Annotated in this window: 57 protein-coding genes and 1 pseudogene (1 of these 58 running past the window's edge); 23 read left to right on the top strand and 35 right to left on the bottom strand. The window is 65.7% G+C overall.

Annotated features, from left to right (window positions below; translation table 11 throughout):
• From D514_RS0119965 to D514_RS37870, 8 genes are all read right to left on the bottom strand, one after another.
• A protein-coding gene (locus D514_RS0119965; RefSeq protein WP_017831650.1) for a VOC family protein crosses the window boundary here: on the bottom strand, positions 1-23 show its 5' end (the start). Its footprint begins 445 nt before the window's first position; only the first 23 of its 468 coding nucleotides appear in the window; it begins with the start codon at positions 21-23; the stop codon falls past the left edge of the window.
• Entirely contained in the window at positions 20-1,687 is a 1,668-nt protein-coding gene (locus D514_RS37900) for a hydantoinase B/oxoprolinase family protein (RefSeq protein ID WP_017831649.1), read from the bottom strand. Before D514_RS37900 ends, D514_RS0119965 begins: the two co-directional genes overlap by 4 nt.
• A gap of 1 nt (position 1,688) precedes the next feature.
• Positions 1,689-3,740, bottom strand: a complete 2,052-nt coding sequence (locus D514_RS37895; protein ID WP_017831648.1) for a hydantoinase/oxoprolinase family protein — start codon at positions 3,738-3,740, stop codon at positions 1,689-1,691.
• Positions 3,741-3,792: 52 nt separating this feature from the next.
• Positions 3,793-4,779, bottom strand: a complete 987-nt coding sequence (locus tag D514_RS37890; RefSeq protein ID WP_017831647.1) for a substrate-binding domain-containing protein — start codon at positions 4,777-4,779, stop codon at positions 3,793-3,795.
• Between the two features lie 91 nt (positions 4,780-4,870).
• Positions 4,871-5,920: an ABC transporter permease gene (locus tag D514_RS37885; protein WP_017831646.1), complete on the bottom strand. Its 1,050-nt coding sequence runs from the start codon at positions 5,918-5,920 to the stop codon at positions 4,871-4,873.
• A complete protein-coding gene (locus D514_RS37880) occupies positions 5,917-6,693 on the bottom strand; it encodes an ATP-binding cassette domain-containing protein (RefSeq protein WP_017831645.1) in 777 nt (258 codons plus the stop codon). Before D514_RS37880 ends, D514_RS37885 begins: the two co-directional genes overlap by 4 nt.
• Positions 6,683-7,507, bottom strand: a complete 825-nt coding sequence (locus D514_RS37875) for a PfkB family carbohydrate kinase (protein ID WP_017831644.1) — start codon at positions 7,505-7,507, stop codon at positions 6,683-6,685. The genes D514_RS37880 and D514_RS37875 overlap by 11 nt, the downstream gene beginning before the upstream one ends.
• A gap of 5 nt (positions 7,508-7,512) precedes the next feature.
• Entirely contained in the window at positions 7,513-8,541 is a 1,029-nt protein-coding gene (locus D514_RS37870) for an SIS domain-containing protein (RefSeq protein WP_017831643.1), read from the bottom strand.
• A 312-nt stretch (positions 8,542-8,853) separates the two neighbouring features.
• Between D514_RS37870 and D514_RS38310 the strand changes: the two genes are divergently transcribed.
• Positions 8,854-9,330 (top strand): VOC family protein, encoded by a 477-nt coding sequence (locus tag D514_RS38310; RefSeq protein ID WP_017831642.1) that lies wholly within the window; start codon positions 8,854-8,856, stop codon positions 9,328-9,330.
• A gap of 245 nt (positions 9,331-9,575) precedes the next feature.
• Here the strand turns inward: D514_RS38310 and D514_RS39350 are convergent.
• A pseudogene (locus D514_RS39350) lies at positions 9,576-9,797 on the bottom strand (DNA-binding response regulator); the annotation flags it as partial.
• Positions 9,798-9,871: 74 nt separating this feature from the next.
• On the opposite strand from D514_RS39350, the gene D514_RS37860 reads away from it, so the two are divergent.
• The 3 genes from D514_RS37860 to D514_RS37855 all read left to right on the top strand — a co-directional run bounded on the left by D514_RS37860 (position 9,872) and on the right by D514_RS37855 (position 11,712).
• Positions 9,872-10,324 carry a hypothetical protein gene (locus tag D514_RS37860; RefSeq protein ID WP_017831641.1) on the top strand — a complete coding sequence of 151 codons (453 nt, stop codon included), beginning with the start codon at positions 9,872-9,874 and terminating at the stop codon, positions 10,322-10,324.
• 76 nt (positions 10,325-10,400) lie between these two features.
• Positions 10,401-10,679: a MarR family winged helix-turn-helix transcriptional regulator gene (locus D514_RS0119960; RefSeq protein ID WP_017831640.1), complete on the top strand. Its 279-nt coding sequence runs from the start codon at positions 10,401-10,403 to the stop codon at positions 10,677-10,679.
• Between the two features lie 25 nt (positions 10,680-10,704).
• Positions 10,705-11,712, top strand: coding sequence for a PfkB family carbohydrate kinase (locus D514_RS37855; RefSeq protein ID WP_017831639.1), 1,008 nt, complete (start codon positions 10,705-10,707; stop codon positions 11,710-11,712).
• A gap of 454 nt (positions 11,713-12,166) precedes the next feature.
• Here the strand turns inward: D514_RS37855 and D514_RS37850 are convergent, their stop codons facing one another.
• The 4 genes from D514_RS37850 to D514_RS37835 all read right to left on the bottom strand — a co-directional run bounded on the left by D514_RS37850 (position 12,167) and on the right by D514_RS37835 (position 20,845).
• Positions 12,167-13,216, bottom strand: a complete 1,050-nt coding sequence (locus D514_RS37850) for a YhcG family protein (protein ID WP_017831638.1) — start codon at positions 13,214-13,216, stop codon at positions 12,167-12,169.
• A gap of 93 nt (positions 13,217-13,309) precedes the next feature.
• Positions 13,310-16,459, bottom strand: a complete 3,150-nt coding sequence (locus D514_RS38305; protein ID WP_144053137.1) for an NACHT domain-containing NTPase — start codon at positions 16,457-16,459, stop codon at positions 13,310-13,312.
• Between the two features lie 1,704 nt (positions 16,460-18,163).
• The gene (locus D514_RS37840) at positions 18,164-19,192 is read right to left on the bottom strand and encodes a replication protein RepA (RefSeq protein WP_186004873.1); all 1,029 of its coding nucleotides are present in this window, start codon (positions 19,190-19,192) and stop codon (positions 18,164-18,166) included.
• An 807-nt stretch (positions 19,193-19,999) separates the two neighbouring features.
• The gene (locus tag D514_RS37835; protein WP_017831635.1) at positions 20,000-20,845 is read right to left on the bottom strand and encodes a hypothetical protein; all 846 of its coding nucleotides are present in this window, start codon (positions 20,843-20,845) and stop codon (positions 20,000-20,002) included.
• A 283-nt stretch (positions 20,846-21,128) separates the two neighbouring features.
• Here D514_RS37835 and D514_RS37830 point away from each other — a divergent pair, with 283 nt between their 5' ends.
• The 6 genes from D514_RS37830 (at position 21,129) to D514_RS37810 (ending at position 24,128) form a co-directional block, all read left to right on the top strand.
• Positions 21,129-21,650 carry a hypothetical protein gene (locus D514_RS37830; RefSeq protein WP_017831634.1) on the top strand — a complete coding sequence of 174 codons (522 nt, stop codon included), beginning with the start codon at positions 21,129-21,131 and terminating at the stop codon, positions 21,648-21,650.
• Positions 21,651-21,859: 209 nt separating this feature from the next.
• The gene (locus D514_RS37825; protein ID WP_017831633.1) at positions 21,860-22,147 is read left to right on the top strand and encodes a hypothetical protein; all 288 of its coding nucleotides are present in this window, start codon (positions 21,860-21,862) and stop codon (positions 22,145-22,147) included.
• Complete coding sequence (locus tag D514_RS39085) at positions 22,144-22,299, top strand: hypothetical protein (RefSeq protein ID WP_186004872.1); 156 nt, start codon at positions 22,144-22,146, stop codon at positions 22,297-22,299. The genes D514_RS37825 and D514_RS39085 overlap by 4 nt, the downstream gene beginning before the upstream one ends.
• On the top strand, positions 22,292-22,465 hold the full coding sequence (locus D514_RS39080) for a hypothetical protein (protein WP_186004871.1): 174 nt from the start codon (positions 22,292-22,294) through the stop codon (positions 22,463-22,465). The genes D514_RS39085 and D514_RS39080 overlap by 8 nt, the downstream gene beginning before the upstream one ends.
• Positions 22,466-22,957: 492 nt before the next feature.
• A complete protein-coding gene (locus D514_RS37815) occupies positions 22,958-23,434 on the top strand; it encodes a hypothetical protein (protein WP_017831631.1) in 477 nt (158 codons plus the stop codon).
• Positions 23,421-24,128: a DNA polymerase gene (locus D514_RS37810; RefSeq protein WP_017831630.1), complete on the top strand. Its 708-nt coding sequence runs from the start codon at positions 23,421-23,423 to the stop codon at positions 24,126-24,128. Before D514_RS37815 ends, D514_RS37810 begins: the two co-directional genes overlap by 14 nt.
• 87 nt (positions 24,129-24,215) lie before the next feature.
• Here D514_RS37810 and D514_RS37805 read toward each other — a convergent pair whose 3' ends face one another.
• The 6 genes from D514_RS37805 to D514_RS37780 all read right to left on the bottom strand — a co-directional run bounded on the left by D514_RS37805 (position 24,216) and on the right by D514_RS37780 (position 28,551).
• A complete protein-coding gene (locus D514_RS37805) occupies positions 24,216-24,761 on the bottom strand; it encodes a hypothetical protein (protein ID WP_017831629.1) in 546 nt (181 codons plus the stop codon).
• A gap of 39 nt (positions 24,762-24,800) precedes the next feature.
• Complete coding sequence (locus D514_RS37800; RefSeq protein WP_017831628.1) at positions 24,801-25,619, bottom strand: hypothetical protein; 819 nt, start codon at positions 25,617-25,619, stop codon at positions 24,801-24,803.
• Entirely contained in the window at positions 25,612-26,043 is a 432-nt protein-coding gene (locus D514_RS37795) for an HD domain-containing protein (protein WP_017831627.1), read from the bottom strand. The genes D514_RS37800 and D514_RS37795 overlap by 8 nt, the downstream gene beginning before the upstream one ends.
• A 47-nt stretch (positions 26,044-26,090) precedes the next feature.
• Complete coding sequence (locus D514_RS37790) at positions 26,091-27,365, bottom strand: Y-family DNA polymerase (RefSeq protein ID WP_017831626.1); 1,275 nt, start codon at positions 27,363-27,365, stop codon at positions 26,091-26,093.
• Positions 27,362-27,772: a LexA family transcriptional regulator gene (locus tag D514_RS37785; protein ID WP_017831625.1), complete on the bottom strand. Its 411-nt coding sequence runs from the start codon at positions 27,770-27,772 to the stop codon at positions 27,362-27,364. The genes D514_RS37790 and D514_RS37785 overlap by 4 nt, the downstream gene beginning before the upstream one ends.
• A gap of 350 nt (positions 27,773-28,122) precedes the next feature.
• Positions 28,123-28,551 carry an SdpI family protein gene (locus D514_RS37780; RefSeq protein ID WP_017831624.1) on the bottom strand — a complete coding sequence of 143 codons (429 nt, stop codon included), beginning with the start codon at positions 28,549-28,551 and terminating at the stop codon, positions 28,123-28,125.
• 610 nt (positions 28,552-29,161) lie between these two features.
• Between D514_RS37780 and D514_RS37775 the strand changes: the two genes are divergently transcribed.
• Positions 29,162-29,794 carry a hypothetical protein gene (locus tag D514_RS37775; protein WP_144053135.1) on the top strand — a complete coding sequence of 211 codons (633 nt, stop codon included), beginning with the start codon at positions 29,162-29,164 and terminating at the stop codon, positions 29,792-29,794.
• Positions 29,795-29,873: 79 nt separating this feature from the next.
• On the opposite strand, the gene D514_RS38300 is transcribed toward D514_RS37775, so the two are convergent.
• From D514_RS38300 to D514_RS37705, 14 genes are all read right to left on the bottom strand, one after another.
• Positions 29,874-30,458: a hypothetical protein gene (locus D514_RS38300; RefSeq protein ID WP_017831622.1), complete on the bottom strand. Its 585-nt coding sequence runs from the start codon at positions 30,456-30,458 to the stop codon at positions 29,874-29,876.
• Positions 30,455-31,360 carry a ParA family protein gene (locus tag D514_RS37765; protein ID WP_017831621.1) on the bottom strand — a complete coding sequence of 302 codons (906 nt, stop codon included), beginning with the start codon at positions 31,358-31,360 and terminating at the stop codon, positions 30,455-30,457. The genes D514_RS38300 and D514_RS37765 overlap by 4 nt, the downstream gene beginning before the upstream one ends.
• 218 nt (positions 31,361-31,578) lie before the next feature.
• A complete protein-coding gene (locus tag D514_RS37760; protein ID WP_017831620.1) occupies positions 31,579-32,352 on the bottom strand; it encodes a hypothetical protein in 774 nt (257 codons plus the stop codon).
• 1,047 nt (positions 32,353-33,399) lie between these two features.
• Complete coding sequence (locus D514_RS37755; RefSeq protein ID WP_017831619.1) at positions 33,400-33,600, bottom strand: hypothetical protein; 201 nt, start codon at positions 33,598-33,600, stop codon at positions 33,400-33,402.
• Positions 33,601-33,709: 109 nt separating this feature from the next.
• A complete protein-coding gene (locus tag D514_RS37750) occupies positions 33,710-35,866 on the bottom strand; it encodes a hypothetical protein (RefSeq protein ID WP_017831618.1) in 2,157 nt (718 codons plus the stop codon).
• The gene (locus D514_RS37745; protein WP_017831617.1) at positions 35,863-36,135 is read right to left on the bottom strand and encodes a hypothetical protein; all 273 of its coding nucleotides are present in this window, start codon (positions 36,133-36,135) and stop codon (positions 35,863-35,865) included. Before D514_RS37745 ends, D514_RS37750 begins: the two co-directional genes overlap by 4 nt.
• A gap of 68 nt (positions 36,136-36,203) precedes the next feature.
• Complete coding sequence (locus D514_RS37740) at positions 36,204-36,722, bottom strand: hypothetical protein (RefSeq protein ID WP_017831616.1); 519 nt, start codon at positions 36,720-36,722, stop codon at positions 36,204-36,206.
• Entirely contained in the window at positions 36,719-37,837 is a 1,119-nt protein-coding gene (locus tag D514_RS38295; protein ID WP_017831615.1) for a M15 family metallopeptidase, read from the bottom strand. Before D514_RS38295 ends, D514_RS37740 begins: the two co-directional genes overlap by 4 nt.
• Entirely contained in the window at positions 37,834-39,972 is a 2,139-nt protein-coding gene (locus D514_RS37730; RefSeq protein WP_020380578.1) for a hypothetical protein, read from the bottom strand. Before D514_RS37730 ends, D514_RS38295 begins: the two co-directional genes overlap by 4 nt.
• Positions 39,969-42,530 carry an ATP-binding protein gene (locus D514_RS39345; protein ID WP_017831614.1) on the bottom strand — a complete coding sequence of 854 codons (2,562 nt, stop codon included), beginning with the start codon at positions 42,528-42,530 and terminating at the stop codon, positions 39,969-39,971. Before D514_RS39345 ends, D514_RS37730 begins: the two co-directional genes overlap by 4 nt.
• Before the next feature lies 1 nt (position 42,531).
• Positions 42,532-43,134: a hypothetical protein gene (locus D514_RS37720; protein ID WP_144053134.1), complete on the bottom strand. Its 603-nt coding sequence runs from the start codon at positions 43,132-43,134 to the stop codon at positions 42,532-42,534.
• A 9-nt stretch (positions 43,135-43,143) separates the two neighbouring features.
• Entirely contained in the window at positions 43,144-43,437 is a 294-nt protein-coding gene (locus D514_RS37715; protein WP_017831612.1) for a hypothetical protein, read from the bottom strand.
• Entirely contained in the window at positions 43,434-44,438 is a 1,005-nt protein-coding gene (locus D514_RS37710) for a conjugal transfer protein (RefSeq protein ID WP_017831611.1), read from the bottom strand. The genes D514_RS37715 and D514_RS37710 overlap by 4 nt, the downstream gene beginning before the upstream one ends.
• Positions 44,435-44,737: a hypothetical protein gene (locus D514_RS37705; protein ID WP_017831610.1), complete on the bottom strand. Its 303-nt coding sequence runs from the start codon at positions 44,735-44,737 to the stop codon at positions 44,435-44,437. Before D514_RS37705 ends, D514_RS37710 begins: the two co-directional genes overlap by 4 nt.
• Positions 44,738-44,967: 230 nt before the next feature.
• On the opposite strand from D514_RS37705, the gene D514_RS37700 reads away from it, so the two are divergent.
• Positions 44,968-45,738, top strand: a complete 771-nt coding sequence (locus tag D514_RS37700; RefSeq protein ID WP_017831609.1) for a hypothetical protein — start codon at positions 44,968-44,970, stop codon at positions 45,736-45,738.
• Positions 45,739-45,766: 28 nt separating this feature from the next.
• Here the strand turns inward: D514_RS37700 and D514_RS37695 are convergent, their stop codons facing one another.
• Positions 45,767-46,936 (bottom strand): ATP-binding protein, encoded by a 1,170-nt coding sequence (locus D514_RS37695; protein WP_031206517.1) that lies wholly within the window; start codon positions 46,934-46,936, stop codon positions 45,767-45,769.
• 52 nt (positions 46,937-46,988) lie between these two features.
• Positions 46,989-47,360: a hypothetical protein gene (locus D514_RS37690; protein ID WP_017831607.1), complete on the bottom strand. Its 372-nt coding sequence runs from the start codon at positions 47,358-47,360 to the stop codon at positions 46,989-46,991.
• Between the two features lie 262 nt (positions 47,361-47,622).
• Between D514_RS37690 and D514_RS37685 the strand changes: the two genes are divergently transcribed.
• From D514_RS37685 to D514_RS39340, 11 genes are all read left to right on the top strand, one after another.
• Positions 47,623-48,306, top strand: coding sequence for an SAF domain-containing protein (locus D514_RS37685; protein ID WP_017831606.1), 684 nt, complete (start codon positions 47,623-47,625; stop codon positions 48,304-48,306).
• Positions 48,306-49,136 carry a hypothetical protein gene (locus D514_RS37680; protein WP_017831605.1) on the top strand — a complete coding sequence of 277 codons (831 nt, stop codon included), beginning with the start codon at positions 48,306-48,308 and terminating at the stop codon, positions 49,134-49,136. Before D514_RS37685 ends, D514_RS37680 begins: the two co-directional genes overlap by 1 nt.
• Positions 49,136-50,776, top strand: coding sequence for an ATPase, T2SS/T4P/T4SS family (locus D514_RS37675; RefSeq protein ID WP_017831604.1), 1,641 nt, complete (start codon positions 49,136-49,138; stop codon positions 50,774-50,776). Before D514_RS37680 ends, D514_RS37675 begins: the two co-directional genes overlap by 1 nt.
• Positions 50,773-51,639 (top strand): type II secretion system F family protein, encoded by an 867-nt coding sequence (locus tag D514_RS37670; protein ID WP_017831603.1) that lies wholly within the window; start codon positions 50,773-50,775, stop codon positions 51,637-51,639. Before D514_RS37675 ends, D514_RS37670 begins: the two co-directional genes overlap by 4 nt.
• The gene (locus tag D514_RS37665; protein WP_017831602.1) at positions 51,636-52,523 is read left to right on the top strand and encodes a hypothetical protein; all 888 of its coding nucleotides are present in this window, start codon (positions 51,636-51,638) and stop codon (positions 52,521-52,523) included. The genes D514_RS37670 and D514_RS37665 overlap by 4 nt, the downstream gene beginning before the upstream one ends.
• A 135-nt stretch (positions 52,524-52,658) precedes the next feature.
• Positions 52,659-53,081, top strand: a complete 423-nt coding sequence (locus tag D514_RS37660; RefSeq protein ID WP_144053133.1) for a hypothetical protein — start codon at positions 52,659-52,661, stop codon at positions 53,079-53,081.
• Entirely contained in the window at positions 53,078-53,524 is a 447-nt protein-coding gene (locus D514_RS37655; protein WP_144053132.1) for a hypothetical protein, read from the top strand. The genes D514_RS37660 and D514_RS37655 overlap by 4 nt, the downstream gene beginning before the upstream one ends.
• A 4-nt stretch (positions 53,525-53,528) precedes the next feature.
• Positions 53,529-53,903 (top strand): hypothetical protein, encoded by a 375-nt coding sequence (locus tag D514_RS37650; protein WP_017831598.1) that lies wholly within the window; start codon positions 53,529-53,531, stop codon positions 53,901-53,903.
• 5 nt (positions 53,904-53,908) lie between these two features.
• On the top strand, positions 53,909-54,547 hold the full coding sequence (locus tag D514_RS37645; RefSeq protein ID WP_031206515.1) for a hypothetical protein: 639 nt from the start codon (positions 53,909-53,911) through the stop codon (positions 54,545-54,547).
• A 467-nt stretch (positions 54,548-55,014) separates the two neighbouring features.
• Positions 55,015-55,539, top strand: coding sequence for a hypothetical protein (locus D514_RS37640; RefSeq protein WP_017831597.1), 525 nt, complete (start codon positions 55,015-55,017; stop codon positions 55,537-55,539).
• A gap of 17 nt (positions 55,540-55,556) precedes the next feature.
• Positions 55,557-57,435: LysM peptidoglycan-binding domain-containing protein (locus D514_RS39340; RefSeq protein ID WP_017831596.1), on the top strand; the 1,879-nt coding region annotated here is incomplete at its 3' end.

Below are 57,435 nucleotides of genomic sequence, written 5' to 3'. Positions count from 1 at the left end.
CCCAGTCGCACGGGAACCGTCAACGGGTGGTCTTCCCGCGGCGCAGGTCCTCCTCGATGGCGAGGCGATCACGCGTCGCGGGGTCGCCGTAGCCGCCGCCGCCTCCGGCGCGCAGGCTCACGATCTCGCCCGGCTGCGCCTCCCCCTGGCCCTTCGAGGGCCGCACGTGCTCGACGCCGTCTGCCGTGATGAGTACGAGCGAAGCGCTCGCGCCCGCAACACCGCCTGCGAGACCCTCCGGCGCGAAGGCCGGATTGGTCTGCTCTGCCTCAGAGAGGAAGCGCAGCGGCTGCTCGGAGATGTTGCGGTAGTCGGCACGGATCCCCAGGCCGCCGCGGTATTTGCCGGCGCCGCCGGAGTCGGCGATCAGCGAGTACTGCTCGATGCGCAGCTCGTAGTTGGACTCGATGACCTCGGCCGGGATCAGCGAGCAGTTCGCCATATGCACATCGACGGCATCCGCACCGTCGTGGCCCGCCGTGGCACCGGCGCCGCCGGCGACGTTCGCGAGAAGGACGACGCCGTCGCCCGACTTCGGCGAACGCGACTCGCAGACCAGCACGGGCCAGCCGACGAACCAGCTTGCCGACGTCCTCCCAGGTGCGGCCTGCACGAGTGCCCTCGTCACGACCGACGCCAGACGCTGCGATGCCAGGTGACGGTCACCGACGGCGGCCGGGAACCGGGGATTCGTCACGGTGCCGAGGGGTGCGTTCACCACGACGGGCGCGAGCGAACCCTCGTTGAACGGCACCTCGTTGGGCATGAGGCACTTCACGGCATAGTGCACGACCGACCACGTGGTGGAGATCGGGATGTTCATGCCGCCGCGCATCTGCTGAGCGCTGTTTCCGAAGTCGAACGAGATGGAGTCGCCGTCGATGACGACGTCGACCTGCATGTAGACCGGCTCGTCGAGCACGATCCCGTCGTTGTCGAGGTACCCGTTAGCGGTGTAGGTGCCGTCCGGCAGCGCCGCGATCTCAGCGCGGGTGCGTTCGGCGGTGTAGTCGAACAGGTCGGCGATCGCATCCCGCAGCGTCTCAGGCCCGTAGCGGTCGGCCAGCTCTCGGAACCGGCGGGCACCCGACCGCGCCGAGGCGACCTGGGCCCGCAGGTCGCCCTTGTTCTGCTTCGGGTGCCGCGTGTTCGCGTCGATGATGTCGAGCAGATTCCTTTCGGGCACACCGCGCACCTCGAGCTTGAGCGCCGGCAGCAGGACGCCCTCTTCGAACACCGACTGCGAGATCGCCGCCGCGGTGCCCGGCGTGCGCCCGCCCCAGTCGGCGTGGTGGGCGATGACCCCCGTGAAGCCGATGAGCCGTTCCGCTGCGTCGAAGACGGGCACGAACAGGTTGATGTCGTTCGTCTGACACGCCCCCTGGTACGGGTGGTTCGTGACGAAGACGTCGCCGGGGTGGATGTCGTCGCCCCACTTGTCGATGCACGAGCGAAGCGCCGGCGACATGGAGGCGAGCAGGGTGGGGATGTCGAGCGCGGCGGCGATGAGGCCGCCGCGCTCGTCGAACACGGCGCACCCGTAGTCGCGCATGTCCTTGACGACGACGCTGAGCGCCGTCCGCCGAAGCGACGAGCCCATCTCCTCGGCGATGGTCTCGAGGGCGTGGCGTACGACCTCGACGGTGATGGCGTCCGTGCGCCACTGGTGTTCGAGCGTGACGGTCATGTCAGCCCTCCTGATCGAAGGTGAGGATGAGGTTGCGGAGATGGTCGACGCGCCCCGAGGCTGCGGGCGGGACGACCGTCGTGGCCTCCCGCTCCTCGATAATCGCGGGACCCGTGAACGTGGCGCCCGCCGCGAGGTTCGAGCGCTCGAACACAGCCGTGTTGACCCATCCGGCGTCCTTGAAATAGACGGCACGTGTGGTGGTTGGCTGCGCGGCGTGCTCGTGCGGCTCGGCGGCTGGTGCGGCGGATGCCCCGGTCTGGAGCACGCCTGTCGACTCGATCGAGAGGGCGGCCAGCTCGACGCGTTCGTCCGGGTCGCTGTGACCGAACTCGAACTCGTGCTGCCGGTGGAAGCGCGCGATGCCCTCCTGCAGCAGCGCGTCATCGATGGGCTCCGAGCCGAGGATGACTTCGACGTCGTTGTCCTGCCACGCGTACCGGAAGCGGCCGATGCGCAGATGTCTGACGGCCGCGACGCCGCTGGGCGCGAGCCGCGAAGCGGCCTCGGCGATCAGCGGCGCGAGGGCCGCTTCGATGTCGCTCGCGTCGACATCCGAGAGGTCCTGGTCGACGACGGTGGTGAAGTCGTACTTCAGGTCGGAGTCGGCCAGGCCGACGGCGGAGAGCGTTCCCGGGTTCGACGGGATGAGGACGCCGCCCACGCCGACCATGCGCGCCACGTTCGCGGCATGCATGGGACCGGCGCCGCCGAAGGGCAGAAGTTGAAACTCGCGCGGGTCGAACCCGCGGTTGACGCTCACGACCCGCACGCCGCGGGCCATGATGGAGTCCGCGACCTCGAGGATGCCGACCGCGGCCTCCTCGACCGTGATGCCGAGCGGGACGGCGACGTGCTCTTCGACGGCACGCCGGGCCGCCTCGACGTCGAGAGCCATCTCGCCGCCGAGGAATCGGCTGGGATCGATGCGGCCGAGCACGACGTGCGCATCGGTCGTCGTCGGCCGCGTGCCGCCCCGGCCGTAGCTGGCGGGCCCGGGCATCGCGCCCGCGCTCTCCGGACCCACTCGCAGCAGTCCCGCACTGTCGACCCGGGCGAGCGAGCCGCCGCCCGAGCCGATCGTGTGGATGTCGAACTGCGGGACCAGGAGCGGCCGGCCCTCGAACAGCGTCTCGCGCTCGATCTGCGCGCGACCCTCGTGGATCAGCGCGATGTCTGTCGAGGTGCCGCCCATGTCGAACGTGATCTGGTTGCCGTATCCGGGTTCCTGCGCGACCTTGGTGGCCGCCAGCACGCCCGCCGCGGGTCCCGATAGGACCATGCGGTGGGCGTTGCGTGCGGCCTCCCCAGCCGTCATCACGCCACCGTTCGACTGCATGATATACAGCGGTGCGGTCAGTCCGACGTCGCCGACGCCGTCGATGATGCCGTGCATGTAGCGGGCCACGAGCGGCTGGAGCGCTGCGCTGACCGCCGCCGTCGACGACCGCGGGTACTCCTTAATCTCGGGCGCGACATCGCTGCTGACGGCGACCGCGAGGTCCGGAAGGGCTTCGCGGAGCGCGGCTGCGATCCGCCGCTCGTGCTCGGAGTTCCGGAAGCTGAACAGCAGCGACACCGCGACGGCCTCGACTCCGGCGTCGCGGACCTGCTCGACGACCCGGGCGATCGCCTCGTCCGTGAGCTCACGGACGACAACGCCGACGCGGTCGACCCGCTCGGCCACCTCGAAGACGAGGTCGCGAGGCACGTGGGCCGGCGGCTTCTCGGCCGTGAGGTCGAACAGGGCGGGCCGCAGCTGCGTGCCGATCTCAAGCACATCGCCGAAGCCCTCCGTGACGATGAGGGCCGTCGGCGGGAGCTTAGCCTCGAGCAGGGCGTTGGTCGCCACGGTCGAGCCGTGCGCGAAGATCCCTATCTCGGCGACATCCACTCCCCGCGTCTGGCCGATCCGCCGGATACCGTCGAGGATGCCGATCGACGCGTCGTGCGGGGTCGACGGCACTTTCTCGACGAGGCGGTTGCCCTCGTCGTCGATGACGACGATGTCTGTGAAGGTCCCGCCGACGTCGATTCCCAGGCGTGCTGTCATGTTGCTTCTCTTCTTCTCGGAGGTTGAGTCGGGTCGCATAAACTGGTGTCGATCAGCGGTAGAACAGGGCCTCGATCTCGGGATCGTTCATGTTCTCCTGCGTGGCGAGCACGTGCGTGACGAGAACGTCGTCGCTCTCGGTGCCGTTGCGGATGTACTCCACGAGGCGAGTCAGCGACTGGCGGCCCATCTCGGCGGCCTGCTGGATCGTGAGGGCATCCACGTCGCCTGCGGCGAGCAGATCGACCTGCTCCTTGTCGGCGTCGACGCAGATCAGCGCGATGTCGCCCGACTTGCCGGCCTGTTTGAGCGCCTGGGCGGCGCCGATGCACGCGTTGCCCCAGGAGGTGTAGATGGCGTCGATGTCGGGGACGCGGGAGATGAGGCCCGTCGCCTTCAGCTGGTTCTCCGAGATGTCGAGACCGGCGTACTCATTGCCGACGTTCTCGAGGCCGGGGTATTGCTTGAGCGCTTCCTCCCAACCCGAGAGGCGCAGGTCGACGCTCTCGATGCCGGGGGTGTAGCCAAGGTAGCCCACCTTCCCCTCACCGCCCGTCACCTCGTTAGCACGCTCGGCAGCAAGCGCGCCGCTCTCCTCGCCATCCGACTTGATCGTGAAGAGCCGGGCGGCGGGGTCGGCGACGTCCGAGTCGACGGTCACGACGGGTGTCCCGCCGTCGAAGATCGCCTTCAGGGGCGCGGAGAGGGCAACGGAGTCGGATGCGGAGAAGATGATGCCGTCGGGCTTGCTCGCGGCGACCTGCTGCAGCATGGACGTCTGGTTCGCGGCGCTCTCCTCGGCCGGTCCTTGCCAGGTGAGGTTGACGCCGAGCTCCTCGGCCGCTTCTTCCGCACCGGCGACCATCGTTTGGTAGAACGGCCGGGTCTGGCTGTTGAGGACCATGGCGATCTCGAGCGTGTCGCCATTGCCGGGGTCCGCCGAGGGCGACGCGGCGTTGTTCGAGGCGCACGAGGTGAGGAGGAGGAGTCCGGCGACGGCGGCGATGCTCGCACCGGTGACCACGCGGGTCTTGTTCATTGTGTTGCTCCTTCGGCGTTGATAGGGACATGGAAGGGAAGGTGGTGCAGGTCGGGGTGTTCGGGCTCGCTGACCGTCCGGCTTCGCGCGGCTAGCCGCGGGCCGCTCGGCTTCGGCGGTACTGGTCGGCCCAGACCGCCAGCAGCAAGACGACGCCGATGGCGACGTTCTGCCAGAACGGGGGCAGGCCCATGACGACGAAGCCGCTCGTGAGGGTAGCCGGGATGAAGGCTCCGACGATCGTTCCGGACATCCGTCCGCGACCGCCCCAGAGGCTCGTACCGCCGATGACTACCGCGGTGATCGCGGCCAGCGCCGTGCCGGTGTATCCCGAGATGGTCGCCGTGGTGTACCTGGCGACGTCGATCGTCCCGGCGATGCCGCACAGCAGCCCCACCATGCCGTAGACGACGATGAGGTGGCGATCGACGTTGATGCCCGCGCGGCGGGCGGACTCCGGGTTCGCTCCGATCGCGAAGTTGCGCAGCCCGAAGCGGGTCTTCGCGAGAACGAACCAGAGCACGGCGACCACGATCGCGGCTGTGAGCACGGGGTACGGGATCACTCCGAGGAACTTCCCCATGCCGTACGCGGTCTGCAGTTCCACGGGTGCGCCGGTCACGTTGACACCGCCGGACCAGATCTGCGTGAGCCCGAGGATGAGCGTGCTCGTAGCGAGCGTGGCAACGAACGGCGGGATCTTCGTCCGGGTCACGATCAGGCCGTTGACGACGCCCCAGCCCGTGCCCACGAGGACCGCGACGAGTGCGCCTAGCAGCACGGGCCCGAGGACGGCCCACAGCGTGCGCTGCTCGCCCAGGAGGTTAGCGGTCATGGTCGACATCACTTGCGCCGCTGCGACGGACGAGAACGCCACCATCGACCCAACGGAGAGGTCGATGCCCGCCGCGATGAGCAGGAACGTCACGCCGGCGCCGATAAGTGCCAGCTGCGAGCCGGTGAGCGCGATCGACTCGATGTTCTGCACCGAGAGAAACGTTCCGGGTGGAGTGAGCATGCTGAAGGCGACGACGATCAGCACCAGGAGTGCGAAGATCGTCAGCTCTGAGAGACTGCCGCTCGTGAGGAGCCGGCCCGGCGAGAAGCGCCGTTGCTGCTGCGTGAGCGTGGCTTCGGTCATGCGTGGCTCCTGTTCGGGTCGACGTCGGCGACACCGGTCATCGCCGCGATGAGGTCGTGGGTGGTGACGTCGTCGATCGACGCCGTGAGCACGTCGCGGCCGAGCCGGAGGACGGTCACGCGGTCGGCGACCCGGAAGACGTCGGGCAGGTTGTGGGAGATGAGCAGCACGGGAAGCTCGCGCTCGTCGCGCACGCGCTCGATGAGTTCGAGCACAAACGCGGTCTGCGCGACGCCGAGCGCCGCAGTGGGCTCGTCCAGCATGATGAGCGACGTACCCCATAACGAGGCGCGCGCCACCGCGACGGCCTGCTTCTGACCACCTGACATCATCTCGACTTCACTGTCGTAGCGCTGGATCTTCGCGCCGAGCTGCGACAGCTCCGTCTCCGCCCGGCGATTCATCGCCTTGCGGTCGACCATGCCGAGGCGTCCGCGGAAGCCGGGCTTGAGCAGCTCCCGACCGAGGAACAGGTTCTCTCCCGGCGTCAGGCTAGGGGCCAGAGCGAGGTCCTGGTATACCGTCTCGATCCCGGCAACCTGAGCGTCTTTGGGTACCTTGAACGATTGGGCCGTGCCGTTGACCTCGATCGTGCCCTCATCGGGCACCACGGCGCCCGCGATGACCTTCATGAGGGTGGACTTGCCGGCGCCGTTGTCTCCCAGGAGGGCATGGACCTCCCCCGGGCGGACCGACAGGTTCACCCCGCGCAGCGCCTGCACATGGCCGTATGACTTCATGATGCCCGACACCTTCAGTGCGTCAGCGGTCACGGAGCACCTCCTTCTCTTCGAGGGGCGTCGGATGCCCGAAGGCGCCCCGGTACGTGCACACGGTGGCGGCGAAGGCCGTGGCAGCCTCGAGCGCGTCTGGGATCGACGCACCGCTGAAGACGGCGCGCGCGAATGCCGTCTGGAACGCGTCGCCGGCTCCGGTCGTGTCGACGACATCGACCGGAGCGGCGGCCTGCGTGTGATTCGTGCGGCCGTCGGTCGCGATCGCTCCGCGAGCGCCACGGGTGACCACGGCGATCCGAGCGCCCCTCTCGACGGCATCGTGGGCCAGCGCGAAGCAGACCTCCTCCGACTCGGTCTCGCGTGAGAACGCGGCGATGGCGAGGTGATCGACGACGTCGATGGCCGACTCGACACTTGTGTATGAGAAGTCGAACACGATCGGGGCCAGCCTGCTGAGCGCCGGGATCTGCGCGAGGGTGCGACTGGAGTGACCCGTGTGGATCCAGTCGCGACCGGCGAGGACTTCGAGCTCGGCGTCGCCGAGAACGACGTGGCTCCTGGGCGGGACGTACGCGGTGAAGATGCGGTTGCCATCCTCGTCGATCCGGATGTCGGTGATCGAGGTCTGCTCGTCCGAGACGCGGACCCCACTCACATCGACCCCCTCGGCGCGCAGCGCATCGACGATGCCCTGTCCTTCGGCATCGGAGCCGACGATGCCGTGGTACGCGGAGCCGACGCCGAGCCGCGCGGCGAACACTGCGGCGTTCACCGCGCTGCCCCCGGGGAACCCGATGCCTTCCTCGAGATATCTGTCGACGCAGTTGTCGCCGACGCTGGCCATGCGCATCTCGGTCAGTATTCGACGCGGTGCATGTACCGGCGCTCGTCGAGGTTGTGGCCGGTGGCCGCCTCGAAGTGGTCGGCAAGGCGCATCGTGATCGAGGCCATGGGGATGTGCTGAACCGCCGGCAGCTGCTCCGGAGCGATGCCGGGGAGCTCCAGGGCGGTCGCATCGAGGACCCGGTACTGCGGGTTGTATCTATCAAGGAACCGCCTAGCGCGCTCGGTGTGCGCCCGCGTGGCGTCCGCGCCGGCGAACAGGATATACGGCTGACCCTCGGTGGCGAGCTCGAACGGCCCGTGGAAGAAGTCGGCCGTCGTGAAGTGCGTGGACTTCTTCCACTGCATCTCGACGAAGTAGCAGACGGAGAGAAGGTAGGCCAGGCCGGTGAGCGGTCCGGACGCGAGCACGAAGATGTTGTCCGCATCGCCATAGGACCGCGCGATCTCGGCGAGATGCTCTTCGGCCCCGAGCGTTGCGGCCAGGGTCGCCTCGGGGATCGCCTCGAGCGCCGTGCGGGTGGCGGCGATCTCCTCAGCCGGTGCTCCGTGGGCTTCGCGGAGCGCGAGCGCGAGTTCACTCAGCAGCACGTACTTCGAGCTCGTCACGGTACGCGCGCTGCCGTAGCTCAACTGGAATGCGGACGCTTCGCCGAGCGGGTTGTCCATGTCGGTGGCGACACCGACGACGAGGGCTCCCCGCGCTGCGGCGAGCCGCGCCGCCTCGACCGTCTCCGGCGTGCCTCCGCTGTGCGAGGCGGCGATGACGAGCGAGGTAGGGCCGACAAGGGGAAGCGTGAGCGCCGTGAACTCGCCGGCGTTCACGTTGAGCACGGGGAACGGCAGACCGGCGTGCTGCAAGTCGAGCGTGACCGGGACCGAGGAGGCCCAGGAGCCTCCGACGCCGACGAAGAAGACCCGGTCGACCTGGCGGCGAACCGCTTCGGCGGCGATCTGCTGGGCGGTGCCCCGCTGGGCGACGGCACCCTGCAGCACCTCGACGAGGTCGGGCTCCACGGGTCGAAGGGCGGTGGTGGTCATCTGCGTGGTGCTCCTTAGATGCGGACGTTCCCTGATTTCGCGACAGCGTTCCCATTCTGGGACCACCGGCGCTGTGAGGGGTGCGTATGGGGATTGCGTGGTGATGGCTTCGTTCTCGGCTGCCTTGCCGATGTATGACAACGGCCGACCGACGGATGGAGAAGGCAAGACATGATGTTAGCGAGAACGTTGTCATCGCACTTTTGCACGTCGTTACACATCCCGTCAAGCACATCTGGCAAAAAGATTCACGAGTTGCGAGAACGTTACTACCGTGCGTAATGTCGAGCCACACTCAGAGGAAGGCCAACGATGACCATCGACTTCAGCAAGACGTGGCACGTGGGGATCGTCGTCGACGATCTCGACCGCGCGATCGAGCGTTCTCGCAACGATATGGACCTCGCATGGACCAGCGTGCTCCAACGGGACGTCACGATCACACGCGGAGGGCGTGAGGAGACCTCTCCCGTGCGGTGGGCGGCCTCCTGCGCTCAGGCGCCGCAGTGGGAGATGATCGAAGCCGCCACCGGAATCTGGTCGACCACGGACACCGACGGGGAGGCACTGCACCACCTCGCCTACTGGAGCGACGATCTGGAAGCCGACGCGGCGTCTCTCGAGGCGGCCGGCTACACCCGCGAGGCGCACGGCACCGACGAAGAGGGCCGCATCCGCTTCGTCTACCTGATCTCACCCGAAGGGGTGCGGATCGAGCTCGGCGCCACCTGGTCGAAGCCGGCATGGGACGACTGGGTCGCCGGCGGCGGCTATGCCGTGCAGTTCTAGCGTGGACGGTCGGGTCGGGTGCGCTCCGGCCAGCCGCGGACAGCGCTGGAGCATCGGACCCGACCCACGGACGAAGCACGACTGTTACGACGACGTTGCCGATGTGGAGGTCCACGAGGCCGGGTGGGATCGGGACTCTTGCCAAGCGATGGCCATGGTCGTGAACGCCGCGCGACGTACGAGATAGGGCTGCCCCAGATCGTGCAGCGTCTCGTGTCGTGGTGGCACCGGTCTTTGATGGCCTCGGCGATGCGCTGCACCGACGCGAGGAACTCCGCGACATCGGCGCGAGACCCTTGAGCAGGTAGCCGAGCGGTCCGCCTTGAGCGGCGAGGTCGGATGCGTAGCGCTGCTCGACATACTGCGAGGGCACGAGGATCAGGAGCGACGGCTGCGTGGGTCCGGAGCCGCAGCGCCGCGCGGATCCCCTCGTCGGTGAACGTCGGCGGAAGACGCACATCGAACACCGTCGAGCAGGTCGAACTCGCGACCCTCGAGTGAGTCTGGTGGTGGAACAACCAACGGCTCCACGGCGAGACCAGTGCGCGCAGCAGGCCTCCGCGCCCAGTTCGACGTGGAGGCAAGCTACGCGGACAAGCACCCCGAGAACCTCCAGGCGATGGGCCTTCCTGTCACAGTCATCGAGACCACGCCCGAGATCGACCTCGAGCAGTTCGGGTCTCTCGACACAGCTCTCATCGGTGTGGCTCGTGCCGTCCTCAATTTCTCCAAGCAGACCAAGGACGCGGGCGGCTTCTACGACATGTGGTGGAAGGCAACGCAGTTCTCACACGCGACTGCAGCACTGGCTGACGCCTACGCGCCCGTGTCCGCGTTCGGTGTCTTCACCACCCCTGACGAGCCGATCGACTGGTCAGGGCACGTCAACGCAATCTCGATGGTTATCTGTGCCGTCGCGGGGCAGATCCTCATGGAAGAGGGACTCTCCCCCGACACAGCGCGGATCTTCTTCAATGCGTCAGCAACGGCCTAGATCGACGCCAGTCACCGGCGGGTGCCGTATCGCTGTTCGACGAGCTCAATGGCCTCCTGCGTGGAGCACCTCGCACGTGAGCAAGGTCGTGGCACGTCTTGAGGATGCTGGTCTCGTCCGTCGCGCTCCCGACTCCACCGATCAGCGGGCAGTCGTCGTCGGGCTCACCGATGAGGGCCGCGAGATCGGCAACCGGCTGATCGCGCGAATCGACGCGTACTACGAAGAGCTCTTCAGCGGGTGGAGCGAGACCGATCGCGAGGATCTCTCGAGACTCGTCGTCAAGCTCGCCCACAGTGCGGATGCGGTAGCCCGCCATGCCCTTTCGCGTGCCTCGGGCTACGACTGGGGCTGAGACGCCTGATCGATAGGCTGTCCGCATGCGCAGCCGTGCCGAGACCGATGACCGACTCGCGCAGGATGCGCACCGACCACGGGTGACCCACACCGGACAGGCGCTGGTCGACCTGGTCATCGAAGTGGCAGACCTTCCCGCTCGCGGACAGAACCTGATGGCCGACTCCGTGGCCGAGTACGCCGGCGGCTCAGTCACCGTGCTGCTCGCGGCGGCGCGGTTGGGTGCTGAGTGCCTGCATGCCGGGGCGATCGGCACCGGTCCATATGGTGATCTGATTCGCGAAGCGCTGCATGCTGATGGCATCGCAGCATCCGCCCCTCCGGTGACCACGCAGGACACCGGGGTGTGCGTCGTGCTGATCGAGCCCTCCGCGGAGCGCACGTTCGTCACGACGCTGGGCGCCGAGCGTGAGATCACCGTCGAGTCGCTCGCCACTGCCGACGTGCAGCCGGGCGACCTCGTCTGCGTCACCGGATACTCGCTCGCCGTCGCGCAGACCCGGGATCCCCTGCTGGCGTGGTTGAAGACGCTGCCTGAGAATGCTGTCGTCGTCCTCGACCCCGGAGCCGCCTTCGCCGAGCTGCCTGCCGACGTGCGCGACACGATGCTGGCCCGCACCGACGTGTGGACCGGCAATGCGGAGGAGGCGACGGATCTGCTGGCCGCGCGGTCTGTTTCTGTCTACGCATCGGCCGGAGCATCCAAACGCGAGATCGCGGCGCACGCCCGCGCGCTGACTCCGCTGCTGCGCGCCGGAGCTGTCACCATCGTGCGCGACGGCGCCGAAGGATGCGCGGTGCATGCGCACGGAGAGAGCACTTACGTGCCGGGCTTTCCGCAGACTCCCGTCGACACGAACGGCGCCGGCGACACCCACACCGGCGCGCTGCTGGCCGGCATCGCCGACGGCGCGACGTGGGTGGATGCCTGCCGCCGCGCCAACGCCGCTGCCGCGATCAAGGTCACGCGTCGTGGACCGACGACGGCTCCGACCGCGGTCGAGGTCGAGGAGTTCCTTCGTGGGGAGTGAGGCCTCTTCGGCTGCAAGACGCGGCGGAGTTTCCACAGATCCCGACCGCACCGTCCCGCGGTGTCATCATGGGATTTCGATGCTCGATCGAGCGCTCTACTCCTATGCGGACGTGGATCGTCTGGTCGGGCTGCACGCCGGGACCTCTCGCCGTTGGCTCGAGGGTTACTCGCGCGTGGGGAAGTTCTACAATCCTGTGGTCAGGGAACGTCCGTGGCGCCGGCCAGACTCGATCCAGCTGTTACCTGGTGAACAGGAAAGTGACCGCCGCGGTCACCGCGGACGTCACCGCGGCGGCCTACCCGACGATCTTCGTTGCCAGCAAGAATCACGACGTCGCCGCACTCTTTGTTGAGGCGCCGCACGATTGGCATAGAACCACCGTATTAAGTCGTCTCCTTGGTCACGTGGCGATTTCACCGCACCACGGAAGCGCGTGGACGACAGACGTAGGTCAGTCGTCGTCCTCGTCGGTGGGTTGCTCGAGTGCGAGTTCGTCTTTAAAGGCGCGGGTGATCGCCTCTTCGTCTGGCAGCGCCCTTTGCGTTTCGGCCGCGAGTTCGTACCTGCTCACGGCGACCGGTTGAGCGGCGCCAGCGAGTGCGTAACGGACGACGGTGTCGTTCTTGTCGGCGACGAGGAGGATTCCGATGGTGGGCTGGTGTTTCTCGGCGTTCCGGAGGTGATCGTCGACGAGCGCAACATAGAACCCGATCTGGCCGGCATCACGCGGCTCGAACTTGCTGACCTTGAGTTCGATGACGACGTAGCGCAGTTGCTCGACGTGGAAGAACAGGAGGTCGACGAAGAAGTCGTCGCCGTCGACATCGAAATGCACCTGACGTCCGACGAACGCTAGGCCCGGGCCGAGTTCGCGCATGGTGTCGAGGATCCGGTCGAGCATGCGCTGCTCGAGCTGGCGTTCTGAAGCGCTGCTGTCGATCGCGAGGAACTGCAGCGCGTATGGGTCTTTGGTGATCTCCTGAGCCTGCTCGGAGTCGAGTCGGTCGAGCGCGCCGGCGAAGTTGCTCGGTGCGGCTGCCTCCCGTTCATGTAAGCGTGTGGTGATCTGGTGTTGGAGCACAGCCCTGCTCCACCCGTGGTGAGCGTCTTTCGCGGCGTACCAGTCGCGCAACTCCTGGTCGTCCAGCTTGTCGAGCAGCTCGATCACGTGCCCCCACGGCAATTGTCCAACGGGCCGTTGGACAATTGCTGCCTCGTCGGACCAGGCCTCCGCGAACCTGCGCATGTAGAAGAGGTTCGCCCGGGAGAACCCCTTCATGGAGGGAAACTCATCACGCAGATCGGCGGCGAGACGGGTGAGTACCTGGGACCCCCAGCCCTCCAGTGCCTGTCGGTCCAAGATGGTGCGACCGATGCGCCACCACAGCTGCAGAAGCTCGTTGTTGACCTTACGCTGCACCTCCAGGCGCACGGCGTGCACATGCTTCTTGAGGTCGTCTAGCGTCGCAGCGTAGGAGTCGGGCACGAGATCACTCATCATGTCTCCACCGTAGGGCCGAGCGCCACGAGTCCAACGGATCGTTGGACTAGATTATCCGCACCGTGCCCTTGCGAACAGCTGACGGCGACGCCGCTACCCCTCAGGTTCGAACCACTTGTTCTTGGCCGCTACGTCCGCGAGGGGCGGAGTTGTTTTGGCGCTGAGCGCTGCCACGCGGTCCGCGGCTAGCTGCACCAGATCGGCTGGCCAGTTTTCGGGCTCTCTGAGCATCGTCTTCGCCTGCCGTGGTGTCAACGAAGCTAGCGCGTGTGGGTTCATACGTGCGCCGTGCGGAATAACGCCTCGAGTACCCTGGAACACTTCCAGACGGAGCTTTCGGTCGCCGCGAGCGGCTTCAATCGGTCGACGCCCATCGGATACCCCAACTCTGAGCACATCTGCGAGTTCGCCGGAGAGCAATCGACCGATCCGAGAACGCGCCGCGTCGGTGCTAACGATCCAGAGCAACCACAACGTCGCTCCGGAGACTTCGATCTGTTTTAGTCGGAAGGCGTCGTCAAGATTTACGCGGCGGGTGGAGGCGACTGAGTGTCCGGTCAGCAATGCGCCCTCGAGGGCGCGGTAGTGCTTGGGCTGCAGCGCGCGCACCATCTCGTCAACTCGTGCCGCTAGCTTGATGACTACCTCAATGCGGGCGTGGCGAAGAATCGCGAGCACGGTGAGCGCTCGATCTTGGCTTGTGGTTTGCGCATCGAGCGTTGACTGCCACCAATCGACATCGCTTCTGTGCTCGCGGTATGCACCCTCTTCGTCGACCGCTTCACGCACCGCATCGACGGTGATAAAGGCCCCCAGCTCATTGAAGTCGATTCCGCCCGGGACGCGCCCCGCCGCGCGTCGGAGAACCCACCCAGCACCCAACTGTTCCGTGACGGCGTTCAGGCGTCGGCTGAGATCGAAGGCGGAGGGAACTTCCGGTGAGTACTGCTCCAGAGAGCGCGGATCAGCACCGCGTGCCGGGCGGGGCACCGGGGTCGGGAGCGCGCGACCTGCAACAGCCGCTAGCGCAGCCGATAACTTGAACGCCAGGCGCCCCGTTCCTGGGACGGCCGACAGTACATCCACTGCACCGTCGTTGATTTCTGCTTGTACGGCCGCGAGGATCGCCTCGTCTGAGCCGCCGTAGCTGCCCTCCGCAAGGCTCTCGACATGCCATCGGCTCGGCCCGGATTCACTGCAGATCAGAATGCGCAGTTGTTCCTCGCGTAGCGTGTCGGGTGCGTGAAGAGCGCCGAGTTGCGCGGCGGTCTCAAGCCAGGCCGGTGTAGGGGTGAAGCGCGTCCACCACCAGTTGAGCGAATCGTCGCTTGCAGCGGAGTGCGCCGCAAGGCTTGCCGCTGTCGCTCGCATCACAGGGCGCGGCTGGTCGCTTTCCATCCGGGCTCTCAGATGGTCGACTGCCTGTTTGCGACCGGCCCGATCCCCGAAGCGTAGTGGGGACCCTGCGGGGTCGAGGGCGCCATCCTCAGCAAGAATCAGCCCGGGTCCTCCGAGAACGAAGTCGACGACCTTGCGGATGTCGGCGTCCGATTGCCCGTTGTAAATGCGGTCCCCCAGGACGAGGACCGCCATCCCTCTTACGAGCGGATGTGGCTCCGCGTGCCGGTCCGCGCTTTGAAGGTTGCCGCGGAAAGCGCGGATCTCTCCCTTCGCGAGCATGCCAACAAAAAACCGGCAGACGTTCGCCCAGTAGGGACGTTCTAAGAGTGCGTCTAGTCCATCGTCTCGCGAGTTGCCCGCGCCCCGAGCGGTGAGATTCTCGAACATGTGTAGGGCGGCGAAGTACTCGCGAAGAGACTGCACTTCAAACTCGAACGCGTCGTTGCGCTCTACAAGGCAGAGGACCCGGTCCGTGATGGCCGAATAGATCTCCTCGGCGAGCTCCTGCTCTTCAGGCTGGCCGGCAAGGTAGCTCCGCAGCAGCCGCTTGAGTTCATCCCGGGTGATGGCGCCTGAACTATCACCCTGCTCCGCTTTAGCTTGTAAGTACCACCCCAGGTACGCGTGAGTGTCTTCTACCACTCGACGGCGTTCGTCGAGCAACGGCTCTTTATCCTCAGTCTGCTCGCGATCCAGGAAGGTTTTGAGATACTCACGGTAGAGATCGGTGCGCTGTTGAGGCAGCAGCTGACGTCGGTGAAGCAGGTGCAACAGAATCGCGAGTTGCATCGGGTACGACGCCAACTCGTTGATGTGGGCGACGTGCTGGCTATCCATGAACGTCGCCTGAAGACGAGCGGCGGCGTCAGCGGAGAGTTGGGAAACCGTGACCCAGCGATGGAGATATTGAAGCCGCAACCCTTGAGTTAGTCGTTGCAGGTAAAGAACTGGGAAGCCCGACGAGGTGAGCGGCTGCAGCGAGCCTCCCGGCCGTGTTGCGACCAAGATGATCAGATCGGCAGCATCAGCTGTGAGACGCCCACGTACCAGCGCGATCTCTTGGATGACGCGCGAGCGAGTTTGGAGACTGGCCACCTCATCAAGTCCATCGAGAGCTAGCAGGACGGGCTCATTGGCGATGACGCTGGCAAGATCGTCGGCATCAAACTTGTTCGCGCCAATGTGGCCACGAATGTGATCGACGACGTACTCCTCCAGACTGCGCCAGTCGGACCCAGCCGACATCTCTCCTCGCCGCTTCCGTCGTCCATGCTTTGACGCGTCGCGCGATGGAGCGGCCCACTCCGCATACCGCCGCAGGTCAATGCGGATCGGGAACCGTCCCACCGTGGCGTCGCGCGCCATTCCTGTTCGGCCCGCGGTGTATGCGTCCTTTCCGAGGATTCGCGCGCGATGAAACTGGCAAATGAACTGAAGGACAGTGGACTTGCCCTGCCCGGGACCGCCGACCAGCACCGCGTTCCCTGTCCATTTCGGGTGAAGAAGTACCTGTGTTGCCCCCGCAACGATGAGCCCCGACGCGGCCTCGAGCTCATATGAATCACCGGGCGAGGCCTCCACGATTTCCGCAAACAGATCTGCGACGGCTGCATCGTCGGGGCGAGATCCAATTGGAACATCAACAAACATCGAATCTACCGACGGGCCTCGGAGGTCTACCTGCTGGAACTGAACGGAGTTCTCCGCTGCGAAGCGATCACCCAGATACGCGCGGAGAGCACGCTGTCGCCCATCGCGCTGTGACTGCTTTGCTTCATGACGCTTCTTCATTTCGATCAGTTGATCGACCGAGTAGCCGGCACCGTGATTCGCGTCAATCATCGTGTGATGCGTGGGGCACATCAGCATGAGGTTCTGATAACCATCGACGTCTTCGTAGTCTGGGTCGTACCGAGCTCCACCCACACTTTGGCCACGGATATGAGCCTCCTCACCGACCACCGTCGCATCACTCGCGTCAGAGCCGGCCTTAGCGATCTCCTCCGTGAGAGTCTGTGGACAGCCCGGGAAAGCACACTCATTGTGAGCTCGTCCCCACAGCAGCTTTCGCGTACGCCCGCCAATCGCCATGACTCCCCCTTCCGCCGACGGTATGCCCATCATCCCAGTCCATGATCTCAGTACACCGAAACGCGTGACTTCCTTTCTGTCGGAGGAACGTTAGCTGATCACGAGGAGAGCCGTCGTCCTCGCGGACGAGGCCGACACCGCCAGGGCTCTACCCCGGCGGGACCGCTGAAACCGCCCTGCGGCCTCGCATCAAAGAGAGGAACTCGAATGGGATGCCGCCAGCATGGGCAAAGTCCTCGACCAGCCAGAGGAACGACCGCGGCCATCCCGCTATCAGCGGTTCGAACGACCGACGTCTGTGCGAGACGGTGGCGTCTGTCAACGGTTCGCACGGCCTCGTCGCGCTCGTCAGGCTCGGGCGCGCGGTCCCTGTGTGGTCGTAGCCGCTGGTGGCTATGCGTTGCCGTGGGTTTCCGCGGGCATACTTACGCGTTCAGAGAATAGACGTGGCACGCCTACTAGGGCTTGAAAATTCTCTTCGGAGTCCTGTGCCTGATGCTTCGAGGCGGAGTTCTAACCAACAGCACCGCACCGGCCTCGGATCAGCCGGCGCGTTTCAGCGCGTCGGTCGTGAGGTTGAGCGTGGCAACCTCGCTGTCCCGTCCGGTTGCGTCGACAGTGGTCGGACGCGAAGTCCCTTTGAACTCGCTCGTCACCTTGGCCTTCGGGCTTTCCGATCACTTACAACGAGTCACGCATCCATGGAGAACGGAGAGTCTTGGACCGCGCTCCGAAGCCGATTTGCTCTGTGGTTGCGTTGAGAAGCGTAGATATCTACAGGTGAGGTACAGGAAGAACTACAGGGGGAAAGTTGTCCACAGGCTCGGAGGCCTTGTCTCTGCAGGGATCGCGAGGGGCGAGCGCCACCTGCGACGCCACCGTTTGACCCCAGTCGCGCCACCAGATGATCCCAGTCGCGCCACCAATGTCCCGCATATCGCCACCAGTTGTTCCCACGAATTGTGGGGTCAATCGGTGGCGAGGTGGGGCCGATTGGACTCGGCGCGAACGTGAGGGATGCACCGTCAGTAGCTCCTGCGGGCGCGCCACCTAATGATCCCAGCAGGATTGAGCGCGCTAGCAACCTGCTCGCGCCACCAAATGTTCCCATGCAAGCTGCCGCTCCGGGGCACCGAGCCCCCAAGCGCAGGTATCGTGCGCCACCAATGTTCCCAGTCTCACTCTGTCGGGGGCGGTTGACGAAGCGTCGCCACCAAATGTTCCCACATGCGCTGAATCCGCTGATCGTCACGCCGGGTGCCACCGATTGTTCCCAGGTGTGCGCCACCAAATGTTCCCGCCGCAGGTGAGCCACCACATGATCCCGGGCTCCATGCGTAGGAGGCCGCGGGAGAGGGCCGCGCCCCAAATGTTCCCAGGTGTCCGCCGAGAGGTACGTCCGCCATCGCGCGACAGTCGCTTCCCTCGGTACGACGGGGAGGCGGACGCGCGAGGCTACTCCACTGGCGGCTTCTGCCCGACCTGGCGGAATGGCTTGTTCGCGGGGACGTGAGTCATGGAGGGACGGAGGATGAGATAGTCCGGGTGGACTTCGGCATTCAGCTGCGGGTAGACAATCTGCACCGCTTGCAGCTCCTTGATGAACGCTGCCTTGAACGCCCGGACGCGGCCATACTGGGCGCCGAACTGGTTGCTAAGGTCTTCCCACTTGATGCGCGTCGGCCTGCGCAGGTAGAACATGCGGTATGTCGCCCACATGTACATGTCGATGCGGAGACTGCTACCGCCGAGCGCGCGGATAGCGCCGAGGTCGACCGGAACGGGTGCGTTCTTGATCGACTGAAAGAACTCTTGGGTGAGCCGTACTTCGGAGCTCCACAGACCTTCCTGGCCTGATTCCTCTTTCTTTGACCACCAGAGGCTGACGCTCTTGGCGATCTGGAAGTACTCCGACACGGTCCCATGGCCGGCCTCGTTCATCGAGAGGCCTTCTACGGAGAGTTGCGCGCCGAACAGGGCGGCGAGCTGAGTCTTAACGATGTTGGCGTTGCGGCCGTTGTAGTCCACCCCGATGCGAGACAAGAATGAGCGCATGCTCTTGCCGAGGTCGACGACGGGACTGTCCGTGATGAATGCCTCGGTCGCGATGTAGGTCAGCGCGAGCCGTGGGTAGATCCCGTACGGGTATCGACGGACGCGGGATCCGTCTCGCTGGGTTACGAGGGCGGGGCTGAGCGTGAGCGTGACGTCGCCGTTGCGGCGCTCGAAGTAGGGAATGTCTCCAGGGTTTCGCTGCGGCAGTGACACCTGAGCGAAGAGTCTGGCGGAGAATCCGACGTTCTGCTCCTCGATGCTCAACTCCTGCTGGGTGGCGTAGTCGAGCATCTTGAGCCGTGAGCGCGGGATCGCGAAAGGATTGTGGATCTCCGTCTCCGGCTGTCGCTCGACCTCGGAGGTCGCGGCGTCGCCGGCGTCGGCGGTCGGTGAGTCGCCGTTAGGAGAATTTGCTGGCTTTGCGGACACTATTTGTCCCATCTAATGTCAACGCCGCAGCACCCCTGCGGCGCACGAAGCGGCCTTGCACCTGCGATGATACGTGCTCCGCCAGGTATCGCGGGGAGGGCGACGCCTACGCGATAGCTGCGACGCCGATTCTCTGAGATCCGGACGAGGGGGAACTCTAGTGGGAAGTGCAACTGTGCTGACGATCTGGTGACTAGTCGGGTGAGCGCGGGAGTCGCGGGCCGGTGTCGAGGCTCCGTTCGATTCCGCGCCGCCATCTGATCCAGCCGAGGTTGGCCCAGGCGATTCCGCAGCCGTAGCGGAATCGGTTTATGGCGTAGCGGCGATCCGGATATGCGAACTCTTCGGGTAGCGGTGTTGGTAGCCCTGCAGTGTGTGGCAAGAGTTCGTGGAAGAGCTCGGAGAAGCTCGGCCCGGTGCCGGTTTCTATCCGCACCCTTGCGATCGACATGGCTGCTCGTCGTCCCCACTGCGCGGCGGAGGGCCCGCTGGTCATCTCTCCGAAGAGTTCGCTCCATCCTTCTGGGATGGAGAGGTCGTCGCGATCCCAAAGGACCAGTTCTCGCGGCTGCCGACGCGATCGGCCACGACTGTGGTCCGGCTGCTCGTTCACATGCTCATCTTGCCCCAGACCACTCTCCCCGCGATGGCCTCTGTTGCCAGGAGCGGTGTCGGGATATCTGGGCGAATAGCTCTGCGTACTCTTCTACCGCGGCGGCGGCTCGGTCCAGATCACCGCCAAAGCGTCCAACCTGCAGGGGCGCCCATGCCGTTTGCCCGGTGGAGAGCTCGTGTCGCGCACGCTCCTCACCGGCGACCGAGGCCCGGACCTTCGACCATGAGTGTTTCGTTGTGAAGCTCGAACACCATCCACCGTCGCCCCTGTTGAGCGCGATGGACGATGAGCCCTGGAGTATGCATGTTGCGGGACTCGATGTGTTGTGCAATCCACTCGGCGCTAGGGCCTCGCTCCCATTTGAGGGAACCGAGAGTCGTCGCTCCGGCATTGCCGATCAGCCGAGGGAACCCGCCGTGCTGCCACCACAGTCCCAGGCGTGCGCCAACCGTAGCGAGCAATGGCGAATCGCGGTAGTGAAGGTCTAACGCCCACTGTTCGGCCTGCTCTACTCCTTTGTCGGCCCGGGTGGTCTTCAGCTCGAAGTCGAGATAGCGCAGGGACGCAGGAGTGTCGGGGTTTCGCTGGTCCCGCCATTGCGAGTCGAAGACCTCAAGCACCCCTCCAGTGGGGAGATGGACAAGTTCGTAGGAGTGCCGTCGGCAGGCGTTGAGCCGCAAACCCGGTATCCCAGCTATGACCGCCCCGCCATCCCAGCTCGTTTGAACGAAAGGAAGGAGGTACGCGGCGACTCGATCGTGGGCGGCCGCTGCGAGGATGAATCGATCACGGGCTGCGAAAACGGAGTGTTCATAGAGCACGAGGTCGGTGAGACGTCGTCCGACGGCGTGATCCCACGGGTTGCTCTCGCGAGGCGAGAGGAGCGCTTTGATCAGGAGGCTTGTGAACTTCCGCTGCCCCGGCGACATCGTCAGATCCAGCCGCCCGTTGCGCCACTGCGCACGAACCAGCGGATGGGGCGCGTCTAGAACCTCGGCTACGACACCGAACTCGGATCGATCGTTGATGTGGGGCACGGGATCTCGTTCTGGCGGCATGCATCTCGGACTACCGCCGCACCAGTGAGAGGGGACCACCGCAGCAGCACAACACAGGTGCGGGCATCACACCCTTTCGGACCGTACCGCGTTGTCTCCGAGAACAACGGCATCCTGTGTCCACCTGCAGAACCCGTCCAGCATACCGAACAGTGATGCAACCCTCGCCGCGAACCGTGCGCAGCAGCACCTACGAACAGCAATGTCGGTGGCCCCCCGTAGTCTGTAAATGTCAGGTTCACAACACCACCTAGGAGAAAACATGACAGACATCACCACCACCGCCACGGCCGCTCTCGGAGAAGGCACCATGGTGCTGCCGCCGGCACCGGCGATCACCGACCGACGGGCCGGATTCAGCGGGGAGCTCGAGCGGGCGCGCGAGGAGTTGGCGGCCGCACAGCGCGCGCTCGCCGAGAAGGATGAGGCGATCGTCGCGCGCAATCGCACCATCGAGCAGCTGCGCACCGAGCAGATCACCGACGGCGGCGATTACCGCCTCACGGAGTTCTGGGAGCGCGCGGGCCGCATCGCCGACAACGCTGACTTCTGCCAGGAGTACGACCGCATGGCCGAGGCCATGAACGGCCCGCGTCGCGAACGCGACTACGACGTGACACTGCGGATCACGGTCGAGTGGACGACCACCCGCCGCGCCGTCGACGGTGACGCGGCGGGCGATTTCGCCCTCCAGGACTTCGACGTGACCGAGATCGCCGAAGAGGCGAGCATGGGAACGCTCACGGTCATCGAGTCCGAGGTGTACGAGACCGAGGAGGCCTGACAGCGACCGGGGAGGAGGCCACAAACCTCCTCCCCGGGGTTCCCAATGTCGGGGACATCCGATAGACTGTAAATGTCAGGTTCACAACAAGAGTTTTTCAGGACGGGCGCTCGCCGCCTCCCACCCGAAGGGAACACCATGATCGCCCAAGGCGTCACCCCCCGAGACTTCCTCGCACACGTCGAGATCACCGCAGCGCCCCCCCCGCCATGCAGTCCGGCCTGTACGACAGCGTCGGCCAGTTCTTCGCCGTCACCGGCCTCTACGCCGACCACGATGCCCCCTTCGAGAAGTTCGAGCCCTCCCCCAGCAACGACTGGCTCAGCCCCGGCTACGCGGCCGCCGTCGCCTACCGCAACGACCCCAGCGCCCCCACCACCGACCACCCCTACATCCTCGCCACCTACATCGAAGGCGACGTCACCCGCACCCGCTTCGGAGACGCCGCCCGCGCAGGTCGCCTCTGGGCCGTCGGCACCCCGGCAGGCGCAGGATGAGCACCCGCGGCGAGCGCCCACCCGGCCCCCGCCCCGACTGGGCGACCGTATGCCGGTGGGTCGACGCGGGCAAACCGCCCCTCAACCCCGACGGCACCTGGGATCCGCCCGCGCTCGCCGCATCCACCCAAGGAGGCACCCTCGATGACTGAGACACTGATCGACTGCCCCAAGCCCGGATGCGGATTCTCCAGCGCAGGCCGCACCCCGCGCGAAGCGCAGGCCCGCCTCTCCCGACACATGAGCCGCACCGACCACACCGCATTCGCCCGCCGTCACCGCGCCGCGCTCGCCGCATCCAGGGAGCGACCCCGGTGAGCGCCGGCGATCGCAAACCGGGCGAGACCCTCGAATGCCACCGATGCCACCGCATCGGGACACGCGGGTTCGTGCCTTGGGGCTCCGAAGGATGGGAGTGCTCGAACGATCGCGCCTGCACCCAACGCCTACAGCAGCGCGAAAAACCGACCCCCGGCAGATGTCACAAGCCGAACTCAACGACTACCTCGACCGCCTCGTCACCCAAGGCCTCGACGACACCCCCGAATTCCACCAGGCCTACAAGATCTGGCAGAAAGACCAATGACCGACCCCACGAACCCCGCCCACACCGAACACGTACCGCGCAGCGCTCGCCGCAGCACCGCGGATATCATGAGCCAAGGCACCCGGCTGTCGAGCACCCCCGCCACGCGCGGGACGGTGGTCCGAGCCTGTTGTGAACCTGACATTTCCCAGCAGCTCCAGCCGGGTGCCGCCTACCTCGTCGATCACCCGCACCCTCACACCGATCACGAAAGGCACCCGCTGATGCTCCACCGCGACAGCATCGACCTCCTCGTCACCGCCGCCGTCGCCGCGCTCAGCAACGACGACGAACTCGCCACCCACCACGAACGCCTCGTCACCGACGCCGACACACTCGGCCAGATCCTCACCGACGCCGCGCTCGCCGCATCCGCGGAACCCTACAAGTGGCAGCCCGTCGCCGAGCTCCTCACGCCCACGCTCGTCGACGAGCTCATCCTCCAGCTGGAACGCACCCGCCTGGCCTACATCGACGCCTGCAGCAAGGCCGGCGACTGGGCGCACTCCCCCGCCCACCGCTACATCGACCGGCTCGGCACCAGTATCCGCGCCCGCCTCGACCGCGGCACCACCGACCCGAATCAGATGATCCTCACCTCGAGCGAGCTCGAGGAGACGGACCCTGACTGGCGCCGCCCCACCATCCACGCTCACCACGACCTCACCGACTCGCAGGAGGATGACCATGGCCAGCCGTGACCTCGTCGGATACGACTACATCGCCGCCGGGCTCGGCCTCAAAGGCGCTCAGCAAGCACGTGAGTACCGACACCGCCACGACGACTACCCGAAGCCGGTGAACCCCGGACAGCGCTCCCCCCTGTTCCGCCGCGTCGACGCCGACCGCTACATCGACGCACACCGCATGGCTGGAGCGCCTGAGAACCCCACGCCCGAGCCGATCAAGATCGACCTCACCAAGCTCGTCGACTTCTCCTACTTCGCCGATGCCCTGCAGATCTCACTCAAGACCGCATACAAGTACGGCACCCCCACCAGCGGCCAGTACATCCCCGGATTCCCCGACCCCGTCACCCCCGCCGGCGTCCGCACCCCCCTGTTCAACAAGCTCGAAGCCGACGTCTTCATCGCCGGCCGACGCGCAGCTGCAGAGAACCAGAAAGGCCGCGTCCGCGCCGCAGCAATCGGAACCACCGCGCTCGCCGCAGCGCAGGAGATCTATCGGCTGCTCGGCCGTGAGGTGAACCTCGAGGATCGCGGGCAGCTGCAGGAGGTGCTCTTCGGAGATCTCGGCCTTCCGTCGACGTCGTCGACGTCGCGTGGCCCCTCGGTTGCGACCGCGGCACTGGTGAAGCTGCAGGAGACGAACCCTCATCCCGTGTTGCACCAGCTGCTGGTCTACCGCGGCGCGATCGCTCCCGAGGTGGAGTGACCCAGACCCGACCTACACAGCAGTAGCGGCCGCCCCCTGAATCGAGGGGGCGGCCGCTACTGGTTGTGGCTGTGTCGTGCGGTCGAACTATCCGTTGGCGGCTCGCGCGACCATGACTTTGACGTTCTCGCCGTCCTCCTCGAGGCGCGACTCGACAGCACCGACCTTGGTGTTGACGATCTTGATCCTGCCCAGGCGGAGATCTCGCGCTGAGACGTGAGCGAGCTGCTTCTCTGCGAGCCGGTAGGACTTCCAGGTCATCCACTTCCCCCGGGGGGCCTGCACGAGCGCGTTGACGCGAGCCTCCGCCTGCTGGCGCGCCGTGGGGACCGGTGAGGAGCCGAGGACATCTTCGATGGTTCGTGCTGCGGGATCCTGCTTGAACCGTTCGACGAGGTGGCCGACGGTCTGCTCATCGAGCTTGCCGATGCCGCTGCGGATCTGCTGCAGCGCATCGTCGGCGCTGATGGGCGCGTACGTGTTCGCGTGCTCGAAGTAGAAGTCGCGGTAGAGGCCCTGGTTGAGGTGGAACTTGCCCGTGTTCTGCACGTAGGTCCAGATGCGCTGCTCGTTGTCTTCGTGCGCGATCCAGACCGGGGTGCCGGCGGCGTTTCGGACCAGATAGAGGTTCATGGTGTTCCTCGCTCCATTCTCAATTGCCTACATCTTAGTTTATCTTAGTCCGTCTTGGTAGGGGGGGGTGGGAGGTTTTGGTGGCCCATAGGCCTTCTCGACGGCGACGACGCTGCCGATGTGGAGGTCGACGAGGCCCGGCGGAGTCGGGACAATGTTCCAGGCATTGACCATGGTCGTGTGGGCCGCGGCGCGCGTCGGGTAGGGCTGCGTCTGATCGCGCAGCGTTTCGTAGTCGTGGTGGTAGCGGTCTTTGATCGCGGCGCCGGCTTCGGAGTGGAACTGGATCTCGACGTCCTGGTCGGTCTCGCTGTGGTGCACGACGATCGAGTGCAGACCCTTGTACGGGTTGCCGTCGACGAAGGAATGCTCGATCTCCTTTACTTCCCACCCCTTGGCGACGAGACCCTCCAGCGTCTCTTGTGCGGCAGGGACGACTCGATCGGGAGTAGGTGCGACCACGGTGTAGCGAACAAAGTCCGTGAGGCGCCCCGTGATCTCCACCGGCGTCGCAGTGGGATCAACCAGGATCCGGCTCTCGATCTTTCCCGCGAGGGATGCCGGCGACTTCATCCGATACTCGAGGTTGTGCATCCGGCAATCTGCCGGGGCCGCGTCGATGATCGCCGCGGTGATCTCCGGCTCGATGGCGGCCACCTCTTCGAGCTTGTGGATCGCGGCGCCGGCGACGGTGGAGCCATAGGTGTCGTAGAGCTCTGCAGTCGACGGCGGGTGCTCTCCCCAGTCGACGTCGGGTGCGTCATCGGTGGCCGCGGGGCGAAGGTCGTCGACGTCGACGTCGCGGAGGTGGCGGTGGTCGAGGCAGCGGCGGCCGCCGTCGTCAGATGATCTACACACGGGAGAGGGCCTCTCGTGCCGCGGCGTACTTCGCGGCCAGTCGGGAGCGGGTGGCGTCGTCGAGCAGGGCGGTGCGCGCCGGATCGGTGTTGTCGTCGATGTCGGCGTCTTTCACCTGACGCGCGAGGGGGTTCCGGCTGACGCGGGCGTAGTAGTCGGCGCGCGGTTCGCCGGGCCGGTGGGTGATGGCATCGACGGCGTCGACCACTTCGAGAGGAAACTCCGCCTGCAGGTCGACCAGCTGCACGTCGGTGTCTTCCACGACGTCGTGGAGCCAGGCGATCGCCTCCAGCAGCTCATCCCCCTGCACGCGAGCCGCGACCCGCGCTGGGTGATCGATGTAGGGCTGACCGCTCTTGTCGACCTGGCCGGCGTGCGCGGCGCGGGCGATCGCCTCGGCGCGTGTGCTGAGCTGATCTCTCATTATGTGTCCCCCTCTACCCTCATCTTAGAGAGGGGGTCCGACACCTTTCAGGCTCGGGCGACGATCAGCTCATCCCAGTGCGTGGTGGCGCGTTTGGAGAGCATGCCGCGGTGCATCTGCCAGGACGGGCCGGGGCGCATCCCTCCCCACCCGAGCCCGAGGACTTCGCGCCCGGCCTTCTTCTGCACCTGGTCGATGATGGTGGCGATCCCTGCGTCTTCGTGGGCATGACGGAACAGCTCGAGCGGTTGGATAACGGCTGCCGGTTTCAGGTCGGTGAGCATGACTCCCGCCCGCGCCCACTTCACCCCTTCCTCGATCTGCGGGAGGAGCCGGTGCGCGGCGCGGGTGAGCTCCACGGGATCGGCGGTGGGGAACGGCAGCCGCACCATCTGTGACGGGTAACGGATCTGCTCGGTGTAGTGACTGATGCCTGCGAAGGCGGTGAGGATCTTCGCCACCTGCTGGTGCTTCATGAGCCGGGTCGACGCCTGCTGGGCGTAGATCGACAACGCTTGGCGCATCCCGTCTCGGGTGGTGACTTTCTCGGAGAAGCTGCGGGACACGATCAGCTGATCTTTCTTGCCGGTGCGATCCTCTTCGGCGGCGATCGCCGGCATCCCGCGCAGCTCGAGCGCCGTGCGCATCACGACCACGTTGAACGCCTTCCGAATGAGGACGGGATCCGCGGCCGCGAGATCCGCGATCGTCGTGATGCCGATGCCCGCCAGGCGGCGCTCGAGGCGAGACGCGATCCCCCACACCTCGGAGACCGGCAGTCGGGACATGAGGGCGTGGCGCCACTTGGGCCTGGTCGCCGGCCACACGCACACCCCGTCGAATGCCGCGATCTTCTTCGCCGTTTTATTGCTCAGCTTCGCTAATGTGCGTGTCGGTGCGATGCCGACGCAGACCGGGACGCCGATGAGCCGGCGGAGGGTGTCCTTGATGTCTCGGCCGAGGGCGGCCATCGCTTCGGGGTCTTTCGCGATCCGTGGACTCACCTCGAAGAACGCCTCATCGATCGAGTAAATGGACAGGTCCGGGGTGAAGCGAGACAGCACGTCCATGACCCTGTTCGAGCAATCTTGGTAGAGCTCATAATTCGACGAGAGGGCAGTCAGGTCGAGCCTCTTCGCGTGCGGCCGCAGCTCGAACCAGGGCTTGCCGAGATCCAGGCCGATGGCCTTCGCTTCCTTCGACGAGGCCACGACCATTCCGTCGTTATTGCTCAACACGACGCAGGGGCGGTTCTCGAGACGCGGATTCACGATTCTCTCGAAAGACACGTAGGCGCTGTTGATGTCGACGTGCCCGATCATCTCCGGCTCCGATGGAACCTGAGGCTCACGGTGACCACCCCGAAGATCTCCAGTGTGGAGAGCTCGTCGACGACGACGTCGGGCCACTCTGCGTTCTCGGCGCGCAGCGCCCAGGTGCCGCGTTCTCGGACGAGGCGTTTGATGGTGAAGTCGCCGTCCAGGATCGCGACGACGACATCCCCGGAGAGCGCCGTCTTCGATCGGTCGACGATGACGACATCGCCGTCGTGGATGCCGGCGTCGACCATGGATGTTCCCGAGACGCGGACGAGGAAGGTGGCGGCCTGATCCTCGATCAGCAGCTCGGTGAGATCGATCGGACCGGCGTCATAGTCTTGGGCCGGGCTGGGGAAGCCCGCAGGGACCGCGTCGAGCAGCTGCGGCAGCGAAATGGAATCCGCGGTCACTGAGTACGCGTACAGAGGTACGACGGTTGTAGGCACCCGCTCCCCAAACTCTCGAAACCCTATTCGTAGAGTGTACGCCCGCGCCAGGGCGCTCACGAGTCCTCCGCGCGACCGCTCCCCCGGAATCATGCGGGAAATCGCGTGTATTCGTCCCCTAGCCGAGTCATCTTAGAGCGCGGCGGCCGACCCATCATCCCCGCCGGCACCGGGAGTATCGGAGCCCCTGAGCTCGCGGTAGCGGGGCACGAGGGCGTGCTCTCGATCCCTTATCGCCAGGCGGCAGCTCGGTCTATGCGGTGACACACAGTGTCACCACCCGGGGAACCTGTGTCACTCAAAGCGGCTTTGTGTCACCCGAGGGCGATCGTTGCTCGGGTGACCGTTCTCGCATCACGAGGGATGCGCTCCGCCGTCGCCTGGTCGCCCAGCCCCCTGTAGTCTCGCGCGGCGGCTGCCCCGGGCATGACGGAGAGCACCGTCCACAGGAGCAGCCAGACGATCGCTCCCCCGAGGACGAAGGGCACAGCTGCAGTGATGCCGAGCAGCGCCAGCACCCCGCCCGCCAATCCGGCGAGAACGGCACCGCCACCAGCGAGGTAGAACATCGGCGCCATGGCGCGGTGAACCGTGATCCACGCCTTCGGATCGCGCATCGTGAGGGCGGTGCGGTAGCCGAGGATCCGCTGCCTGCGCACGGTTCCGCGGCGACAGGCGTCCGCGTACCAGACCACCAAGGCGCCGAACACAGCGATGAGGAAGGGGGCGAGGAGCTCGAGCATCTGGCTTCTTTGTTCTGGCACGCGGGGTGGGCACCCCCCACGTTATTGGCGGGCCCGACTCTCCGGCATCCCCCTGCAGCATGAACCTCGCGTCGCACCTCGGGACCAGCGCACTGAGGCCGTGAGGCGTTCTACAGGTCGGTGAGATTTCTACAGATCCGGTGAGACATACCTGTCGAAATCTGCTTGAAAAATGCTTGCAGATTGCAATACACGTTGACAACCCTGATAGGCTGTGCGGTAGCTCATCTTGCGCTCTAGCGCATAGGGAGGCGGAGGCACAGTCTCTCACGGTAATCACCCCGCATACACCTTCCGCCCCGCGAAACCCGGCGAATCCTGCTGGCTTTTTTCAAGCACAAAGCAAGCACCTACAGCCCGTAACCTCGCAGTGTCCACCCGGCGATCGCGATCGAACGGCCGCCGTCCTGTCTCATTCGAGTTGTCAGAATCTCACTCGAGTTGACCGTCGTCTCATCCGACCTGGCACATCTCATTCGACCTGGCGCTAGGCGTCGAGCCTGGCCGTTCGTTCTGCCCGCGGCCGCTTCGATGACGTCGACGGGTTCCGGTAGGTTCGACCCACGACCTCGACGGGATGGTGTGACGGATGGCTGATTCGGGTTCTCCTTTCGCTTCGACGAATGCTCTGGTGGAGGTCTATGGCCGCTACGTCGAGTGGGTCGAGAAGCTTGGTCAAGATGAGCGGCCCCAGTCGGTCGACGAGTGGGTGGATGCTCTTCTCGCGTTGCTGACGATCGATGAGGAGCTGCTCGATCGGGCGATCGAGTTGAAGGCGGCGGTGGACGCTCGCGCGTTGTCGGATCTCCCGCTCGAGGTGCAGCCCGAGGTGCAGTTCGCGGTGGACTACGTCGCCGAGATCCCCGACGTCGCCAAGCTGCACTCCGAGCTCGCGCGACGGTCAGATCAGGTGCGGGCGATCAAGGCGTCTGGTGCGCCGATGACGGAGGCATTCTCGACCGATCTCCCGGAGCCGTTCCAGGCTCAGTGGGTCGGTGTTCGGGAGGCAGCGAAGCTGTTGTTCAACCAGGTGCAGCTCCACAACGCCCAGGCACGTGCTGCCGCGTTCGAGCGTGCTGCAGAGCTCAACAGCATGCCCGTCGAGACGAGCACCCACCGCGGCGATGATGGATCGTTCACTCACACCGTGAGCGTCTCATTCGACCGTGGCGAACCACCCAAGGCCACCTGGTGGCAGAGGCTCTTCGGGCGCCGCGCCTGACTCCCCCGGCGCGCTCCTGACGCACGGAGGGCCCGCTCATGTGGTGAGCGGGCCCTCCGTGCGTTGAGGTGCTGCGGGTCTATTCCTTGAGGTACGCCAGGCGGTAGACCTCGTTGACGAACGCGCTGCGCGACGGCGCACCCACTGACGCGGCCAGCTCGGTGAGCTCGTCTTCCTGGGCCCCGGTGATGCGCAGCTGGATCTGCGTGCCGCCGGCGCCACGGGAGCGGCGCTTGCGGCGCTGGAGCAGCCCACCAGCCTCGGCGTCCTCGGGTGCGAAGATCGCCCGGATCTCCTCGAGGGGAACGCGCTCGAGGGCGTCGACGAGGAGTTCGTCATACGTCTTGTCAGGCTCTCCCGCAGCGATGCCTTCACGACGGGCAACGCGAACCGCAGCGAGGACGACCGGGTTGATGTACGCGGGAACGTTGTCGACCTTGTTCTTGGCCGGATCGGCCGGGGCGGCCTCACGAGGCGCTGGCCTCACAGCCGCAACGGGTTCAGCTGCAGGAGCGTCGGCGCGGGCAGGCTGCGATGTGGCGGCCTCGCGCGGCGGAGACGGCTTCCGGGGTGCGAGGAGGCCGGTGAGTTCGGCTGCGTCTTCACTGCCCGCGCCCTTGAATGCGTCGGCGAGGCTGCTCCGCTTGATCTCGGGGGCGTTCATGCGAGGACTCCTTCTGCTTCACGTTCCTGCTCGAGCTCGCCGACGCGCTGCAGGAGCTCCTTGGTGAACTCCTTGTAGTTGTCGGCCAGCAGGCTGGGGTCTTGCGCGTAGAGGCCGTCGACGGGCTTCTCACCGCTCTTCAGCGCCTGGATGCGGGCGGTCTTGTCTGCTTTCGAGGCCTGCTTGAGCTCGTGGACGAGGAGGCCTCGCTTGCGGGCGTCGACGGCTGCGGCCTGGTGGTCTCGGATGATGGTGTGGAAGATCGGCGCGGAGTCCCCGACGATCCCGGAGAGGCTGTTACGCACATCTCGTTCAATGCGACGGGAGCGACTGTTGATGCCGAAGAGGAGGACTCCGGCGAGGCGGAGGTTGGGGTTGCGCTTGCGCACGGCCATGAATCGAGCAGCGACACGTTCGACGCCGTCGATGCTGGCCTCGTCCGAGCGGGTCGGGATAACCACGGCGACGGATGCGGACAGTGCGGCTTCCACGAGGATCCTGTCGCCCGGGGGGGTGTCGATGAGGATGAGGTCGTAGTCGTCGGCGATCGCGGCGAGCTTCGACTCGAGGACCGCGTCGAGGCCCTCGGCGCCGCGCTGTTCACGGGCTCCGAAGACGGCCGGGGCATCTCCGACGGCTTCGCCGCCCGGGACGACGTCGAGGTTCTCTCTGACGTTCTTGAGCAGCGGCAGCGGCATGCTCGTCAGGAACGCGTTGAAGAGGGACTCCCCCGTATCGGGTTCGAAGCCGAGTTCCCGGGAGAGGTTGCCCTGCGGATCCAGGTCGACGGCGAGTACTCGCAGTCCCGAGGCGGCCGCCATGCCGGCGACGTTGGCGGTGGCGCTGGTCTTGCCGACGCCTCCCTTGCCCTGGGCGACGCTTACGCAACGCTCAATGCTCATCGGTATCTCCTTCAGTAGTTCCTGCTTGTTTCAACGTATGAGTGCTAGCGCGAAGTCCTGCGTTTCGACACGCTATGTTTCCCGCTTGATTTCGTGCGGTTCATGTTGCGTCACGCCTTGCCGTATTCACTTCGTGAATTATGGCTAGCTTTCCTTCGGGACGTAACGCCTTCCTTATGGCCTTGAGTATGGCGGTAAGTGTAGGTGGATGTCCAGCGTTAGTTGTTGCGTGTCGCATGGCGTTCGTGAATGAGATCCACGACGGCAGCGAGGGGAGTGCCCGGGTCGAGTTGGGAGGTGACGGCCGTGACGGTGTGGGGGAGTGCTGGGCTGAGTGTGACCTCGACGGCCTGTTCGCTCTCCCGCGTCCAGGTGAGGGCAGCGTCGCTGGTTGTCAGCTGCCAGCCGTCCGCAGTGAGTGGCTTGTGCATGGCCGTGAGGTCTCCGACGAGCTCTTGAGTGGCTGTGGGAGCGTCGTACAGGCGGATGCCTCGGCCGATGACGGCTGTGACGAGCTCGACGACGTCCGTACGGCGGTCTCGCGCGATCGGCTTCCGTAGCCGCCTGGTCGAGGCGAAGAATGCCTGTGCGGCTTCGTGCGCGGCCGCCTGCTCCTCCGGGGTCGGCAGCTCCTGCAAGGTGGCCTGGCGGCGCTTCTCGGCTCGTTCGAGATCCTCGCGGCGGATGCGCTCGAGCGTGGTCTCGCCCTCGGTGAGTTCGTTCAGGCGGCGAAGGGTCCAGGCGAAGTGCGCGATCGGATCCCGCAGCTCTTCGTAGCGGGGGGAGCGGAGCTTTCCGGCTTCGATGAGGCGCTGGAGTGTGTCGGCCAGGCTCTGGGGCGTGTAGCGGCGCGGTGTGATGCCGTTGCGTTCGAGGATCCGGGCGAGGTTGCCGATGTGGCGGCCGCCGCGGAGTACTCCAGGGCGCAGCGGGGCGCCTGGGCGGGGTGCGGAGCCGTCTGAGAGCAGGAATCGCTGGGCGATAGCCCACACGAACCGCTGTGTTTCGAGATCGCGAGGTGCTCTCTGGGACCGTCGTTGTGACTTCCTCTTCAGCTTCGGCCGCGCAGCGGCCTTCTCGCGCGCTTCAGCGCGTGTTGGTGAGTACTTTTTGACAGGGGGGGTCTTGTTAACCGAACCCCTGCGGGGTAGGTGGAAAGTATCCACAGGCACGGCTTCGGAGACCGGCTCAGCGCCACGAGGATCGTCCGTGTGGGCTTCTACGGTGAGGGCGGGCATGGTGAGGGCGCGGACGGATCCTGCGGCCTCCTGGTAGCTGCCGTGGGCCTTGCGCGCCAGGGAGCGTTCCTGGGGGGAGAGGTGGCGGCCGCGCACGATCGTCACGGACGCTCCGAGGGCTTCGAGGATCCCCCTGGCGGTACCGACGTGCCGGCCAGACATCCCGAGCCGCTTCGCGACCGTCTCCCTCGACGTCGTGACACCACGGCCTGAGGTGGAATCTGCCGTCGACGCATCGTCGCGAGCCACCATGATGACCGTGTCCGCCTTGATCTTCCCCCGGCACAGCTCCACACCTCGAGGAGAGGCGAGTTCTTCGACGACCCAGCTCATCCACGCCGACCGAGACCGCCACGCGGGCACAGACGCGTAGGCGCCATCCTCAACCGGAAGCGACCACGAGGTGCATCCACCCGTGACGCTTCGGCGAGCGCGAGCGGTTGTGGGATGCGTCGGGGCATCAGAAAGAGCGTCGCCGTGGTGGGAGTCACCGTAAGGCGTACGAGGGTTTGGAAAGCCTGATTCAGCGGTGTCGATCGGCGAAATCTGCTTGCAATTTTCTTGCAGATTGACAGCAGAAACAGGCTCGAATGACTGTGTTTCAGGGCATGACTGAGCTACGATGGGTTCACCACCTAGTCCTACTAGTGGGTATAGAAAAGCTCCGGGTGACTCCCGGTGCGAAGCCAGGAAGCCGACCGCCAAGTCGGATTCCTACAAAATTCAGATCAGTAGCTGCGAACTCCTGAGATCTGAACCTCATGCGAATGGGCCCTCTGCTTCGGCAGGGGGCCTCTTGCGTTAAGCGGTGTCGATAGGCAACTCCCCGTCGCGGTCCCGTGGGGGCATCCAGGTGGGGATGCCCTGGTCGGTCAGCTCGACATGTTCCAGGAGCTGCTCGATGAGCTCGGACGTGGACACGCCGGCTCTGGAGGCGATAGCCTCGGCGCGCTCCTTGTTCTGACGCTCGATGCGCCAGCCAGGAATGACGGGATCGATCAAAGATCCTCGTCGACGTTGAATGCGGGCCATGCGGGCCACTTAACCATATGTGTACATATTCATGGAAGAGGGTTGTCCGCGTGTCGCGGTCGCGGGGCCGGGCCACGTCTCAGACCTCGCCTGCGACGGGGGAGCGCGTGATGAGGGTGTTGCCGGTGGGGATGGTCTTGGAACCGGGGTCTCCTGTGGCGAAGTCGCGGTAGGAGAAAGTGATGTCCTCTTCGTCCTCTTCGGCGAACTCGACTAGGCCCCAGGTGTCGGAGTCTTCGTCGACGAGGATCAGGATGCCCTCGGCCCGGAGCTCGCCGTCGACGAGGAGCTCTTCGGGGAACTGGTCGATGGCGGGGGAGTAGCCGCTGAACATCTCGGCCTCGTCGGAGATCTCCGGCTCTTCCTCTTCGATCTGGATGCGCTCGAGGAGGGCGACCTGAGCTGCGAGCTTTTCGCGGCGGATGTCGCCTTCGGCATCGCCGAGGATCTTGCGTTCGCGCTCGATGAGCTCGGGGTCGCCGGCGTTGATGATGGGAGTGGCCATGTGGTGGCCGTAGTCGGCGTAGATCGGCTTGCCCCTGTCGTCGACGTCGATGACGTCGTCTTCCAGGTCGACGATCTTCATGATGTCGTGGATGCGCTTCTTGGGGCGCATGTTCTCGACGAGCTGCAGGTCACCGGGGAACACCCAACGCTCGGGGTGCTCGGCGTCGGTCTGGTAAGGGTCGGGCGTCCAGAAGCCCTGCACCTCGACGGCCTGGCCCTGCTTGTTGTACGCGATGCCGCGGCCCTTGGCGGTGGTGGGGATCGTCGTGCCGGTGGTGTAGTTGTTCCACATCATCTTCGCGGCCTCGGCCGAGAGGCGACCCCAGCTGGCGCGGAAGGTGTAGTTGTCACGCATGTCACCGGTGAGGAAGTCGGCGTCGGGGCGCTGGAGGCCGTTCATGATGTGGATGCGCATCTTGCGACCGAGGGAGGCGATGTCGCTGATCTCGTCGAGGACAGGCGGCTGTGCTGCAGCCCCGCGCGGCTTGACCATCCGGTACCAGCGCAGCAGCGCGTTGCGGAAGGTCTTGAACTCGTCGATCACGAACAGGATCGGCACGAACTCCTCGAGGCGGATGGATCCGGCCTCGTAGGCGGCCATGCGGCGCTGCATCTCTTCGTAGACCTCGTGGGCGACGCGCGCCTGGTGGTCGATACGGCCGGCGATGAGCTTGACGTTGGGCCAGGTGCGCAGTCCGAGCATCTCGAAGCGCTTGCCGTCGATGCCCCAGATCTCCCAGCCGTGTGCGGCGAGGAATCCGATGACGCCGAGCTCGCAGACGGTCTTGCCCTTACCGGTCTTGCCGGTGGTGAGGAAGTGGGGATCCTGCTTGGGGCGCCAGCTGATGACGTTGCCGTCTTCGTCGATCGCGACGGGCACGGCCAGGTCGTCGTAGGTGGCGAGAGGATCGACGGTTTCAGGGGCGACGAACGGGTTGGGAATTACGCTCGGCAGCTCAGGGCGGGGTTCCATCCAGAAGGTGTCATTGGGGAGATCCCAGTACGCCCTCCAGCGACCTTCGAGCACGCCGGAGATCTGCGACTCGACGGAGGCGCGCACACCGCTGCGGGAGAGCTTGGGGGCGACCTCGTACTTGACGCTGATGCGGGTGACCTTCGTCGACGTGATCGTCTTCCCTTCGACCTGGCGCGTGATCGGCTCTGTGGAGACGGTGGTGTTGGCGCTGCTGCCGAAGGTCTTGGAGACGATGAGCTTGGAGCGTTCGATCTTCTCGTCGCGATCGCGCTCGACCGCGGAGGTGCCGGAGGCGACCAGGATGACGGTGCTCTTCTTGTGCTTGGCGACCTTGAACGCGGATCCGAACTGCCGCTTGGCGAGTCGACGGATCTCCGCGAGCATCTCGGGGACTTCCTCGTCGGCGAGCGGGTTGTAGACCACCTTGAGTTGGGTCGGCTTCCCCACCCAGCAGCCGCGGTACTTGGAGGGCATGACCTGGCCGCGGTGGGGGTCGGGCCAGCCGAGGATCCCATGCACTCGGTGCAGGAACAGGTCGGCGTCGTCGTGGCGTTCACGGTTGCGGAGGTAGAGCGCGACGGTGCCGGCGATCAGGAGGGCGCCGAGGATCCCGATGAGCACGGCGCCGACGGTGTTGGAGGTGATGTACGCGAACATGCTGATCGCGATCGTCGAGAACAGGACGATCGCGATAGCTGCAGTCGGCTTCGTGCGTGGCGGAAGCGTCGACCCGGGGATGATCATGCGGCTCATTTCTCAGCCTTTTCCTTGCGGGCGGCGCGGGCGCGGAGCAGGAGCACGATGAGAGACACGATCGCTCCCACCGCGCACAGCACGATGAGTACTCGGGGGAGATCCAGGCCGATGCCGTCGTGGAAGGGGATCAGCACGTTGTCGGTGACGAGGATGTGCCAGTTCACGAGGGCATCCCTCACGCCCGGGACGAACTTCGCCAGCATCGGCGGGACGAAGATCATCCCGGCCAGGATGTAGATCAGGGTGTCAGTGTCGTTTTCTTTCACGATGTCTCCTCGAATCGGTGCTCTCACTTAGAAGGGGTGGGCGTGGGCGCTGTTAACCGACAAACTGCCTATTCGGTGGTCTCGGGCGGCATCAGGGTGAAGGCCTTCCAGGCGCCCTGACCCGTGGTGCCGACCTCAGCTGCGCGGACGAGCTCGAGCCGCCAGACGCCGGTGTCGGTGGGGACGTCGACGATGACGAGAGTGGAGCTGGGAGCGTCGACGATGGTCGCCGCGCCGGTCAGCTGCGTCACGGTGATCATGCGCGGGTCGGTATACGCCCACGCGTCCTGCGCCTCCACGGTGAGCAGCGGAGAGAGCTCGGCCCACCAGGCGTCGTAGTCGCGGTCGTGTGACACGAACACGGTCATCGCGGCCTCTGCAGCCGCCACCGCCTCCTGCTGGCTCTTGAAGTCCGCCTTGTCGTCGCCGACGGGCTCTCCCAGCGTGGGGAACCCCTCGGGGCGCTCCGGCCCCTGCACCGAGGTGGGTGTCGTGGTGGGGTCGTCGATCTCGTCGGGGGCGGTGCACCCTGCGAGCAGAAGCATGCCGGCGACGGCTGCCGTTGCGGTGATCAGATGGATTCTCATGCGCTTGCCTTTCCCCAGTACTCCCAATGCCAGGCCTCATCTGGCCCCTGTCCGCCGGGCTCCGCCCACGGCGGATGCACCCACCCGTAGGAGGGTCCGTTGCGCTTGAGCCAGTCGTAGATCTGGCTGTTGAAGCCGATGGCCCAGTGCCCGCGGTCGCCGACGTCGATCGCCATCGCCCAGCCGTGGTTGCTGGTTCCGGGCTCGGCCGCGTTCTTGCCGTACTTCCGCTTCGCCTCGACCTGGCCGGGGTAGTCGCGGTAGCCGTCGTTGATCGGGAGGTCGTACCCGAACTCGGCCTTGAAGGTCGCGTTGAGCTGGATGAGCGCCTGGGTCGCGTCGCCGCGCAGCTTGTACTCGGGCTGCCAGGGGATCGGGGTGAGCAGGTTCTCCGGGATGCGGCCGTTCTGGTGTCCACCCCACGCCCCGGGCTCGGTGCCGTTAGCTGCCGGGTACTCGCCCGTCGAGCCGACACCGCAGCTGCCGGCATCCGTGCCCGAGGTCAGCGGAAGACCGGTCAGGGTGGAGACGATCTCACTCGCCGCGTCGAAGAACTTCGCGTAGTGGTACGGGTTGGCGTTGCCCTGCACGCGGTGCGCGGCGATGGTCGGCTGCAGGGTCTCCCAGCCGCTGACCTTGAGCAGTGAGGTGAAGAACTTCGTCGCCGACGTCTCCGGATTCATCCGTTCCGCGTTGGTGCCCCACCACTTCTGCTGCTGGAACAGACCGATCGAGGATGTCGCCGATCCGTCAGGGTTCGTCACACCGCTGGTCTCCCAGTCGCCGTAGCCGATGTTGACGAGGCTGGACTCGCCCATCGCGGTCATGACGCCGATCACCTGACCGCGCCCGTCAATGCCGAGCTTCTGCGCGGCGATGACGATGTGGGCGGCGTTGACGAGCTGCTCGTGCTTGTATCCGGCGATCGGGCCTGCAGGGACGCCGGCGACGTCGACCTCCGCGGTCTGGGTCGTGCCCTGCTCGTTGGGGAAGCACCCTGCGGCGTTGGCGCCGAAGATCACCGTCATACCCATGACGAGCCAGTACACGAGCACCGCGGCGGGGATCACCGCGATCGCAGTAATCCCCGCAATGACACCGCCGGTCTTCTTCACTTGACGCCTCCTGTGGTGGCGGATGCCGCGGCCGCCGCCAGACGAGCCCGAAGTGCGCTCGAGGACGACGACGCCGCGCTGCTGACAACGGCGGAGCTGGTGGCCGTGGTGGCCGCCGCAGCCCCGGTAGCGGGCGTGCTGACGGGCGTCTTCGGCCGGTAGGAACTCGTGCGCGACGGTGCCTCGCGGGGTGCGATCTGGCTGGATCCTGCAGCGTCGACGATGATCTGGCGCCCGTACGCAGCGAATGACGACCCTGCAGGCCGCTCGTCGCGGTCTCCGTCGCCGGTGGAGATGGCCTTGTCACCTCGAGACGCAACCTGCTCGATGCCGCGCTGCAGGACGAACTTGCCGCCCTCCTTGGTCAGGGTGAGCACCGCGGCGCTCGTGCCGCCGGTCGCGGCCGCGAGAGCGACGGATGCGCCGGTGGTCAGCAGCTTCGTCGCGGCGGCCTTCACTCCACCCGCCTTCTTCACATCGGTCTGGGTGAGCTCGACCATCGGCTGCGCGGGAGCAGCTCCTGCCGGAATGCCGGTGATCGCGGGCTGCAGGGCAGGGGTGGGGGTTGGTGTCGCGCTGGAGGCGGCGGTGGCGGCCGCCGCGGGAGAGCCGCCGGTCGCTGCTGCAGCAGCCCCAGCGACCGCGGCTGCAGCTGTGGAGGCCTTCTGGTGGGCGTTCCACGACAGACGGCTGGAGACGTAGTTCTCGGCCATGCGCTGCGCGCGATCGCGGATCGGGTGCGCGCGGTCGGCGGACTTGCCCAGGCCGAGACGGGCGAGCCGCTCGGAGAGCTTCTCCCCGGCCTTCCTGGCCTTGTGGAAGTTCCAGATGAGCGCGATCGCCATCGTGAGCACCACAGCGTTGATGACGATCATCTGCGCGAGTGTCGACAGCGGTGTGGTCTCTGCGAGCGCCATCATCATGCTGGTGGTGATGGACAGGAACCCGGAGACCAGGACGATGCTGGCACCGATGCTGAACAGGCCTGCGAGGATTCCGAGGGCCGAGCTCCACCATGCCCGGCGGGCGAATCCCGGAGCGATTGCGGCGTAGGTGGAGAACAGCCACTTGCCGGCACTCCACAGGGTGAAGCCGGAGGCGAGGAGCAGCACCATCCCGAGGATGAGCGACAGGAAGTTCAGGGCGCTGGATCCTCCGGCAGCGATGCCGGCGGTGATGACGAACCCGATGTTGGTGTTGGAGGCGTACTCGGCGGCATCGGGGGCGCAGGGGCGAATCGCGTCACGGACGGCGGCTCCGTCTTCGAACGGCTTCGAGGCAATCATCGCGTCGTTGAATGCGGTGGCGCACGAGCCCTCGAGCAGCTGGCCGAACACGATCTCTTGTGCGGGGTAGCGCACCCAGGCGTCCATGATCTGACCGATGAGCGCGTCGGAGACGACCTCGCGTGCGGTGTCGGGGGAGGGCATCTTGTCGAGGAAGGATGCGTCGCCGCTGGAGATCGATGCGGCGATGGATCCGCCCCATGCCTGTGCGGTGCGCAGGCCCCCGTCAGGGCCGGTGATCAGACCGATCGGGTTCGCGAGGAGGGTGACAGCGAGGACGCTCGCGGCGACAGAGATGGCCATGTCCGTCGCTCCGGCGGCGACGCGGCCACGCATGATGGCGACGAAGCCGATGATCGCCGCGAGGGCGAGGCCGACGGGGATCCATCCGATCTGCGAGAGAAGGCCGGAGAGCATCTGAAAGATCGCTTCGATCGGCGGGGTGATCCAGTCGATCCATTCGAGGGTGACGATGAACTGCATGAACCACAGGCCCCAGCTGAGGCCGGTGAGGTTCGCGACCCAGATCGCGTCGACGGTCTGTGCGAGGAACGCCTTGATCGGGTCGAACACGCCGCCACGATCCATCGGCAGGGACACGTACTGGGCGATCGAGATCCCCGAGCTGTCCTTGGCGTCGATGGGGGCGAGGAACGGCAGGGTCGCACCGGCGTCCCCGTCAGCTGCGTACGCGAGGATCACGTTGCCGCCGAGGATCGATGTGATCGTCCAGATGCCGACGAGGATCGCCACGGTGCGCAGCGGGTGGCGGCGGATCCACTTCCACACACGGCGGATGCGACGACGAGTCCCCTCAGCGGTGCGGGCGATGGGTGCGATAACGGTCATGAGTTCACCTGCTCGGTGGAGGGCTTGACGGTCTTCGGGGTGGAGAGGGTGGCTGCAGCACGGTCAGGGCGACGGGAGACGCGCGTGCGGATCTTCCCCATGCGGCCTCGGGCATCACGGAAGAGCGCTTCACCGCGGCGCCCCACCGGCACCTTGTTGTCGGCGCCAAGGGGCGAGAGGCCTTCGGTGATGGTCTGCACGTTCGAGGGGTTCTTGCTGAACCCCTCCTGGAACCACTCGAGGTTCGACTTCGCGGCGACGGAGTCGGTCTGACGGGTCAGGATCCGGTTCTTGATGAGCGAGCGGGTGATCTCGTCGCCGAAGTCGCGGGCGTCCTGCGATGCCACGAGAACGGGTGCGCCGTGCTTGCGGCCGTCGCGGAGGAAGCGGTTGATCTCCGCGAGGCCCTGGGGGCTGGCGGTGACGTGTGCGAGCTCGTCGGCGGCGAATACGGCGAGCTCGTTGCTGTCACGGAAGCAGATCTCTCGGGCGATGCGGGTCAGCAGTGCGTACATCGCGTGCCCGAAGAGCTTGTCCAGGCCCAGCTGGTCGAACATGGCCGCGTTGTCGATCTCTTCCTTGGTGGGGAGGGCGACGCCGTGGGTGAGGAAGACGATGCCGCGGCTGGCGAGGTTCAGCGGCGGAAGGTCGTTGTCGAAGAGGACGGCGCCGTACTCGGTGTCGGCGTAGAGGTTCATCAGCCCCGCGAGCTCGCGGGCCGTCTCGTCGGTGCGGCCGAGGTCGGTCAGGCGGGCGAGGAGCGCGTTGGCGTTGGTCAGCCCGGCGTTCTCTGCCTTGCGTTCGTTGAGGACGTCGGCGAGCATCACGCCTGCTGCAGAGCGGGCCTTCACACCGAGGAGGGCGGAGCAGAGCGTGAGCATCTGGCTGGCGCCTGCCTTCGCGCCGAAGATGCGCAGCGGGTCGAGTGACCACTCCGGGGCAACGAGGTCGACGATCGTCGCCTGGGACGGGTCGATCGACTCGGCGAATACTCCGTACTCCTTGGCGTCGGTGCGGTCGATGACGATGAAGCGCCCGCCACGGTCATGCACGGCGCCGAGGATGATCTTCATCGCGACGGACTTTCCACCACCCGGCTCACCGGCGATGCCGATGGAACCGGAGACGTCACCCGTGATCTGTCCCCACAGGTCCAGGAGCACCGGCGGTTCGGTTCCCGACGTGATGTTGTCGGCGAAGAGGAGGCCGGTTCCGTCTCCGAGGTCCGTGGAGGTCATGGGGGCGAGCGAGGCGAACTGCGTGCCCGTGGTCAGCTCCGCGAACTCCTTCACGATGCGCTCGGACGGGTGTCCGGGCCACATCGCCCACCAGAGCTTCTCCTGGCCGCCGATGGGGATGTCGAACTGGAACTCGAGGTTGTCGGCGAAGTACTTCTTGGTGAACTGCGCACGTTCGGTGGCTTCGTCGGCGGTATCGCCGGCAACGGCGACGATGAACGTGGCCTGGATCTCGACCTCGCGCTCGGACGCTCCGAGGGCCTGGTGCCATTCGCTGAGATCGCGGGCAGTGACGTCGAGGTCGCCACCGGATCCGGTGATCGCCGCGGTTCCCTCCTGCTGATCCATCTGGTCGGTGAGGTTGATCTCTGCGCGGGCGTTGCGACGCTTCGCGTCCCGGGCTCGCAGGCTCTGCACCCGGAAGACCCAGTCGGCGTTCACGCCGAGCTCGTCGAGCGCCCCGACCCAGTCGAGATCCTCATCCCATCCACCCCGCGGGCTGCCAGCCAGCGCCATCAGAACCTGGTAGCTGGCCGCACCCGTGCGGGTGTCCGTCACCTTGAGGAAGCGGTTGGCGAGAGGGTTGATGCGGCTGATCTTGCCCTTCGAGTCGGTCTGACCGCCCTCGTCGAGGTGAGGGAGCGGGTACGACTTCGGTGTGGTGGTGCGCTGCAGGTGCTCGTCGATCAGCACTTTTGTGGCCCCTCGGGGGAGCTCTTCTGCGCGGGGCGCCGGCGCCGGGTTCTCGTACAGACCGCGGGTCATCGCGTGGGTGCCGATCCACAGCTGCTCGGCCGGGGTCGACCGACGCGGGATGAAGGACGCCGGGATGGCCTCCTCGATACGAGCTGCAGCGCGCATCGCTGAGGTGATCTCCTCGGCCGAGGGGGCGCGCAGCGGAAGCGCCACGGTCTCGCGGACGGAGTGCTCCATCCAGCCGTAGACCATGCGGGCCTTGTCCTTGAGGCTGCGGACGCGCAGGGGCACGGAGATCCAGTACTCCCGACGGCCGTTGGGGCGCATGTCGAACTCGTCCATGCTGAGGAGTACTTCCTCGGCCCAGACGGGGTTCTCGCTGACGTCGACGCCGGCGAGCATCTTGTTCGCGATCTCCTCGGGAGAGACGATGCCGCCGAAGCCCATCAGCATGTACTCACCGATCAGACCCTGCGCCAGCGCGCGGTGGATCTTGCGTCGGACGTCGTTGAGTTCGCTACCGCCCAGGCCCTTGGGGAGTCCGTCGAGGCGCCAGGTGGCCCACACGGTGCCCGTGCGCGTCCACTTCAGGTGGCCCATGATCGCGATGTCGGGGATGCGCATGTCAGCTCTCCTTGGTGCGTGCCTGCTCGAGCAGACGGTCAAGCCCCGACGCGTAGGGAGCCGGGGCAGTGGGGGACGGGGCGAGGGTGATCGGGGGAGTTTCCGCAGCCGCGCTGATCGACGGGGCGGGAACCGCCACCGGTGCGGGGCTCGGGGAGGCGACGCGGATCGGTGCGGGCTCGCCGACGGCGGGAGCGCCCGCGATCAGGACGGTTCCCGTGAGGCGATGGGGCGATCGCAGTTTCATCGGCTGACCGTTCAGCGTTCCCGCTGCGGGATTTGCGATCGCCCCCACCGTGTCGGCGGCCATGTGATGGATCTTGCGTCGTGTCGAAGGAAGCTGGCCGGCCAAGTACAGGGCGACAGCGGCCATCCCCAGCAGTGCGACGATGCGGACGAGGGGGAATGTGCCGAACAGCGGCCCCCACACGCTCATCGTGTTCCACCCGATGACGAGCACGACACCACCAGCGATGAACTGCGGGACCGAGTAGGGCCCGCCGGGAAGACGGGTGTTTCCCGCCTTCCCGACCATGATGGGGATGCGGCGAACGCTCGTGTAAAAGCGGCTTACGCGTGGCCGCTCGGCATCGGGAGTGCTCATGGGCTGGGCCTACGAGAATTCGCCGCGGAACAGGTTGCCGATGAGCTGGAGGCCGCCGTTCAGCGCGAAGTACGCCAGACCGGCGACGAACAGTCCGCCGAGAACCGCACCTGCACTGAAGCCCTTCTTGAACGCGGTGATGAGGAACAGGACGACGATGACCGTGAGGCCACCGTTGACGACGAGGGCGTACAGCTCGTTGTTGAACCCGTTGGCGGTGCCGATGATGCCGTCGGCGTGGACGATCAGCTGCGTGCCGACGTGGTCGAATCCGGCGGCGAGTGGCTGGATGAGAGATTTCACTGGTCTTCTCCTTCGGTGGTGTCATCGGTCGATGACGGGGTGGGTGCAGGGGGCTCATCGACCTGGGCGGTCGAAGAGGACTGAGAGGTGCTGAGGCTGGTGACTTCCCACCGCCCAGCACGAGCGGTCAGGTCAACGAAGTACGTGGCGGTGACCGTGCGGCCTTCGGCGGTCTGGAGAGTCACGAGAGCCTGCACGAGGGTCGTGTCACCGTCGGCAGGAGACTCGGACGGCTGCTCCTCGGCGAAGAACGACACCGGGGTCAGGAGGGCGAACGGTGCCTGGGAGATTGCGGGGATGGTGACACCGGGCGTCAGGTAGGAGCTCGTGCTGCCCTGGCCGATGAGGTACGCGGCCAGCATGAGTTGGATCGTCTCGACGGCGGAGGAGTCGGAGGAGAGCTGCGTGTTGAGCCCGAGCCCTGCGGCTCCCGCGGTCGACTGCGGCCCGACAACGGGCGCCGGGTATCCGATGGCGCTGAGGCGGTCGGATGCGGTGTCAACGATCACCTCGTAGTAGCGGCGAACCCATGTCGGTTCTTCTTCGCCTGCCTGTTCCATCACATCGGCGCCGACCATGACGGTGACCGTGGTGGCGTCCTCGACGGGCGCTGTCTCCACCACGGCGATGTTGCGGTACTCGAAGGGGATGTCGCCGAGTCCCGGGGGAGCGGTGGTGACGTAGGTCTCCAGCGCCGTGCTGTCTTCCTTGGTCGCCGAGAGCCAGCTGCCGACGAAACCGATGGCGAAGGATCCAGCTGCCTGCTGCAGCGGGGTGAGTTCGCTGGACTCGGCCGCGGCCGCCACGGGCGCGGATCCCTGTCCGCGCGCAACCAACATGCCGATCGCGATCGGCCCACAGGCGATCGCGACGAGCACGACTACGGAGACGGCTTTCGAACCGAGGAGAGAGCCGTTCGTGAAGCCGGCCGACTCTGCGGCGCCGTCGTCGATGGGTGCATCGGCCGCCGCTTCGGCAGCCTTCTTTCCGAAAAGCTTCATGCCGCACCGTCCGTCGTGTTGCGCTGCGGAAGGTCGACGGGTCCGGTTGTGAGGCGCTGGTAGGTCTCCGCGGCGTCTTCGTACCGACGGGACTGGAGGAAGGCCAGTGCCCGCTCCCTGGTCGCCTGATCGAACAGGCCCTCATGAAGATCGAGAGCGATGTCCTGCCCCTCGTCGTAGACCCCGAGCACCTCGGCCTGATTCTTCAGTTCGCCAAGAAGCTCAGGCCCGATCTCCTCCACGTCGCGACCCGCCTGTGAGCCCATCTCGATCTCTCCCATCGATCCCGGGCCCGGCATGGACCCTCCTACCTGTAAGGGGCAGCCAAAAACGGGCGAAACCGACAAAGAGATCGAGAAAAAGTTCGCGGAGTTCACCGGTACACGTGAACATCCCCCGAATCACGCGGATCTCGCGCGTGTACTCGCCAGAGAATCACGCAGCGAAGAAGGGGCTAATACACGTACGGGTACACGCGCGCTGAGGAACGTCGAGGGCGATCAGGTCCACAACACCTCCGGGAGCTCCGATGTCCTCCACCATCCAGCCGGCACCGCTGATGACGCGTCTCAACCTCGAATGGTTCACCACGCACGCACCCCGCGAGCACTACTTCGGTGCCCTCGGCATCCGCCTCTGCGGCGAGCTGCTCGAGGAGATCCACCAGGTGCACCGCGCCGCCCGCAGCAAGCAGTTCAGCTCGAGCGACCGGGACGCATACCTGGCCGAAGAGGACGCCATTCTCATCGAGCTGATCAGCCTCGCTCACACCGGCGACCGCATCGCCGAGCGCACGCTCGTGCAGCTCCTCCTCCCGGCCGCGCAGCGGATGGCGCACCGCGTCCGCAGTCTCGGCGACATGGACCGGGCCGACCGGGTCGGGTACGCGATCAGCATGGCCTGGGAGATGATCAGCCAGTACAAGCTGCACCTGCGTCGGCGCGTGCACGCGAACCTCACCATGGGGTTGCTGCGACTGCTCAGCCCGAAGAAGACTCAGAACGACGTTGTCGTCGCGAACTGCACGACCCCCGTGAGTGACGATGTCCTCGAGGCGGTCGCCGGCGGATGGAATGGACCGGAACAGCCGATCGAAGTCCTCGCTGCCCGACTCTTCTCGTGGGGCGTCGACAACGGCATCGTCACCCGCGAAGAGACAGCCCTGCTGGCCCGCGTGACGCTCGGTGAAGAGAAGCAGACAGACATCGCTCAGGAGCTCGGCGTATCCGTCGACTGCATCAACCAGCGCATCAAGCGCTCACGGCAGCGTCTTCGCGTCGCCTTCGCAGAGATCCTCTAGAGGAACCAGAGCGGAGAGCATAAGCGCCTTACACGGCGATTTGCCTGGCGATGAATGCGGCCATGCCGGGGACGGTGAAGGCGACGACTCCGTGCTCGGGAGCGAAGACGAGACCCTTATTGATCAGGGCGGCTCGGATGGGACCGAGGCTTTTCGGCTTCTTATTCAATCGTGCAGCAACCTCTCCAGAAGCACTGCCGGCATCTTCATCGATGGCCATGGCGCGTAGGTACTGCTGCTCGGCCGGGGTTGCTCGATCCCACCGTGCGCGGAAGAACCCGTTGTCGAGCTGGTTGTTGCCCTGCAGAATCCCGAGCTCAGCATCGTGCTTTGTGATGACGGGACCGGCCGCGACGTTCCACGTTTCCTGCCCATACTGCTGAAGAAAATAGGGGTAGCGACCGGAGTCGGCCACCACGAGCGCAACAGCGTCGTCATCCCACTGAGCGTCTTCCTGGGCAGCGGGGATGGTGAGAGCCTCGGAGACCACCGTTTCGTCGATCTGCTGGATCTTGGAGTACTGGAAGCGCTCCGCATAGGACTTCGCCTCGGCCATGATCCGGGGCAGGCTCGGCAGCCCGGCGAATGCGAAGAGCAGGGGCCACTCGTCCTGCGCGGCCGCGTGCGCGATCGTACAGAGCGTCGTGAGCTCGTCGACGTCGAGATCCTGTGCTTCGTCGATGAAGATCGCCAGACCGATCTCTTCTTCCGCTGCGGCGTCGGAGAGATCTCTGAGGAGCTTCCGCAGGTCGGTGTCGAGAATTCCGGTGTCGGCGCCGCCGCCATCTGCCCCGGAGAGATCCAATCCGAAAGACCATGTGCCGGTGGTGTCGTACGACGCTTTGAAGCTGAGCGCGGTTCTGATCGCTTTCATCAGACGCTTCCCCGCACTCGGCCGGGCAAGATCCGAGAGTGGGGCGTAGAGCGCCTCGCCGAGAAGATCACGCAGTGGCTTCCCCGACCCCGCTTCAATCTGAGCGACTATCCACCCTCGTTTACTGGCGTTGCGGCGGAACTCTGACAGCAGCACTGTTTTGCCCACTCCGCGCAGCCCGTACAGGACGAATGGCTGATCGATGCGTCCCCGCTCGGCTCGCTGCAGCGCGGTCGACCATGCGCGAAGAGCATCGTCACGTCCGACAAGAGCGGCTGGCTTCCGTCCCGCTCCTGGGGAATACGGATTGCGTACAGGATCCACAGTCGCTCCGTCTATCAAGAACTACCAAAGTCTAGGGAAACGCTAGACATCCCTAGACTTCCATAGAACCAGGAGGTGGTGTGAGAGATGCGTCACTCTCAACCTCAGTGGGCAACCCGAACGCCGCTGCCACCAGAGTGAGTTGGGCGTAGAGCGCCGCCTCATCGACCCGCCACACCAGCCGGTTGAAACCTGATCGGGCGCCGAGCTTCGACGGGTCGCTCTCCTGCACGAGGATCCCCGCATCGACCAATGCCTGAGTGTGGGCGATGAGGGTAGTTCGCCCCACCTGCAGATCTTCCATCAGGTCTTGCGCGGTGACAGAGCCGCGCGTCAGGGTCGCCCGAATGATCCCTGCACGCAGTGCGGGGATACCGAAGGTGCGCAGCACGCTGGCGCGGTCGTCGGGAGGGTCGGAGATCACGTCCTCATTGTGGCATCCACCTAACGATCGGCCATGAGCACGGGGGCGATCGGGCACGACCACCGATATAACGCCGAAGCGGTTTACCCTGAAGGTGGCGCTAAGGAAAGTGCTTTAGTCGCCTATAGGCTTTCAAAAAATATGAAAGCCTATAGGCTGGGCTGAACCACCGGGGGGTGGCACCGAACAGTGGATCAGTTTGTCGGTTCCTGATGTGAGAGAGCACCCCTTGTAGGTAGAAGCCCTCACGGAAGGACACGACGTGACCATCACGGCACCCCCGCTCAGCCCGAGCACCCCGGACGCGGCCCCCGCATCCAAGGACGCCTCCTCGGCCGTCAAACCAGTCCGTACCCGTCGCTCGGGGATCTGGGGCTTCGCCGCGCTCGCTCTCCTCCTCCTCGGAGCCCTCGGCGGCATCTTCATGTTCCAGGCCGCGAGCAACGCCACTCAGGTCTTCGTGGCCGCTGGAGACATCACCCGCGGCCAGACGATCGAGAAGGATGATCTCACGACGATCTCCATTGCCGCAGGGCAGAACACCACCGCCATCTCCGCCACCAAGGCGGATGACATTCTCGGGACGATCGCTGCCGTCGACATTCCGGCAGGCGGCCTCATCACCGAGACTTCCACCACGACCGGCCTCACCGTCCCCGACGGCAAGGCGCTCATCGGACTCACGCTGCAGCCAGGTCGGCTCCCCGCCCAGCAGCTCACCGCCGGAGACAACGTCATCCTCGTTCCCGTTCCCGCGCAGGGCGTTGCCGACGTTGAGGTCACCGCGGACCAGACCATCCCCGCTGTCGTCTCCCAGGTGCGCCCGATCCCCAACAGCAACGACGTCGTCGTCGATGTCTACGTCGCGACCCAGGCGGCCCCCGGGGTCACCAGCAAGGGCGCTGCCGGTTCCATCGCGCTGTACCTCGCACCGGGGGACAAGTAATGGCCATCGTCGCCCTCACCAGCCTCGCCGGAGCCCCCGGGGTCACGACTGCGGCAACAGCCCTCGCCGTGCACTGGCCGCGACCCGTCCTCCTGCTTGAGGCGGACACGAGCGCCGTCTCGACGCTGATGGCCGGCTTCTTCCGATCCAACCTGCGCACGACCGACGGCGGAATCGAAAAGCTTGCCTTCGCTCTGGCCCGCAACGCCCTCGACACGGAAGACCTCCTGGACGGCGACTACCAGATCGCGATCCCTGTCCACGATCTGCCGCCGATCCCCGACATGCCGATCCCGTCCATCCCCGACGGCCACAAGCTCTGGGTGATTCCCGGTTTCGTGAACTACGCCATCGTCGACGGCGTCCGCGGCCTGTGGAGCAAGCTGCCGCGCCTACTCAGCGGTCTCGACGACGGCGGCATCGATGTCATCATCGACCTCGGTCACCTGGACGTGGACGATCCTCGTCTGCCTCTTCTCGACGCTGCGGACTGGGTTCTCGTCACGGCGAGCTCATCCATGATCGATCTCAACAGGGCCTACCGTCGGCTCGAGCTGCCGGACATCAATCAGCGCGCACGTGCTTTCGCCGGCGACCGCTTCTGGACCTTGCTCACCTCACCTGCAGCAGAAGCAGTCTCCACGAAGGAGTTCGGCACCCACGTTCTCCCCGTCGTGTCCACGCTGCCGCATGACCCGGACGGCGCCGCCGTCTTCTCACACGGACGCCCCGACCCCAAGCCGAACAAGAACGCGTATCGGCGGGCCATCCGAAGTGTCGCCCAGGATCTCTGGGTGCTGCGCCACCGCGATCAGAGGAGCGTCAGCTGATGACCGACCAGCCCGATATCGAGATCGCCACCCGCCCGTTCCTCGGCGACATGCTCAGCCCCAGCAGCATCGCCGCCCCTCCCGCGCAGCCAACCCCTACCTCAGGAAACCACCACCTGCTGGCAGCGATGACCGGAGGCCGAGAGCCCCTGCACCTCGTCGACGACACCGACAGCGAGCAGCTCGAGCAGGCGTACGCGAACTCGGTTGACCTCGCCGCAGCATTCCCCACCGGCACCGAACCGGATGACGAGAAGCTGCGCGCACGTTCTCGCCGCCGGGAGACCGCCGCCGTCCGCGCCGACGGATACCTGCAGGTGGACTGGAACATCGTCAAGCAGCTCACTCGCGAGCTCACCGCGGCTGACGAGTCGATCGGCCGGTCGCGCCGATCCTTCGACGTCGCCACCGCCTCCCCGGATCCGGAAGATGATTTCGAGCAGCGGACGATCGAAGAGATCAAGATCATCATCAACCGGTACACCACCCGCATCGCTGGCGCGAAGGGCTCGGATCACGACTGGACCGATCTGAAGAAGGCCCACTACACACAGGCCATCTTCGACCAGGCGCACCGCTATGGACGCCTACAGCAGTATCTCCGCGAACCCGACGTGGAAGATGTCTCGATCGTCGGCTATGCCAACGTTGTCGTCACCAAGTCCAACGGAGTCCGCGAACGCCGCAGCCCGATCGCTGAGGACGACAAAGACCTCGAGGATCTGATCGCGGAGATCGCCTCGCACCGCGGCCGAACGTTCACCAAACCGAACGGGCACCTCGATCTCGACATTGGTGGCGCGCGTATGTCCGCGACCGGTGTCGGCATCACCACAGACACCAACGTCACGATCCGTAAGCACAATCTCGTCGACGTCGCGCTGGCCGACATGGTGGCCAACAGGACGATCTCCCAGAAGATCGCCGATCTCATGGCTGCGGTGTCTCGCGCCAACCTGTGCGTCATCGTCGCCGGGTTCCCAGGGACCGGAAAGACGACGATGCTCCGTGCTCTGATGTCGACGATCCGCCCCCAGGAGAAGATCGTCACGATCGAAACCGAGCGTGAGCTGTACCTCAACAAGATGCCGGAGCGGCACTGGCAGGTGCAGGATCTGCAGTACATCCCGCCGCAGTCCGCCGGTGCCGACAGTGCAGCCGGGTTCTCTCTCGACCAGTGCTTCTCGCTTGCGCTGCGATCCAGTGCCGAGCGCATCCTGTTTGCCGAGATCCGTGGCCCGGAGGGGCCGATCGCGATCAAGGCGATGCAGGCCGGTAAGGGGTCCATGTCGACCATTCACGCGCGTAGCGCGGATGACACGATCCACCGATTCGCCGACGTGCTTATGAGCGAGCTCGGACTGTCTGATGACACCGTTCCGCTGCGCCAGATCGAGCGCAGCATCGACATCATCGTCTACATCGACTTCCTCGAGAACCCTGACGGCACTCGTCGACGCGTGGTCACGGAGGTCGCCGAGGTCACTCGCAACCTCAGTGACGGGCACCCGATGGCCGCCAACCTCTTCAAGTACGACGCAGACATCGATGACTGGACGAACCCGGAGAAGCCGTCGACGCAGCTGGAAGCATCGCTCCGTCGTGTCGGGTACAGCTGGGAGAAGGAGATCCTCGGATGATCCTCGTCAGTTCTCTCGCCGGTGTGGCCTTCGTGGGCGGGCTCATCATGCTCGTGCTCTACTTCCGTCCCGCGCCTCCGAAGCAGGCGCCGACAAAGCCGTCTCTCAGCACCCGCTGGGGCCGAGTGAGCAAGAAGACCAAGACGAGCCTCATCATCGGTGGCATCCTCGGGATCGTTGCCGCCATCATCTCCGGCTTCCCGGTGATGGTGATCGTCGTCCCCGCCGCGATCACGATCGTTCCGGCTCTCCTCGGAAAGCCCTCGACATACGAACGCGACCTCATCCTCGCGCTCGAGAACTGGGCGCGATCGCTCGCGAGCACAGCAGATACCGGTGCCTTCACTCTGCGAGAGGTCATCGGGATCACCCAGGGCAGCGTGCCGCAGATGCTCAAGGCCCCGGTCAACCGCCTCTACACGCGGATGAGTTCCAGCTGGTCGACCGCTGACGCCCTTCGCGCGTTCGCCGACGAGCTGGACAACTCCCATGCCGACGAGGTCACCATCTACCTGATCCAGGCTGCAGAGTTCAACGCCGGTGGCCTCTCGAAAGCACTCGAGAGCGTCTCGGAAGGACTGAGCGCCACAGCCAAGCAGAAGATCCTCATCGAGGGAGAGAGAAAGAAGCCGCGCGAGACGATGATCTCGATGACCTGGATCGTCGGAATCACCCTGGTCATGCTCGTCTTCTTCGCTGGCACCGGAAACATGGACTTCTACCGGACTCCCCTCGGAGGCGTGGCACTGGGGCTCATCCTCAGCTCCTTCGTCGGGCTGATGGTCTGGGCGCGCGCCATCACCCGGGTGCCCCCGGAGCCTCGATTCCTCAGCGCCCCGGTTTCGACGGAGGTCGGCGCATGAACCCCACCCTGATCGCCGCAGTCCCCGGCCTTCTGGTCGGAGGGGGACTCGCCATCGCGCTCCTCGTCTTGGCCCCGCGCACCGTCCGAGCAGGCGACGCACTCGTTCGTCTCGGCGAAGCATCCGTGGCCCCCACCATCAGCAGCCCTCCGCTTTCCCAGTGGGACCGGATCGGAAGCTGGCTCTCACAGAACCTCCCGCAGGTGAAGTTCCTGGCGCCGCCGACCCGAGATCTCGACCTTCTGGAGATCCCCGTCTCCCGGTTCTTCGCTCGCAAGTTCCAGCTCGCGATCCTCGGCCTCTTCGCACCCGTCGTGCTTTCGCTCCTCGCCCAGGTCTTCACCGGGCAGCCCTTCCCGCTGCCCCTCCTCGTCAGCCCCGTGCTGGCGCTCATCATGTGGATGATGCCCGACGGGCAGGTGAAGGCCCGTGCGGCAGCTGCCCGCCGAGAGTTCACCCGATTCGTCAGCGTCTACCTCAAGCTCGTCGCAGTGGCGCTGCTCGGCAGCACCACCGCCGACACCGCTCTCAACGACGCTGCATCTGTCTCGGACACCTGGGTGTTCCGGCGGATCCGCCGAGAGTACGCGCGGGCCGAACTCACTCGCACCACCAAGTGGGACGCGATCGAGCGTCTCGGCGCTCAGATCGAGATCCCGTCACTGATCGAGCTCGGCCGCACGATGCGTCTCTCCGAGGCTCGGGTCAGCCTTCGCGACCAGCTGCTCGCCACCGATCAGAATCTGCGGACGCTCGTCGAGGCGGCCGATGAGGACGCGGCGAAGAAGATCACCAAGCGCAGCGGACTCCCGGTCTACATGACGTTGTTCCCCGTCATCCTCATCGTCTTGCTCCCTCCGATTTACAGCCTGTTCACCATCTGACCAACGAAAGGAAACCATCATGGATGAAATCCCCTGGAAGGCCGTTTGGATCGTCGGCGGCGTGCTCGCCGGCCTCGCGATCATCGGCTTCCTCGGCCCTTGGGGCCTCAGCTACATCCAGAGCGTGCTGCCCGGATGACCATGCGAATCCGACAGCAGCAGGGATGGCTCACCCGTCTTCGTGCGAAGTTCTCGCGCGAAGACGGGTGGGCTGGCACCGTCGTGCTCATCATCGGCACGATGTTTCTGCTGCTGCTCGGAGTCCAGGGTTTCGTCTGGTTCACCGCCTCCAACGCCGCGCAGATCGCGGCCCAGTCTGCCTACACGGTCGCCCGCTCGTACGAGTCGACGCCGGAAGCGGGACAGGCAGCGGCAATTCAGTTGCTCGAGTCCATGCCCGGCACTCTTCTCGACCCCGTGGTGACGGTCAATCGCACGGCGGAGTCTGTCACCGTGACGATCACCGGGCGGGCCACCGAGGTCATCCCCGGCGGCCTGATCCCGCCCGCGACGTACACACTTACCGGACCGGTTGAGAGGTGGGTGCCAGCACCATGAAGACCTTCCTCAGAAAGTTCTTCAGCGGCGAGCGGGGAGATCTCGAGGATCTCCCAGGCTGGACGATCCTCAGCATCGGCGCAGTCGCACTCGTCAGCCTCATCCTGCTCTTCGGTCGACACGGATACGTGAACAACACCGTCCAAGCTGCCGCCTACGCTGCAGCACGCGATGCCTCGCTCTCTCGTGCCGGCGACGCCGTCCCGCACGCCATCTCCGCAGCTCAGGTCGTCTTGGGCGACAACGTCCACTGCACCGATCTGGACGTTCGAGTTGGCGGCAACGGTCTCACTACGGGCCTCGGCGAAGCGGGAACGGTCTCCGCCACGATCACCTGCACCGTCTCCACCGGCGACCTCGTGATGCCCGGCATCCCTCTCCCTGGCACGTTCACCATCGAGAAGACCGCTCACAGTCCCGTCGACCCCTACCGAGAGAGGTGACCCCGTGAAGTTCCTCACCTGGTACGTCATGTTCTTCATCGTCCTCGTCATGCTCGCTGGCCTCACAACCGACTCCCTCGGGAAGATGCAGACCCTGCAGCAGGCCCTCACCATTGCGCAGAGCGCCGCTCGAGCAGGTACCAACGCCGCCACCGGCATGAGCGCCGACGGCGCCGCATTCGACCTCTCCAGCCAGATGGCGGCCACCGCCGCACAGAACTACCTCGCATCCGCCGACGTCCAAGGGACCGTCTCCGTCACCGGGGATACCGTCTCCGTCACCGTGAACATGACGTATGAGCCTCATATGCTCGGACCCATCGGACTCCCGTCCATCCCTGTCGAAGCAACCGGCTCCGCCCGACTGATCGGAAATTAAGAATCATGAACCGCCGCACAGCAACCGCCATTGCCGGATTCCTCGCCGTCACCGCGATGATGCTCACGGCATGCACGCCCAGCGAGCCGACGCCGACCAAGACGCCCGCGGAGAGCGCGACGCCGACAGCCGAGCCGACCGGAGCACCCACGCAGTCGCCTGTGGCTGCCCCGAAAGATCAGGCGCAGGCCGTTTCGGATGCGAACAAGACGTACAAGGCGTTTCTGCAGGAGCAGTTTGCGTTCATGGCCGACCCCGATCGCGGGCCTGAGTTCCTCGAGAACTACGTCCAGCCTGGGACACGGATGGCAACGCTGGTCCAGGACACCTACGAGAACAAGATCGAGAACGGATCTTCGGTTGAGGGCGAACCGATTGCTTGGCTGGCGAACGAAGCGATGTCGTACGTGGCACCCCTTTCGAATCAGACCACGGGGGAGGTAGATCCCCTCGGTGTCGTGAATCTCTTCGGGTGCAGCGACAACACCGGTACGACCTTCCTCGTTGACGGGGTCGAAGACACGGAAATCCCGAAGGGAGCTTTCCCCAGTCAGGCGATTCTGATGTACAGCCCGGAGAACCAGGGGTGGTTCGTGTCGGACCAGATCTCGCTGACGGGCAAAGAAGGGGCGCCGCTGTGTTGAGTAAATTGGTGCGTCGAGGTGTCGCAATCTTGGCGAGCGCTGTCGCGGTCATCGCGCTGTCCGTATCCATCTCGGTGCCCGCTAGCGCAGCTGGGAACAACTGCCACAAGGACGAGTTCGGAAACGTTGTGTGTGACGTGGAGGTGGAAGTTCCGGGAGGCCCGGGAACAGAGACCCCAGGTGCTGGGCCGGCGGACTTTACGCCTGGTCCAACAGAGTGCACCTACACCAAGGAAGACCCGCCCCGAGTGGTGCCTTGCTCGCAGGATGGAGGCTGGTGGTCGAACGACATGCAGTGCTACTGGCACCTGATTTCGCCTCAGTCCCCACCTCCGCCCGGCCGCGATGCGAGCTCTGGGGCCTGGTATGAGTGTCTTGGGCTCGCATCTGGTGGATTCGGGGTTGGCCTCTGGCTGACGACGCCGCCTCCCGGAATTGCTCAGTACACGCCCGCTCAGGCAGCAGGGATGCTGGCGCGCACGTTCGTGTTGAAGCCGATTGAGATTGGAATGGCGCCCTCGGAGAAGGTGCACTCGGACGACCCTGCAGGCACGGCGCCGTACCGACGCACCTGGGTGGGTATCCCGGTCTGGTTGTGGGTTGATCAGCCGACGGAGAGCACGTGGGGGCCGATCTCGCGCACGGCGACATACGGCGGCGTGACTGTCTCGGGAACCGCGAGCGTGCAGTCTCTCACCTGGTCGTCGGGTGATGGTCAGAGTGTCAGTTGTGGCGCGGGGATGTATTTCGACCTCGGCTATTGGGCCAATCGTGCTGTCGTTGACTCGCCTACTTGCGGATTCCGGTATCAGCACCAGTCCGATGGCGGCACTTTCACTCTGTCGGCGACGTCGACGTGGGCGGTCGAGTGGACCGGTGGCGGACAGTCTGGCCGTATCGCGATGCCGACCACATCGACGTCGACGACAGTCCGTGTGGGTGAGCTGCAGTCCGTTAACGTGTCACAGGACGGCGATACCTTCGGCGGTTGAACCGGAAGGAACGAACGATGAAGAAGCTGCTCACCGGGGCGGGCGCGCTCCTGCTCCTCACGGGGATCCTCGTAGGGATCCCCGCAGCCCTCGTGGCGCTCGCCGGGAATCCGTTCCCGACCGCAGAGCAGTGGCACGCGATCGTCACCCTCACACCCGACTACGGCAACGTGATCATGTTCACGAAGATCCTGCCGCTGGTCATCTGGGTGCTGTGGGCGGCATTCGCGATCCCCTTCCTCGTTGAGCTCGTCGCTGCGATGGGCGGACGCAAGACCACGAAGAAGGTTGCTGCTTTCCGTGGTCAGCAGAAGCTGGCCGCTGGTCTTATTGCCGCCGTCGCGGTCATGTTCGCCGGTGGTTTCGGGGCTCTCTCCGCCCCCGCTCCGGCGTCGGCCGACTCCTACTCCGTCGGCACCGTGGACGCCTCCGCGAGCCCACTTGATCTGTCCAGCGCCATGGCCATGGTTCAGGCCGCACAGACCGCTCCTGCGGCCCCTGAGCAGCAGCAGGTGGTGCACCAGGTCGTCGACGGGGACACTCTGTGGGATCTCGCTGTCCAGTACTACGGCCAGGGCGAGCGGTTCGTGGAGATCTTCAACGCGAACCTGGGGGTGCAGCCCGACGGGCAGATCCTGACCGACCCGGATCTCATCCTCCCCGGTTGGCAGCTCAGCATCCCCGGCGTCTACACGCAGGCTCCGGTCGATGAGGCCCCCGCGCCTACGACGCCGGCGCCGACGCCTGACGAGTCGGTGCAGGCTCCAACGACGGATGCGCCGGTCCTGGACGGTGCAGAGGGAGGCGCTGCCGGCGGAGGCGCTGGCGCCGGTGAAGCCACGGACGTTCGCGGCATGGGTGAATCCGTCGACCGTCCGGTGGTTGAGCATGCTCCCGCCGTCGACGACGCAACGGAGACAGCCGACGAGGCCGACATCGCGATCCCGTTGATGACCGCCGGGGGCATCGCAGGACTGCTCGTCGCCGGTCTTCTAGGCGCGTTGGGAGCGCGCCGACTACGACAGCGCCGCAAGCGCGTCAAGGGAGAGCGGATCGCTCTGCCAGAGCCTGAGGTTGCAGACCTCGAGTTGGAGATGCGGATGGTGGAGAACCCCATCGGCGTCACCGACGTCGACAACGCCCTGCGCACTCTGCAGGCATGGGCTGAAGACAACGGCGAGCAGCTGCCCGAGCTGCTCGCCGTCCGGGTCGCCGATGATGAAGTGTCGCTGTACCTGGCCGCGCCCGCGGATCTGCCGGAACCGTTCGAGTCGATGCACGAGGACCGCACCGCCTGGATTGTTCGGCCGGGCCGCGCGCAGGCCCCCGACCGCCCCACCGTGTCCCCGTACCCTGCCCTCGCCACGATCGGCACGGACGCACAGGGTGGCTACGTGCTGCTGGACCTCGAGCAGATCGGCTCCCTCAACGTCTCTGGCGACGAAGAGACCGCACGAGGGATGCTGAACGCTCTGGCGTGCGAGTTCGCGACGAACCCGTGGTCGGACGAGATTCAGGTCACCCTCGTCGGCCTCGACGATGCGCTGGCCCGGGATCTCGATCGGATCCGCATCCACCAGGTCGCTGACATCCCCGCACTCGTACGCAACCTTCGCGCTGACCTCGACGACCGTCGGGACGCTCTGGACTCCTACGGCGTCGGGGGAGTGCTCGAGGCGCGATCGCGCGCCACCGACATCGAGACCTGGGCGCCGCACATCGTGATCCTGGCCGAGACTCCGATCGGCTCCCTCCGCGACGATCTCGCCGACCTCGTCGCACGGATGCCGCGACTGGGCATCGCCACGATCGCTCAGGGAAACGCGTTGGCAGCGGGTGCCACCGTCGAGGTGACTTCGAAGGACGACGCCGAGTACCGCAGCGGCGGGGCCCTCC

This window comes from Microbacterium sp. UCD-TDU (genome assembly GCF_000340625.1).
GTDB classification, from domain to species: Bacteria; Actinomycetota; Actinomycetes; order Actinomycetales; family Microbacteriaceae; genus Microbacterium; species Microbacterium maritypicum.
This window is presented reverse-complemented; position numbering and strand designations above follow the sequence as displayed.

Coding starts and splice junctions, on each gene's coding strand:
- D514_RS37810 (WP_017831630.1), top strand. CDS start 23,421: ATGGCCAGCCGTGACCTCGTCGGATACGACTACATCGCCGCCGGGCTC.
- D514_RS37795 (WP_017831627.1), bottom strand. CDS start 26,043: ATGAGAGATCAGCTCAGCACACGCGCCGAGGCGATCGCCCGCGCCGCG.
- D514_RS39345 (WP_017831614.1), bottom strand. CDS start 42,530: ATGCGCATCCCCGACATCGCGATCATGGGCCACCTGAAGTGGACGCGC.
- D514_RS37765 (WP_017831621.1), bottom strand. CDS start 31,360: ATGAGCATTGAGCGTTGCGTAAGCGTCGCCCAGGGCAAGGGAGGCGTC.
- D514_RS38310 (WP_017831642.1), top strand. CDS start 8,854: ATGACCATCGACTTCAGCAAGACGTGGCACGTGGGGATCGTCGTCGAC.
- D514_RS37660 (WP_144053133.1), top strand. CDS start 52,659: ATGACCATGCGAATCCGACAGCAGCAGGGATGGCTCACCCGTCTTCGT.
- D514_RS37645 (WP_031206515.1), top strand. CDS start 53,909: ATGAACCGCCGCACAGCAACCGCCATTGCCGGATTCCTCGCCGTCACC.
- D514_RS37740 (WP_017831616.1), bottom strand. CDS start 36,722: ATGAGAATCCATCTGATCACCGCAACGGCAGCCGTCGCCGGCATGCTT.
- D514_RS39080 (WP_186004871.1), top strand. CDS start 22,292: ATGACTGAGACACTGATCGACTGCCCCAAGCCCGGATGCGGATTCTCC.
- D514_RS37640 (WP_017831597.1), top strand. CDS start 55,015: ATGCTGGCGCGCACGTTCGTGTTGAAGCCGATTGAGATTGGAATGGCG.
- D514_RS37890 (WP_017831647.1), bottom strand. CDS start 4,779: ATGAACAAGACCCGCGTGGTCACCGGTGCGAGCATCGCCGCCGTCGCC.
- D514_RS37705 (WP_017831610.1), bottom strand. CDS start 44,737: ATGCCGGGCCCGGGATCGATGGGAGAGATCGAGATGGGCTCACAGGCG.
- D514_RS37805 (WP_017831629.1), bottom strand. CDS start 24,761: ATGAACCTCTATCTGGTCCGAAACGCCGCCGGCACCCCGGTCTGGATC.
- D514_RS37875 (WP_017831644.1), bottom strand. CDS start 7,507: ATGCGCATGGCCAGCGTCGGCGACAACTGCGTCGACAGATATCTCGAG.
- D514_RS37870 (WP_017831643.1), bottom strand. CDS start 8,541: ATGACCACCACCGCCCTTCGACCCGTGGAGCCCGACCTCGTCGAGGTG.
- D514_RS37675 (WP_017831604.1), top strand. CDS start 49,136: ATGACCGACCAGCCCGATATCGAGATCGCCACCCGCCCGTTCCTCGGC.
- D514_RS37780 (WP_017831624.1), bottom strand. CDS start 28,551: ATGCTCGAGCTCCTCGCCCCCTTCCTCATCGCTGTGTTCGGCGCCTTG.
- D514_RS37730 (WP_020380578.1), bottom strand. CDS start 39,972: ATGACCGTTATCGCACCCATCGCCCGCACCGCTGAGGGGACTCGTCGT.
- D514_RS37895 (WP_017831648.1), bottom strand. CDS start 3,740: ATGACAGCACGCCTGGGAATCGACGTCGGCGGGACCTTCACAGACATC.
- D514_RS37750 (WP_017831618.1), bottom strand. CDS start 35,866: ATGAGCCGCATGATCATCCCCGGGTCGACGCTTCCGCCACGCACGAAG.
- D514_RS37665 (WP_017831602.1), top strand. CDS start 51,636: ATGAACCCCACCCTGATCGCCGCAGTCCCCGGCCTTCTGGTCGGAGGG.
- D514_RS37900 (WP_017831649.1), bottom strand. CDS start 1,687: ATGACCGTCACGCTCGAACACCAGTGGCGCACGGACGCCATCACCGTC.
- D514_RS37710 (WP_017831611.1), bottom strand. CDS start 44,438: ATGAAGCTTTTCGGAAAGAAGGCTGCCGAAGCGGCGGCCGATGCACCC.
- D514_RS37720 (WP_144053134.1), bottom strand. CDS start 43,134: ATGAGCACTCCCGATGCCGAGCGGCCACGCGTAAGCCGCTTTTACACG.
- D514_RS37850 (WP_017831638.1), bottom strand. CDS start 13,216: ATGATGAGTGATCTCGTGCCCGACTCCTACGCTGCGACGCTAGACGAC.
- D514_RS38300 (WP_017831622.1), bottom strand. CDS start 30,458: ATGAACGCCCCCGAGATCAAGCGGAGCAGCCTCGCCGACGCATTCAAG.
- D514_RS37830 (WP_017831634.1), top strand. CDS start 21,129: ATGACAGACATCACCACCACCGCCACGGCCGCTCTCGGAGAAGGCACC.
- D514_RS37790 (WP_017831626.1), bottom strand. CDS start 27,365: ATGATCGGGCACGTCGACATCAACAGCGCCTACGTGTCTTTCGAGAGA.
- D514_RS39085 (WP_186004872.1), top strand. CDS start 22,144: ATGAGCACCCGCGGCGAGCGCCCACCCGGCCCCCGCCCCGACTGGGCG.
- D514_RS37670 (WP_017831603.1), top strand. CDS start 50,773: ATGATCCTCGTCAGTTCTCTCGCCGGTGTGGCCTTCGTGGGCGGGCTC.
- D514_RS38305 (WP_144053137.1), bottom strand. CDS start 16,459: ATGATTGACGCGAATCACGGTGCCGGCTACTCGGTCGATCAACTGATC.
- D514_RS37825 (WP_017831633.1), top strand. CDS start 21,860: ATGCAGTCCGGCCTGTACGACAGCGTCGGCCAGTTCTTCGCCGTCACC.
- D514_RS37680 (WP_017831605.1), top strand. CDS start 48,306: ATGGCCATCGTCGCCCTCACCAGCCTCGCCGGAGCCCCCGGGGTCACG.
- D514_RS37855 (WP_017831639.1), top strand. CDS start 10,705: ATGCGCAGCCGTGCCGAGACCGATGACCGACTCGCGCAGGATGCGCAC.
- D514_RS37885 (WP_017831646.1), bottom strand. CDS start 5,920: ATGACCGAAGCCACGCTCACGCAGCAGCAACGGCGCTTCTCGCCGGGC.
- D514_RS37700 (WP_017831609.1), top strand. CDS start 44,968: ATGTCCTCCACCATCCAGCCGGCACCGCTGATGACGCGTCTCAACCTC.
- D514_RS37775 (WP_144053135.1), top strand. CDS start 29,162: ATGGCTGATTCGGGTTCTCCTTTCGCTTCGACGAATGCTCTGGTGGAG.
- D514_RS37815 (WP_017831631.1), top strand. CDS start 22,958: ATGCTCCACCGCGACAGCATCGACCTCCTCGTCACCGCCGCCGTCGCC.
- D514_RS37655 (WP_144053132.1), top strand. CDS start 53,078: ATGAAGACCTTCCTCAGAAAGTTCTTCAGCGGCGAGCGGGGAGATCTC.